Consider the following 57,671-nt stretch of genomic DNA (forward strand, 5'->3'; position numbering starts at 1 on the left):
TAAGAGATCAGGTGCAACGCTCTGGTTTTAGTTTAATGACGGTAATGAATGCTTACCAAGAGCTTGAATCTCAAGGTTTGATCTATTCCAAAGAAAAATCGGGATACTTCGTTGCCGAGCAAATTACGCTTAAACCTTTAGAGCAATATTCTGTTGTTTCACTCAATTCTAAAATTGAAATTAACTCTTTAGTTTTTAAATATCTTAAATCGATTCAACATGAGTCTGTCATCCCTTTTGGTTCGGCCTTTCCCGATAGTCAGCTTTTATATGCACCAAAATTAATTCAGATTATGGGGCAGCTTGCCCGCCAAAAACAAAGTTACGACCAAACTACAAGCCTACCTCCGGGTAATTTAGCTTTACGAAAACTCATTGCTCAACGCTACTGTATGCAAGGGATTCAAACCGACCCAGATGACATTGTCATTACATCTGGAGGATTGGATGCGCTCAATCTCTCTTTACAAGCCGTTGCTCAACCAGGCGACTATATTTTATTACAGCAAAACGTATTTTATGGAGCTTGGCAGGCAGCAGAACGTTTAGGGCTAAAAGTTATTACCATTCCTGAACATCCTCAACATGGTTTTGATCTAGAAGCTTTTGAACAGGTCATTAACAATTATCCAATTAAAGTATGTTGGCTCATGCTCAATAGCCATAATCCAATTGGGTTTACAGTCAGCGATGAGATTAAATATAAAATTGCCAAATTGCTTCATGAGCACCAGATTTATTTGATTGAAGATGATGTCTATGAAGAGCTGTTTTATGGCGGACAAAAGCCACTTTCAATGAAGTATTTTGATCAGCAAAATCTAGTGCTCCACTGCTCGTCTTTTTCTAAAACTCTAGGTGCAGGTTTTCGAGTAGGTTGGGTCTATGCGGGGAAGTTTTCAGACCATATTCAACACTTACAACTTATGAGTACCATTTCAGTGAATGCACTCATTCAAAATGCATTAGTCGAGTTTTTGTCTCATCATCACTATGAAAAGCACTTACGTACTCTCAGGCTTTCACTTGAGCGTTATAAAAAGCAGTTTTATCATTATTTAAAGCAACATCTGCCACCATCTTGCGAAGTGTATTATTACCCAAGTGGTTATTTTCTTTGGGTTAAGCTGCCGAATAGTTTAGATAGTATGCAAATTTATGAAGAGTTAATTCAACAAAACATTGGGGTAGCTCCAAGCCCATTGTTTAGTGTTTTACCCGCGCAGCAGCATTATTTAAGAATCAACTGCTCTTTTGAATCGACACCTAAAATTCAAAGTGCATTAGAACAAATCATTAAGACAATTCAACAAAGAGTTGAAGCTGTTTCTTAAATAAAGTACTTCGACCTAAGCACAATTTTATAGTGGTGATTTTGTGGTAACTTTATAGCTTAAATCTATATTTTTAAAGGAAACAGGTTCAAGGGATTAATATGGAAATTGATGAAGAACTCACCCTTAAAAAGATACAGATTTTTTTAGCATTTATGCGCTGTGGCAATTTATCTAAAACAGCGACAGAAATGGAGCTTAGCAATGTCAGTGTTCACAAAGCATTGCACTCTTTAGAAAGTGCTTTGCGTTGCCCGCTTTTTAAAAATGAAGGACGTAATCTCATTCCGTTAAAAAGTGCCTATGTATTTGAAGAACGGGCGCAAAAAATCGTACAGGACATTTTTATAACCGTTAATAAAACGAGAGAAGCTGCTGGATTTGCGGCAAAAGTTTTACATTTAGGTTCTCTTTATTCTTTGACTGTCAAAACAATTCCAAATGTGATTAGTGGCCTTAAATTAAGACGTAGTGAGCTAGATATTCAACTGTTACTGAGCTCAAATCAAGATTTAGTTAAAAAGCTTAAAGCAACGGAACTTGATGCGATTATTGTGGCACTCAATGAAACCACTCAAGATGATGACTTTGAAATTTTGCCAATGTTTTCAGATGATATTTTTCTGGCGGTAAACAAAGATTCTAAATATGCAGAGTTTAAAGACATTGATTTAAGTTTATTAAAAGAAGAGACCTTCCTCACCTTAACCAAAGGCTTTGCGACCCATAACGATAGCGATATTATTTTTAAGAAAGCAGGTTTTTCTCCTAAAGTTGCTTTGCAAGTGAACGATATTTTTACCTTAATTAGTATGGTCAGTTCAGGCGTTGGTTTTGCCCTTTTACCGGGTCGTATTTCGGCGGTTTATGAAAGCTCAGTTAAGCTTATTCCCCTAAAACAGCAATATCATATGCAACAAGAAATTGGTTTGGTTTTCTTAAAAAGTAAAGAACGAGATCCAAACTTACTCGCACTGATTGCTGAGTGTCGTATGTTTGCTTCTAATTTTAAAAGATAAAAATAAGGGCCGTTGTTTTGTATAACAACAGCCCTTTTTATTTAAGCCGTGGATGCTTAGCCACCAACCAATGCTTTAACCGCAAAGAATAAAACTGTTGGTCCCATTAAACAGCCAAGTCCCGTATGGAACGTTGCTGTAAGCGCGCCATAAGGTACTAAACGGCGATCTGTAGCTGCCAGACCTGCCGACACTCCACTGACAGTTCCAGCCAAGCCACCAAAAATCATGGCAGAGCGTGGATTATCGAGTCCCATAAATTTAGCAGTGAGCGGTGTTGAGACCATCACACAAATTGCTTTAACTAAACCCGTTGCAATCGACAATGCCATTACTTCTGAACTTGCTCCAATTGCAGCGCCCGTAACTGGTCCCACAATATAAGTCACAGCACCTGCACCGATTGTGGTAATACTCACCGCATCGCGATAACCAAAAATCCAAGCAAACATACAACCAACAATAAACGGCAGAATAGTTCCAAGGAATAAAGAGAATGCACCAATAAACCCCGCTTTTTTCGCTTCAGTGGCTTGTACTTCAAATGCCGTTGCTACAATTGTAAAGTCACGTAGCATTGCACCGCCCATAAGCCCTACACCTGTGAAGAGTGCAAGATCGGTTATACCTTTTTCACCACCCGTCATTTTTCCGCCAAACCACGCCAAGATTAAACCAATCACAATCGCAATTGCTGAGGCATGCACTCGTCCATTGGTTAAATATTTAGATAACTTGGTCGACAACCACATAATTAAAGCAATTAAGGCGAAAGCTGTAATTAAACCTAAGTGGGTTAAGTCTTTTAGTAATAGATCAACCATGAACTTTGCCTCCAATGCGGTTTAACGTGGTGTCCTCTTCTTCAGGTAAAGGGGTTGCTTTGTTATAACGACTTAAACCAGCGATCGTGAGCGTACAAACGATAACTGAAACCACAGCGGCAAAGAGTGCCATATGTCCACTAGATAAAGCTGAAACCACGTTTTGTTGTGCTGCCATAGCAACAACAACAGGAATATACATAGTGCCCCAGAATGAAACACCTTTTTCGGTTTCAACTGTCATAACACCACGTTTTTCCATCCATAACCGTATGCAAATGAGTAAAATCATGGCGATACCCACGCCACCAACGTTGGACTTCACGCCCAATAAAATGCCCAACAGATCACCGACAATAACACCGACCAAGGTGCAAAGTGCGAGTAAACCAACTCCATATATAATCATGACAATCCCTCATATCCTTGGATCATTTATGCTTTTGTAAAATCAGATTCAAAAAGAAAAACTATTGTCCTGTTCTTTTTGCATTGCTATCTGAATGCTGTCTATGCGTGTTCCTTGAAAAGACAACACGGTTCCTTCTTTAAATGTTCGACGTGCAAGTGTAGTAAGCACCGTTCCCGGCAAAGCTTCGATCTGCAACCTCACACCTCGCTCCCATGCAGCTTGGATGGTACTTTCCCAATCGACTATTCGGCTCATATTAAAAGCCAAGTCATCCCTAATCTGTTCAGCCTTGCCTAAAGTGCGAGCCGTTGTACCACTTAAATATCGAATTTTAGGCTGCTTTAAAGTGAGTCCCTCCATAGACGCTGCAAGTTGCTCTGCTTGCTGACTTAATAATTCACAGTGCGATGGCACCGATACATCTAATTTTTTTGCCACCACGCCTTGTTGCTTTGCCAAAACAGCAACTTGGTTCATGGCTTCAAAACTTCCTGAAATAACGATTTGGTTATGTGCATTAATATTGGCGACATACACCTGTGGCGTTATTTCATAAATTTGTTTCACCCATGTCTCTACGGTTGCTCGGTCTGTACCAATTAGAGCAGTCATGCCATAGCCTATTGGGTAGGCGTTTTGCATGAGATCCCCTCGATAGGCAACTAAGCGAATGGCATCTTCATAGGCTAAAACCCCTGCTACAACCGCAGCCGACCATGCGCCAATCGATAGACCCGCGACATAATCAGGTTTTAAGTCTTCAGCAGTTAATAAGGCTGAACTCACTACCCCTGAAATGAGTAAACATAGCTGTACTGAACGTGTCGATTGCAATGCAGCTGAACTGTCTAGCATCAAAACATCTTCTTTGAGTGCATCCGATGCACACTCAAGATATTCTTTAACTAGAGCGGTTTGAGGTAAGTCGTGCAACATATTGCTTCGTTGCACACCTTGTCCCGGATATACCCAAATTGAAGCCATGATATGTATTCCCTAATTCCATGGGTTTTCTACTAAAACCGCACCATCTGCACGTTTCAGAAGAACTTTTCGGCTATTCCTAGCCCATTCTTTTAAAGCCAAACCACCTTGTGGTAGTTGCAGCTGTATATCCACATTCAGCCCCGCTTGCTGAAAATTTTCGAGTAGCTCGACTGCTTGCTTTTTGGCAAAAGGCTGTTCCGCTCGAATCAACAAATCTATGTCACTTTGCTGGGTGACTGTTTCAATGCCAGTTGCCAACTCAAACCCAAAACTTCCTGTATAGCCCCAACATCCTGAAAAGTTTTTCATGATGTTAGAAATGCTCTGCAAACGTTCTGCCAAATGCTCAAACTGCTGTGTATTAACGTGAGTTAGTGCTTCGGGTTTAAGTTGTTTGGTAATAGCAGATCGTGGCATTTGCGCTGCATATCGTTGATGACGGAATTTTCCTCTTACACCTACAGCAACTTGATCTACAGAAGTGATTGCCCGTCGAACCACAACAGGATCGCCTCGTAGTAAGACCTCTTTCACCCAAAGCGGAGCATCATCGACCAAACTGTCGGCTGTCATGCCCCACAGCAAATCATGGGCTTCGAGATCAAGTTTCATGACCATTGCTCACGCAATAATTCACGGACCTTTTTAGACATCTGACGGTTTTGGCCGTGAAGTCTTTGTTCTAGCCCTCTAGACTGCTCAGCATTAATTTCTTTAAATGCTTGAGCAACCACCTGCTTCGCTAACAACAGATCATCATTTGTTGGTTGTTCAGGATTTTCAACCGATAACAGCTCCGATAACAATCCAAGCGTTGCATAACTTTCGATGTCATAAGCCATTGGAGGAATGCTTGCAGCCAATTGCTCTAACTCATCAACCGACCTTTGGGTAACGCGTGCAGCAGATTCTTTGCCCATTGCATGCACCATAACACCTGAATCTTTTAAGGCAATAATACGATTGGCTTGGTAACCATGTGCTAAAAAAGCGCCTGACATTGACTTACCGACCAGTAAGCTCACACTAGGATGGCCTGCCAATCTGGCTCTAGCATAGCTATCTACTGCACCAGCTAAAGCTTGATGAATACCTAATAATTCTTCACGGCGACCATAGGCCTGACTAGGTACATCAACCAGACATAAAATGCCGCGTTTAGTCTCGGCATACGCATCGGCTTGAATCACTTCATCTACAGCCTTTGCCAAGCTCCAACCTTCCAAAAGGCCAACTTCACCTTGTCTCGCTCGCGGGAACAAATTATTGCTGTCTTGAACAACGGCAATCACACGTACTGCTTGCTGATCAATCTGAACATCAGCCACCCAAACTGAAGCTGGAAAACCTTCAACTGTCTTAAAACCCTGTGTGAATGCTTTAAACCACTGTGCACCTCGCGTAGATGCTTTTAATGTATCAACTGCGATATTCATGCTTGTTCTCCTTGATACAAAGCCTGAACCTGTGCTGGAGTAATCTGCTCGGTAGTGTCAACGTGTTGTAGCTGTGCTAAATAAAACGAGTAATTTGAACTACGATGCTGATTGGGCACGCCTTGGGCTAAATAGTCGATCACTTGTTGGCGAACTTTCTGGCGATCATCGTCAACATAGGCATCTGCCAAGCAACTAGCAAAACGCTGGTTGCCACCAGTTATGCTCCAAATAAATGGGCGATCTTTGGCGTTATATTCTTGTACACCTGCTTCTTGCTCAATCACTTGTGGGCCATTTAAGCCTAAACGTCCTTCTTGTGTCATTACAATATAGCTACATAGTCCAGCAGCAATCGACATGCCACCAAAGCACCCTACACTGCCTGCAACTACAGCAATCACGGGTTGATACTGCCGTAAGTTCACAATTGCAGCCTGAATTTCAGCAATTGCAGCCAAACCCAGATTTGCCTCTTGTAAGCGAACGCCGCCCGTTTCTAGTAATAAGATTGCAGCCGTTGGAATACCTTTAAGATTGTCTTCAACCGCAAGCTCTAATGCACCGGCAATTTTGGCACCACCCACCTCGCCTAAGCTTCCACCCTGAAATAAGCCTTCGATTGAAATCAAAACCACTGGTCGCTCTTGAATAGACCCTTTTGCAATCACCACGCCATCATCTGCTTGCGGCACAATATTTTGCTTAAGCAACCAAGGCGACATGACGCGTGCAAATGGATCGAGTAGCTCTCTAAATGTTCCTTCATCCAATAATGCCTTGGCACGTTCTCTTGCACTGAGTTCAATAAAATCTTGTTTATTTAATAAACTTTGGATATCAGTCATGAGCAATCTCCTCCAAGGCTTGTTCCAGACGTAAACGAACGACACCAGGGGTTGCACCAAAGTCATGAATATCAATATTGACCGCTGGTGGCATTTGCGCTGTAAAAATCCTTTCAAAAAGATTTTTCCAACGTGCAACACTACCATCTACCGAAGTCACCACCTGAATAGTGGTTTTTCCCGCCTCACCAGGTTCCATCAGAATTTCCAAATCACCCGAACCCACACATCCCACCAACGCTTTTTTTACAGGTGGCTCTGTCGCCAAAAACTCAAAATGAAGTGTTTCCATAATCAAAATCCCTCTTTATTTTTTGAAGATGACTGCTCAACACGATCTATAAACAATGTTGCTGCCAACAAATCTGCTGCTCCGCCAGCGGATGCCTTCATCCTAAGTAGGTCAATTTCTAACAAATGCAAAACACGGCGACCTTGTAGGCTTGAACTACCGCCCAAATCGAGCACTTGCTGAGCTCCTCGTTGCATACGCTTTAAACCAGATATTCCAGAGCGATAGAGCACACAGGTATCGGTCAGGTTAGTCATCATGGCAAGCAAAGCATCTAAGCGAGCAAACTCTTCTTTCATGGGTTTACTGCGACTTTGATAAAGCTGCTTTAAACCAAAATTTACAATGGTTGGGAAGCCTTGTTGTGCCTGTTCTTTTGCACCTAAGACAGCTAATTTTTTCTGTACCTGCTGACCATGACTCAAAGCCTGTTTGGGAATAAAGCGGTCTTCAAGCTGGGCAATTTGACCTGCTAGCTGACATAGCTCAACAGCCGATAAGTAGTGTTGATTTGTGCGTGCAAGTGCTGCTGCCGTAACCATTAAACCCAAAGCCCAAATTGCACCGCGGTGTGTATTGACACCATTTGTTGCCAACATCATGACTTTTTCGCCTTGGCGACCAATTTCACCAATGTCTTCACGCAAGGCCTGACACACTGTTCCGTGCTGGACTGCTACTTGCGCCATCGCTTCAAACATTGGGCCTAAACTTTTCGCAGAACGCTCCATTAATTCCAAAGTCAGGTCATCATGTGCACCGCTGCCACGGCGATCGACCAAGGCGGGCTTTGGTGTCAGATTCACTTCATCAATTAAAGCCTCGACCGCCATGTCTGCTAAAAGCTGACTATGGCTGAGTGTTTGATATTGAATTTGAGCCATCATTACCAACTCCTGAATTTTGCAGGGGGTTGATATAAACCATCTGACCATGTCACCAAGTCGGCAATATTTTTTGCAGCTAAAAGTTCACGTGTAGCATCGGTACGGCGAATGCCTAAATCTTCAGGGAACACCACTAAACCTTCTCGTCTTAAACGTGCTGTGGTTTTAGGGTCTTGGCTTAGACCAATACTGGTTACCCCTGCCACTGCGGCAATCATGGCTTGACGCTCTTCTTGACTACTTGCTTTATATAAATAAGCAATGCCTTCTTCGGTCAGTAAATGCGTGACATCATCGCCATAAATCATGATCGGTGCTAAAGGCAGACCTGCGGTTTTAGCAACATCAATTGCATCAAGACGTTCCACAAAAGTCGGCTTACCGCCTTCTTGAAAGGTTTCCACCATTTGCACAACTAGTTTTTTACCGCGGGCTAAATAGGTTTCTGTTTCATTGGCACCTTGCAAGCGCATATCCAGCCATGCTGGCGTATCATGGCGGCGTCCGCGCGGATCATGCCCCATGTTCGGTGCACCACCGAAACCAGCTAAACGACCTTTTGTGACAGTCGAAGAATGTCCCATACCATCAACTTGCAAAGTTGCGCCGATAAATAGATCAACGGCGTACTGACCTGCAAGCTGACACATCATGCGGTTAGAACGCAGCGCCCCATCACGGCCTGTAAAGAAAACATCGGGACGTGCCGCAACATATTTTTCCATACCGAGTTCAGTACCAAAGCAATGCACGCTTTCTACCCAACCTGTTTCAATAGCAGGAATTAAGGTTGGGTGTGGGTTAAGAGTCCAGTTTCGGCAAATTTTTCCTTTTAAACCTAAAGACTCACCATAGGTCGGTAAAATCAGCTCAATTGCCGCAGTGTTAAAACCAATACCATGATTTAACGATTGCACATTATGCTTTTCATAAATTCCACGAATTGCCATCATGGCCATAAGCACATGAACAGGCTTGATGTGTTTCGGGTCGCGAGTAAATAAAGGCTCAATATAAAAAGGCTGGTCTGCCACAACCACAAAATCAACCCAAGAGGTAGGAATATCGACACGTGGTAAATCAGAGACATCATCGACCAGTTCATTCACTTGCACAATCACAATGCCGTCACTAAAAGCCGCAGGTTCAATAAGTGCAGGAGAATCTTCAGTACTTGGACCTGTATAGATATTGCCTTGGCGGTCTGCCATAAAACCGGCTGAAAGCACCACATTTGGAATAAGATCGACCACAAGACGTGAATACAGCTCGATATAAGTGTGAATGGCGCCAATTTCTAACAATCCATCTTCAATCAACTGGCTAATACGCAAACTTTGTGGACCAGCAAAAGAGAAATCGAGCTTACGTGCAATGCCTTTTTCAAATAGATCAAGATGTTCTGAACGTCCAACGCTTGGCATGATCATATGTAAATCATGCAAAACATCTGGATTGGTTTGTGCCAAAGATCGAGATAAGAAATCTGCTTGCTTTTGGTTATTCCCTTCGAGTACGACTCTGTCACCCGGTGTAATCAGGGTTTCTAAGACTTTAATAATGTCTTGAGTTGGAATGACAACTCCGTCGGTATATTGGCTTGCCATCTCCAGTTTTAGTTGTTTGGCATGACGCCGTTTTGTCCATAACCGTTCTTTATTCTGAACAGATCCTTCCATGTGCTTACCTATATAGATCGCAGTTTTGTTCTGAATCTATAAAAACGCTTTATGGAATTTTGATCAATCAACCTACATCAGCAGTCATTAACCTCAGGTTAATGATTTATTTTAAGGTGGCTAAAAAGGAATTTGAGAGAATCAACGCACCAAACGTCCGCTATAAACTTGCTTATTTATAAAAACTGGTGATTCAACTGTTTTGTATTAAACTATCAGATGATAGAATATTAAGTCTAATTATTCAGCTACAATTACTTGATAAAAAATAGTTTATGCTAAAGAAACATACATATACCTGTTGCCAAAAACGCCTCAACATTTTCAAGCTGGACTGTTGATACTTCCCTATATAAAAACCGAAAACAGCCAGACTCATCAATTAATACTTATAATTAAAGGCTCTTTATGCTTCAAAATACCATGTATCGCCAAGTTCTAATTTTGGCGAGCTCCCAGTCACTTTTTCAAACGATATCAGTGATCGTCATGACCATTGGTGGTTTGGCTGGGGCTAATATTGCAAATACTCCTACGCTTGCAACTTTACCCATTGCATCTATGTTTTTGGGTACGGCTTTAATGATGTTTCCTGCCTCAATGCTCATGGCGCATGTAGGACGACGTAACGGTTTTTTATTCGGCGCTTCTTTAGGCGTGCTTGGCGGCATTATTGCCTCAATTGGTATCTTTTATAGCTCACTATTCCTTCTTGCATTAGGCACGCTATGTGTTGGAGCATATCAATCTTTTGCTCAGTTTTATCGTTTTGCTGCCAGTGAAGTTGCAAATGACGCGTTCCGTTCACGTGCTATTTCTTGGGTGATGGCAGGCGGAATTGTTGCTGCACTCATTGGCCCAACTTTGGCACGTTTTGGTGGCCCTTTATTCCAACATTTAGAATATATCGGTTCATTTTTAATTATCAGCATCATCTCGCTCGTGGCAATGGGTATGTTATCCAGCTTAAATATTGCTCATACAATTGAACAAAAATCTGACTTTACTGCTGGTCGACCATGGCAAGAGATTGTATTTAAACCTACCTATTTAGTTGCTTTGTTTGGGGCAGTAACAGGCTATGGCATCATGATTTTAGGTATGACCGCCACACCGATCGCCATGCGACACTCACATCATGAACTTGGATCGATTACGACAGTCATTCAACTGCATGTACTCGGTATGTTCCTCCCCTCATTCTTTACTGGAAACTTAATCGCCCGATTTGGTGTGCTTAAAATCATGTTTGCGGGTCTTATATTATTTGCTTGTTACGTTGGATTTGCACTCTCTGGTCTTCAGTTCGCTTCTTTCGCCATCTCTTTAATTTTATTAGGGGTGGGATGGAACTTTTTATTTATTGGCAGTACTTCTTTACTAACAGGAACTTATAAGCCAGCTGAAAAAGCCAAGGCCCAAGCGATTAACGACATGACTGTTTTTATTGTCGGCTTAATCTGTTCTTTTAGCGCAGGCGCGTTACTCGACTTAGTTGGCTGGAAAGCAATGAATATGGCTTTAATACCGTGGTTAGTCATTGCAGCAGTTTCTCTTTTCTGGCTCAGCCCAAAAAGAGAAAAGCAGCTTGTTTAAATTATTTCTAACGTGGTTTGCTTAACAGCCATTCCAAGTTTTGACGAACCGCAGGCCACTCGTGTTTTAAAATGCTATAAACATGGGTGTCTCGCAAAATATCATCTTTCACAATTTGATGGCTTCTGAGTACCCCATCGAGCTTTGCACCTAAACGTACAATTGCAGCTTGGCTTTGAACGTTTAAAGAAGATGTGCGTAACTCAACCGCAATACAGTCTAAAGACTCAAATGCATGAGCCAACAATAGCTTTTTACACTCAGTATTCACAGGCGTGCGCTGTGCAGATTTACGATACCAAGTCGAACCAATCTCTGCACGGCGATGTGCAGCTTCAATATGCATTAAGGTCGTCATACCCACCGCTTGCCCTGTTTTTCGGTCTTCAATATAAAATGGCAGCATGCTTCCTGACTGTTGTAAACCAAAACGTCTTTCAATTTCAGCAGTCATCTGTTCAGGTCTTGGAACACGGGTATACCAAAGATTGTAGAGTTCTCCATCGCAAACTGCTTCTGCTAGAGATTCAGCTTGAGTTACATCTAGCGGCTTTAAAATAACGTGTTCGCCTACCAACTCAACAGGTGTAGTCCAAGACATGTTTTTCTCCTTAATGAATACTAAAATTTTATATTTTCAAAACTATTTGTTTAACTCAGCCACACTGTACATAGCATCCGCTATAGTTTTATGACCAGATTTCGCTAGACCATCCGCCGCACCAAAAATATCTCGACGATCTTTGTTTTGCCCAAGTTTTGATTTTCCTTGAAGCTTGGTAATTTCAATTTCTATACCGACAATAGCTTTTAGCATGGGTTCTAGATAGTCTTTTGGTGCATCAGACATTTTCCATGGTTCAGGTTGAGATGCTTCATGTGTACGGGTTAAACGAGCCACAACACCTCGAACATAACGCTCATCATCTCGAATCGTCACTTTACCGTAAGCATGTACAACTCTATAGTTCCATGTTGGCACTTGTTTGTGCTGTTCATGTTTGGATGGATACCAGTTTGGGGAAATATAAGCATCACCTGCCTGAAACACGACTAGCACTTCATCTCCATTTTTAACGTCCTGCCAGACAGGATTAATTCTAGATACATGCGCATGCAACACCCCTAAGTTCCCTTCATTTGTCTGTAACTCAAACGGAAGATGATTTGCATCTAAACCATTGCTTCCATGAGTAAAAAGCACACCAAATGGATGCTCCAAAATAAGAGAATACAATACGTCCAAACGGTTTTCTGCAAAATCATCAGGGATATACATGGCTAAGAACCTCGTTGTTAATATCATGGTTAGTTATATTTTGTGTTGTAAATTTTCTGGTTTATGTGGTTTATTAAAAAGAACCACTTTGTATTTTTTTAAGTAGACCAGAATTATGGCAAGAATGGCAAAAGTTGTTGAACTTCCATCTATTGCAAAGATTGATAAAAGCCAAGGAAAGATTAGTGCTCAATTGACCCAAGCTTTACGTGAAGCTGTACAAAGTGGCGATTTGCAGCCGGGAGACCCTTTGCCATCTTCCCGAGAACTAGCTCAAACCCTTGAGGTCGCTCGCGGAACCATTATTGAAGCTTATGATCAGCTTTTGGCAGAAGGTGTTTTTGATTCTCAAGCAAGAACTGGAACCTATGTATCCCATGCTTTGGTTAAAACACCTACGCCGCAACATTTTCAAGGAGAATCTATTACACCAAGCTCAATACCTTTGACCAAATCTGCTCTTTCTTATGCCCAAGTACTCAAGGAATTTAAACCACTTCCCCATGTTCCATTTGCTGTATCTGTACCTGTTGGCCGCACTCAACCGAGTGATATTTGGCGTAAGTTTGGTAATAAATTTAGATCACGCGGCGCAGGTGCACCTTCTGGGTATGGTGAACCACAAGGTGTCTTATCACTAAGAATTGCTATAGCAGACTACGTGCGTCGTTCACGCTCTGTACACTGCGAACCTGAACAAATCGTGATTACGCCCGGCATTCAACAAGCGCTTTATATTTGCAGCCAGATTTTATTTGAAGCAAAAGATGAAGTCTGGATAGAAGATCCAGCTTATCGTGGGACCACGGCCATTTTTGAACATACCGTACAAAACATTGGTATGGTGCGTGTTCCAGTTGATGACGAAGGTATTCAGGTTGAAGCTGGAATTAAGCTTTCTCCAAATGCCCGTGCAGCGTTTGTAACGCCATCTCACCAATATCCACTTGGCATGCCTATGAGCTTGGCAAGACGGACTGCGTTATTGGCTTGGGCCAAGCAGCAAAATGCATGGATCATTGAAGATGACTATGACAGTGAACTCCGCTATAACGGTCAGCCCTTTCCATCTTTACAAGGCATGGCACCCGATCAGGTGATTTATCTCGGAACGTTTAGCAAGGTTCTATTTCCATCTCTTAGACTTGGCTATGCAGTGTTGCCTAAGGAACTGGTGGCACCTTTTTGTGGACTCAGGGTGTTAATTGATAGACACCCGCCTACTGCCGACCAACACGTTTTGGCTGCTTTTATTCAAGAAGGCTATTTAGAGCGGCATATTCGACGTATTCGGAATGTTTACTCAGAAGTTCGAGAGCACATTATTGGTTTGATTGAAAAATACATACCTCAAGAGCTGGCTTGGTTACAACCGGGCGATCAAGGTATGCATATGGTGTTATGGCTTGCTCAACATGTTAATGACGTTGAAGTTGCAAGCACGGCAGTTAATGCAGGCATTGCCATTAAAGCAATTTCACCGACATTTTCAAAAGAACAGCAACGTTCGGGTTTAATTGTTGGCTTGGGTGACTTTGAACCCGAACTTATGGAACAAGCCATTAAAAAACTATCAAAAATTATTCAACAACATGACAAGCCAACGTAAACAAAACCTACAACAGTAACCATAGATGAATAGCAAACGGGCCAATCAGCACCATTAAAATACCCGCAATCACCATGGTTAAACTTGCGATTACGCCCTCTTCACTATTGCGCTGCTGAGCTCGGACTGTACCAAAACCATGGGCTGCGTTCCCAAAGGCTGCTCCATTTGCCACATTAGAACGAATTTTAGTAATCGCTAAAATTGCATCGCCACAAATCATTCCGACCAAACCCGTAATGACGGTGAATAATGAAACTAGCGCTGCCGAACCGTGAATATCTTCAGCTAAAATCATGGCAAATGGTGTTGAAATCGAACGTGCCATCAAACTGTTGGTGACTTCAGGACTAAAATGGAACCACTGTGCCATTTCATAAGCAGACATCACACCCACACTCATTCCCACAATAATCGCGATCGATAAAACACCTAAGTTTTTACGAATCGTTTCCCGATAGCGATAAATCGGTACGGCGAAAGCTACCGTAGCTGGCCCTAATAAATTAACAATCCACTGGGTATCTTCTGCATAAGTTTGGTATGAAATTCCAAAAATCGTCATCAAAATGATGGTGAGTACAGGCACACTAATTGCGGGGGATAACCAAAGTTTTGGATGCTTTTGATAGATTCGCTTTGCCACAACATAGGCTGCCAACGTCCAGATGAGACAAAGAATTGACCAGATATTCATGTCGTTTTGCTCTTAGATATGCTTATGTTGAAGACGTTTCCGAGCCTGTAAATAAGCCTTCAAACGATTGTAAAAATGAATGGTCAAACACGTACTGAGCATGACTGAAATAGTCCCAACTGCAATGCTCAAGACAATTTGCCACCCTTCGGTCATAAACAGAGTTTTATACTGAACAACGGCAACCACAACAGGCACAAAAAACAGTAACAGCTCACCTAAAACAACAGTTGCTCCCATTGCCACCTGATCCATTTTGATAATTTTAAAGAACAGGCATAAAAGCAATAAAAACATACCTAAAATGCCTGCTGACACAGGTACGCCAAGTTTTTGATGTAAAAGATATCCCACCCACCAAAATCCAGCCAGAATTAGAATTTGTTTACCTAAAACTAAAAATGAAGGCTGTGTGGGTGTTCCAGAAGCAGATTCAGTACTCATTTTTCGAAATTAAATGGTTAACTACACTATTATGCTATCTTGGTTAAACCTGCTAAATATGAATTATTCATGTTAATATTATTCCAAAATGGAATAATCTATTCTTTATTATGCTTTCTCTAAAATCATTACAGTGCTTTGTTACATTGGTAAAAACTAAAAGTTTTACCCGTACTGCTGAAGAGTTATATCTGACTCAGCCCACCATTAGTAAAATATTACAGCAGCTTGAAGAACAGCTTCAGGTCCAACTCTTGGTTAAACCAGATCATGGACGCAAAAGACAAATTGAATTAACTGCAATTGGAGAGCGTATTTATCAACATGCTCTTGAACTTCTTCAGGCAGAACAAAACATCTTTCTTGAAATTGAAAACTATCAACAATTAAAAACAGGTACTTTAAAACTTGGCGTACCGCCTTTAGGTTCGCAGCTCCTAACGACTGCACTGTTTGATTATCATCAACAATGGCCAGATATTGAGTTGGCTTTTATGGAGGTTGGTTCGCGCGGTATTGAACAAGCTTTACTCAATAACGAGCTAGACGTTGGCGTTTTACTGCAGCCCTTTGATGAGCAAATCTTTAATAGCATTGAGTTGTGTAATTACCCTTTAATGGTTCTTTTACGTCGCGATGCGACTTGGGCAACACGCAAAAAAATAAATCTAGAAGAGCTACAACATCAGTCATTTTTAATGTTTCCTGAAAATTTCTCTTTAAACAGTATAATTCTCGATGCTTGTAAACAGCGTGGATTTTATCCCTCTATCGCTTGTCGTACCAGTCAATGGCACCTGTTGGCAGATATGGTTTTACAACGTATGGGGATTGCGCTGCTGCCACAATACTATACCGACATGCTGGACCCTACTTTATTTGCAGCAGTACCGCTTGAAAAACCGAATATTCAATGGCACTTAGTCATGGCTTGGAAAAAGAATCTTCCTGTCTCACCAGCAGTACAAGCGTGGCTGAGCATTGTTCGTCAGCATTTTCAGCACATTAAACCCTAATGAACAATGAAATTGCTTAATTCAGAAATCGATAAAGCTTTTCCACAAAAAAGCTACCCAATCTTGGAACAGCTCACTTAGACTTGATGCCATCCGTTTTATGACATGGACAATAACAATGAATAATGAACACTTTAAGCTGTACACAGATTCACAATTTCTAAGTCCCTATGCCTTTACAGTTTTTGTCGGGCTACATGAAAAACAAATTCCATTTGAAATAGCGACCATCAACTTAGGCCAACAAGACCAGTTTGAGGAATCTTTTGTAGCCAAGTCATTAACAGCAAAAGTGCCTGTACTTGAGCATAACGATTTTGCCTTATCAGAATCTTCTGCCATTTTAGAATATCTTGAAGAGCTCTATCCAAACACACCAATTTATCCAACAGATATTCAGGCACGTGCAAGAGCTCGACAAATTCAGGCATGGCTCAGATCAGACTTGGTGGCATTAAGAACTGAACGTCCAACTGATGTTATTTTTATTCAACCCACATCTATCCCCCTTTCAGAAGAAGGTCAAAAAGCAGCCGAGAAACTTTTCTTTGTTGCAGAAAAACTTCTAGCGCCTCATGCCGAATTTCTGTTTGATTCATGGAGCATTGTGGATGCTGAACTCGCACTGATGTTACAACGCCTCATCCAAAATGGTGATGCTGTACCAGAGCGATTAAAAAATTATGCACTGCAACAATGGCAACGCCCGAGCGTTCAAAAATGGCTTGCCTTGCGACATAACTAAACCCTATATTTCAACCAAACATGAGATAAAAAAATGAGTGATTCAAACTATATTCCTCCACAAGTTTGGCAATGGACTGGAGAAAAAACCGATTTAAACCAACCTACTTCGGGTGCTCGATACGAACACACACTCCCTGTCGGAAAACACCCTCTACAGCTCTATTCTTTAGCAACACCTAATGGACAAAAAGTCACTATTTTGCTTGAAGAGCTTTTAGAATTAGGAATTCAAGATGCTGAATACGATGCTTGGCTCATTAAAATTGGTGAAGGCCAACAATTTGGTAGTGGCTTTGTAGAAGCTAACCCTAACTCTAAAATTCCGGCATTGGTTGACCATAGCCAAAATCCGCCTCTACGAGTTTTCGAGTCTGGCTCAATTTTGCTTTACTTGGCTGAAAAATTTAAAGCTTTCATTCCGACTGATATTGCTGCACGTACCGAATGTCTTAATTGGTTATTTTGGCAAATGGGCAGTGCGCCATATTTAGGGGGTGGTTTTGGACATTTTTATGCCTATGCGCCCGTTAAAATTGAATATGCGATTAACCGCTTTGCCATGGAAACAAAACGCTTGCTTGATGTGTTAGATCAGCATTTAGCAAAGCATGAATATTTGGCTGGTTCTGAATATACCATCGCCGACATTGCCGCATTCCCTTGGTATGGTGGTCTAGTTAAAAACTGGGTCTATAACGGTGCGGAATTTTTAGGTGTTGATGAATATAAAAATGTTCAACGCTGGGCAGATGCAATTCTGGCGCGCCCTGCTGTTCAGCGTGGTCGTATGGTTAATCGCACTTTTGGCGATTTAGAAACACAGTTACATGAACGTCATGATGCAAGTGATTTTGAGACTAAAACTCAAGATAAACTTTAATTGTTATTTTTAAAATATTTAGCCCGCTTTTTAAGTGGGCTTTTTATTAAAATCAGTTAATCTAAAATTTATAATAAATATAGCTTAAAACAATATAAGAACTTTCAAGTAATTTATACATTTACACTTAAAACATTAAAATTCATTTTATCAAAAAAATATATATAAATAGATATTCGTTATTTCTGCTTATATTCAAATCAGCGTAAATTTAACAATAACAATAACAATCTAGATAGAAGATAAAGGATATTTTTAATGAATGCCAAATTAAATACAGAAAACCGTTCTGGTTTTATTTCATCGGGTTCAAATACATCCTTGTCAAACGAAGAGATTCTTTCTAAAGCAAAACAATATGCCCAAGACCATGAACTTAATTTTAGTGGAAGTTTATCACCCACTGATGCATGGCATCTCGTACAACAAGGACAGGCCGTTTTAGTTGATGTACGTACTAACGAAGAGCGTAAATTTGTAGGGTATGTTCCTGAAAGTATTCATGTTGCATGGGCAACAGGCACCTCTTTCAATCGCAACCCACGTTTTTTAAAAGAACTCGAAACCAAGACTGGTAAAGACAAAACCATTCTTTTGTTATGTCGTAGTGGAAACCGCTCCGCATTAGCAGCCGAAGCTGCATTTAATGCGGGTTTTGAGCACATTTATAACGTTCTTGAAGGCTTCGAAGGTGACTTAGATGATCAACAGCAGCGTAATCAAAAAAACGGCTGGCGTACTCATCAACTCCCTTGGCAACAAGACTAAAACCTCAACACATTTTCAGTGAATCAAGGAAAGCTTGTGACTCAATGGAACATTAATGCTGTTGTACAGGGTTTACAACAAGCAAGGCATGACTGGCGTCAGCAACAGCACAGAATCAAAGAATTTGGGGGCCGTGAACTTCCATCTAAAGAAGCTTTGAAAGCTATTTTAGATGATCTCTGTGGCATTTTATTTCCAATGCGCTTAGGCCCTGCCGATTTACGTCAGGAAACTGAAGATTCTTATATTGCCTATACTTTAAATCGGGTACTCACAGCCTTACATGCTCAAGTACAACTGGCTTTAAATTATGAGGCAAAGCGTCATTTGGGTCATTCAAGCACAGCCCAACAGCCACAAGAGCTTGCCCAAAATATTGTTCAGGATTTTGCTAATACCTTGCCTTCTATACGTCGTCTTTTAGATGGCGATGTGCGTGCGGCCTACGAAGGTGATCCAGCAGCACATAGTGTGGATGAGGTACTACTCTGCTATCCGGGCATATTTGCGATTATTCATCACCGAATTGCACATCAGTTATATGCCCAAGTGCCTCTACTGTCTCGCATTATTTCTGAGTTAGCCCACTCTGCAACTGGAATTGATATTCATCCGGGTGCACAAATCGGTAAAGGATTTTTTATCGATCATGGGACTGGCGTGGTGATTGGTGAAACCAGTGTCATTGGGGAACGTGTCCGTATTTATCAAGCAGTAACGCTTGGAGCAAAACGCTTTGAAACCAATGATGATGGTGCTTTGAAAAAAGATTATACACGCCATCCAATTGTTGAAGATGATGTCGTGATCTATGCAGGCGCCACTATTTTAGGCCGTATTACGATTGGTCGAGGGTCCATTATTGGGGGAAATGTCTGGCTGACACATAGTATTGCCGCAGGTAGCCAGATTTTACAGTCACCAAATGAGTCTTATCAAAAAAATCATATTCCCGGTTAAAAACTATAGATGTGAAATAAATAGATAAGGAGACAAATAAATAGTAAGAGCTAAATTAATGCTTATTTCTCATTTAAATATATTTTTATTTTAAATATAGATTTTTAATAAATAAGCCACCTATTCAAAGTTTATAAAACCTTTTTATTTTTTAAAACCAGAACTAATTCTAGTTTATAGCAATACTAGAGTTTTTAATTTTTTGATTTTACCAAGCCACTGTAATAAGGAAAAATGATTCATGGCGAAAAATACTGATAAAGCCCAACTTGCGCTTGGGGACCATGCTGCCCGCCAACTGGCCAATGCAACCAAGACAGCTCCTCAACTTTCTACGATTACTCCCCGATGGCTGACTCACTTACTTCAATGGCTTCCTGTTGAAGCAGGTATTTATCGCCTAAACCGTGTAAATAATACCGATGATATTCAAGTGGCTTGCACACAACGTGATGAAGCAACTTTACCTCAAACCTTTGTTGATTATGATCCACAGCCACGCGAATACTTTTTGAATGGTGTATCGACTGTTCTGGATGTACATACACGTGTTGCTGACCTTTACAGCAGCCCCCACGATCAAATTAAGGAACAGCTACGTTTAACGATTGAAACCATTAAAGAACGTCAAGAAAGTGAGCTCATTAATAACCCTGAATATGGTTTACTGGCAAGTGTGACAGATGACCAACGTATTTCAACTTTAAATGGCCCACCTACTCCAGATGATCTTGATGATTTACTGCGTAAAGTTTGGAAAGAACCGGGGTTTTTCCTAGCACACCCTGATGCGATTGCAGCATTTGGACGTGAATGTACACGCCGTGGTGTACCGCCTCCAACGGTTAGTCTGTTCGGTTCGCAATTCATTACATGGCGCGGTATTCCACTCATTCCATCAAATAAAATTCCGGTAGAAGATGGCAAAACTAAAATCTTGCTGCTTCGTGTTGGTGAAAAGCGTCAAGGGATTGTTGGTTTATTCCAACCAGGTCTTGCTGGTGAACAGTCACCAGGGCTTTCAGTACGTTTTATGGGCATTAACCGTAACGCGATTGCATCTTATCTCATCTCGTTATATTGCTCGCTAGCAGTACTGACTGATGATGCGTTGGCAGTATTAGATGATGTGGAGGTGGACAAATATCATGACTACCCAGTTAACTACAAGTAATCTGCAAGGTAGTCCAACGGGGCCTGAAGTGACTGGTGTTAACCCACCAGCCAACTTCCCTGATGAGTCCACCATTGCTCGTCTTGCTAATGAGTTTTTTTCAGCATTGCCAAGTTCAAGCAGTTCAGCTTCTCCATCGGGCCTTAACTTGGATTTACCTGTAGGTACACCTCCACATCCACCACAACCGGGTGAACCATTTTCTGCTCTTAGTGGTCGTGCACCGAATATCGCCTTTCAGAAAAGTCTTAATCCGGAATATCCTGAGCATATTCCTAACTTACCAGACTATCCTGAACGTCGGATTGTCTCTTCTGCGCCTGTGGTTGGTGGTGCAAATTTACCTCGTCCACCATTTGAGCCACATTTGCCACAAGCTGTTCATAGTGAGCCGAATGTGCCACGTATTGAACCAAACTTACCGACAGGTGCTGGTGAATCACCTTATTATTTTTTAAATGATTTTTCTGCTCCAAATGCAGCAGAACCTTCTGTTACTGGTGTTGAAGATAACTATTCAATTGCGCAGTCTTTTCAGTTGCCGCATGGCGACCAGCTAAAGTCTTTACTCATTGAAGATCGTTTTGCAGCTGATACACCAGCAAAAACCTCACCAAGCTCTGGATTTTATTTCTTAGACTTACCAAAAAGCGGGCAAAGTTATAGTCACTATCAACCATCTCAACCTACCTTTGTAGCAAGTAGTGCTCAGCCACTTGATGTACATGCCATTCGTCGTGATTTCCCAATCTTGCAGGAACGCGTCAATGGTCGCCCGCTAGTCTGGTTTGACAATGCTGCTACTACGCAAAAACCGCAGCGCGTGATTGACCGGATTGCTTATTTTTACCAGCATGAAAACTCGAACATTCACCGTGCTGCACATGAGTTAGCAGCTCGTGCGACCGATGCCTATGAACATGCGCGAAATGTAGTTGCCCGATTTATCGGCGCCCCCTCTTCCAAAGAAATTATCTTTGTCCGAGGAACTACTGAAGGCATTAACCTGATTGCAAAAACATGGGGCGAACAAAATATTGGTGAAGGTGATGAAATTATTGTTTCTCACTTAGAACATCATGCCAATATTGTGCCGTGGTATCAACTCACTAAAAAAACTGGAGCGAAATTACGAGTCATTCCAGTTGATGACACGGGGCAAATTATTTTAGAAGAGTTGCCAAAACTGATCAATGAACGTACTAAACTGCTGTCTATTACTCAAGTATCTAATGCTTTGGGGACAGTTACCCCTGTTGCTGAAGTGATTAAAATTGCCCATGCCAAAGGGGTCCGTGTATTGGTTGACGGCGCTCAATCTGTTTCGCATATACCAACCGATGTTCAAGCCCTCGATGCAGACTTTTTTGTGTTCTCTGGGCATAAAGTGTTTGGTCCAACAGGCATTGGTGCAGTCTATGCGAAACCAGAACTGCTAGAAACCATGCCGGTTTGGGAAGGTGGCGGCAACATGATTCAGGACGTTACCTTCGAACAAGTTGTTTACCAACCTGCACCCAACAAGTTTGAAGCGGGCACAGGCAATATTGCTGATGCAGTCGGTTTAGGTGCAGCACTTGAATATGTAGAAAGTCTAGGTATTCATAACATTGCTCGCTATGAACATGATTTGCTTGAATATGGTCAAAATGCGCTCAGTAGTGTGTCAGGTTTACGCCTCATCGGAACTGCTCACAATAAAGCCAGTGTTATGTCGTTTACCTTACAAGGCTATTCAACTGAACAGGTCGGTAAGGCTTTAAACCAACATGGTATTGCCGTACGTTCTGGTCATCACTGTGCACAACCAATTTTACGTCGTTTTGGTGTGGAACAAACCGTGCGCCCGTCTTTAGCTTTTTATAATACAACTGAAGAAATTGATTTATTGGTGTCTGTTTTACACCAGTTAACTCGTAACAAGCGTACTGTTTAAATCTATTTTTGAAAAAAGACTGCTTTCGAGCGGTCTTTTTTATGGGTTATTTACTATCATTTCTATTCACTTTTTCACCAAAACCACTCGATCTAAAAATCAGCTTCAGCTTATTAAAACCAAAGTAGTTCTAGCACTATATTTACTCGAGCTAAACGTTATCTGCAACCTGCGTAGTACTAGAAAGATCCTGTTTCTGCGAAATAGTGATTAAATGAAATCAGTCAACAGGTTTTGCAGATGACAAAGTTTTTTGGTTACTTTTTCCAAAAAAAGTAACAGAATTAGCTACTTTCTATTGGTGTATAAACGATAAGACTCCGCCGTGAAAGCTATATATACAATCTAAAATCGTACTTCTGTAATATCCTTAAACACTCACAGCAATTAAACAAACAATCCCCAAATCAATCTCAATGCAATCCCAATTAACAACAGCCCCATCACCCTCTCAAAATAAACACCAAACTCCAAAAATCGTTTACGTACTATTGGATGAGCAAACATTACACTCACGACCATAAACCAGATCGCATTAACCATACACATCCAAATGCCATAAAAGATCTGAACTTTCATGGGGGTTGTTACACTCACAATAGTTGTAAAAATTGCCAGAAAAAAGATTGTGGCTTTCGGATTCAGCGCATTAGTTAAAAAGCCCATCGAAAAAGATTTAAATAAGCTCGGAGTATCTGTATCTGCTTGGTCATTAATCTCAATATTAGTATTCGGCTGACTACGCAAACACTGCCATCCTAAATAAAGCAAATAAGCTGCCCCCGCTGTTCTAATGAGTGACATGAGCCATTCGCTTTGTTGAATCAAAAAGCCAATGCCAACAAGCGTATAAAACACATGAACCGAAATTCCAACACCAATACCAATCGCGGTCATACACCCTATTAAGTAGCCATAACGTACACTTTGTCTTACCGTAACCACAAAATCTGGTCCTGGTAAAATCACTGCCAAAAAGTGAATGAGTGCCAGTGTTAAAAACTCATGCCCATACAACTGCCACATTTATTCAGCCTCCTTGGCAACGCTATAGCTGACACTGAGCTTTCCTTTCTTAATCTGATAGGACTGAATTTCTATAAAACCAATATCCCCCAACGCTGCAACATGAGTCCCGCCACAGGGAAATGCAGAAAACTCACCAAAACCGATTTCACGAAAACCATCTGCATGTTGCTGAAGATTGGCTGGTAAATTAGCCTGAATATATTGTAAACAATGCTGTTCAAGCATTTGAGCATCTAACTGCTGAGCTGTATCCAAAGCAATGAACTGAACTCGTGCATCATGTGGCCAGTGCTGCGCTTTTACAGCTTGCCAGCCAAATAGATGCATTACATGTCCAAGCAGATGTCCCGCTGAATGTAAACGACTATGATAACGACGTCCTGCTTCATCCACTTGTGCAAAAGCCACTCCCAACTCAACAGGTTGTGTGCAGTAATGAATGATTGCCCCTTGTTCAATCGCCACATGCACTACATCAACTTCTGCGATTTTGCCCGTATCACTCGGTTGACCACCACCTTGAGGATGAAATGGTGTTGCCGATAAATGCACGGCAAAACGCCCATCTTCACAAGGATTACACGCTAGAACTTCAACCTCAGCGGCAAGAGCACCTGTTAAATACAATGCTTGCGTCATATTTTTCTACATCTACTTTAAGATGAAAAAGATTGTATTGCGATTTCTTAAACGCGATAATCCACTCTAAATCCAAATAACTTTTGCCTCATGAGCACAAATCAAAGTTTAGTTCTGTTAAATGAAATGGCGACTTTCGTGAAAGTGGTCGAGTCAGGGAGTTTTTCTGAAACGGCTCGACAACTCGGTACTACACCATCTGCGATAAGCCGTGCGATTGCTCGCTTAGAACGTGCTTTAGGAACACGCTTACTTTATCGAACCACACGAAAGCTTCGTTTGAGTGAGAGTGGTCAACAGGTCTATCAACGTTGTTTAGATATGGTCAATGCGGCACAGGCAGTGATGGAAAGTTCAGGCCAATTTCATGTAGAACCGCAAGGAATCATCCGTCTGAGTGTTCCAAAAGCCGTTGGACATTTTATGATCCATCCACATTTACCTGAGTTTTTAGAACGCTACCCAAAAATTGATATACAAATGCTTTTAGAAGACCGTTATGTTGACTTAATTGATGATGAAGTTGATTTAGCGCTTCGAATTACGGAGCAACCCTCTGGCGGCCTGATGGGACGAAAACTCATTGATATCGATCACTTGATTTGTGCTACACCTGAATATTTGGAAAAACATGGCATACCAACCCATCCCCATGATTTAAAACAGCATGAATGTATCTATTTGGGTGAACAAATCAGTGATTCAAAATGGAAATTTCAACAAGGGAATAAGTCGATTAGTGTTGCCGTGCGTGGTCGTTATGCTGCAAATCATACAGGTGTACGTTTAAGCGCAGCCCTACAGCATTTAGGAGTAGCCAGCTTACCCTACTTTGTTGCGCGCCATGCTTTGCAACAACAGACTTTGGTTCAAGTTTTACCCGAATGGGATTTTAAGACCTATTACAGTGGTGGGCTGTGGCTACTCTATCCGCCAACACGCCACGTACCGCCTAAATTAAGTGTCTTTATTCAATATTTGGCAGATAAATTGGCAGCAGAGCCGACTTTATTTAAGTTCAAATGATATAGAATCAAGGAATTAATACGATGGAATCCTACCTTTCTATCTCTAAAGCAATCAGCTAATTCGGTTACTTTTTTTGAAAAAAGTAACCAAAAAACTTTGCCATCTACAGAACCTGACCACTGTTTCCATCTATAAAAAATATTACAAAAACATTATCTTTATAAATTATGGGCAGGCTGTAGATGAATCCTAGCTCAAGCAAATACTATCTAGAGTCCTAATCATTAGGAGCTATGAGTACGACTACTCAACCAATAAATCTTTTGGATTAATCGTATCGCCATAGACTGGTTTTAAAGTTTTTTCATAAGCCTGATGAATCACGCCTTCTTTTGCCAATTTCTCTAGATCTTGGTTCAACCAGTCCAATAGCTCTTTATCACCCTTTTTCACTGCCGGTGCGATTAAGTCCTGCTCACCTAAGTTTGTAATGCCTACTGTGTAATTTGGATTTTCTTTAGCCCAAGCTAAAACCAGCAAGTTGTCATGTGCTAAAGCAGCACCACGACCATCTTTTAAAGCATCAAAGGTTTCAGTGTTTTGCTCATACTTTTGTAGTTTAATTTCAGGATGAGTCTTGGTGAAGAATGAATCAGCCGTAGTACCTTTATTCACCAACAAAGTTTTATCTTTGAGTTGAGCAATATCTGTAATTGGATGAGTTTTAGGAGACACCACACCCAAAGCAACTTTTAAATAAGGTTTAGCAAAATCGACTACTTCTTTCCGTTCTGGTGTAACCGTAAAGTTTGCAAAAATAATATCTACTTTATTGGCTTTTAAATATTCGACACGATTTGCAGCTTCAGTTAAAACAAACTCTACCTTGTTTTCATCACCTAACAAGTCTTTAGCAACATGCTTGGCAATCTCTACATCGAAGCCCTGATTTTTACCTTGAGCATCTAAATATCCAAACGGCGGTTTATCGCTAAATACACCAATACGCACGACACCATTCTTTTTAATCTGCTCAATACTCGACACAGTTTGAGTGGTGTCAGCTGTTTTTTCATTAGATTGCGTGCCTTTATCACATGCAACCAAACCTAAACTCAGCAAAGATGCAGCTAGAACATGCTTTATATTTTGTAAAGTTAGTGTTGTCATTATTTCACCCTATCGTTCTTGTAAAAGTCTTATTTAAAATCACAGTGCCTCCTTTTAGACACTGCTCCAGCAATATCGAAAAATTATTGGCCTACATCTAAAAACACATTAGGATTAACCGATTCACCATAAATTGGTTTTAAGGTTTCATCATAAATTTTCTTAATTTCACCGCTTGTTCTTAGCTGCTTGATTTCAGTATTTAACCAATTCAATAATTGGGTATTGCCCTTTTTCACTGCTGGTGCAATAAACTCTTGATCACCAATAGACTGGATACCCGCCACATAACTTGGATTCTTCGCAGCCCACGCCAAAGCATAAGTACTATCTTGTGAAATTGCGTCACCACGACCGTCGGTCAAGGCTTTGAACGCATCCGAATTTCTTTCAAACTTCAGTAAATTCACTTTCGGATAGTGCTTCGTAAAATAGGTATCTGAACTGGTGCCTTTATTTACAATTAACGTTTTACCTTCCAATTGAGCAATGTCAGTAATTGGTTTGGCTTTAGGAGAGACAATCCCGAAAGCACCTTTTAAATAAGGCTCGGCAAAATCTACAACCTCTTTACGTTCAGGCGTTACTGTAAATGTCGCAAACACAACATCGGCACGGCTTGATTTTAAAAACTCCACCCGATTTGAAGCCTCAGTCACAATAAACTCAACTTTCTTTTCATCGCCGAGCAGGTCTTTAGTGACTCGTTTTGCTAAAGCCACATCAAAGCCCTGATTATTGCCAGCACTGTCTACATAACCAAACGGCGGATCGTCGGCAAAAACGGCAACTCGCAACACCCCATTTTTTTTGACTTGCTCTAAAGACTGGTCTTCTTGAGTATTACTTGCTTGCTCAGTTGATGGCGTTTTACTACATGCCGTTAATAACACCCCAGCAACAGCAATACTGCTTAATATTTTTATTGAGTTACGTTTAAACATTCACTTCCTCATGATTCAAATAATAAAAGACTTAATACGACAAGATATTTAAAAAGGTTTTCGCTCTTTCTGTTTTTGGCTGTTCAAAAAATTCTTCTGGTGGTGCCTGTTCAATAATTTTGCCCTTATCCATAAAAATAATGCGGTCGGCAACCTTACGGGCAAATGACATTTCATGTGTCACAATCAACATGGTCATCCCCTCATTGGCTAGTTTCAAAACAACATCGAGCACTTCTCTGACCATTTCCGGATCAAGCGCAGCGGTAATTTCATCGAGCAAAATGACTTTAGGTTGCATGACCAGTGAACGGACAATGGCGATACGCTGCTTTTGTCCACCGGAAAGTTGTCGCGGATAATCGAGTTTTCGTTCAAATAGCCCCACTCGCTTTAACAACTCATCTGCAACTTGTTCAGCTTCATCACGTCGGCGTTTTTGCACTTTGAGTGGTCCAAGCAAAATATTGTCAATGACATTCATATGCCCAAACAGCTCATAGTTTTGAAAAACCATGCCAATTTTTTGACGAGCATTAGTCCAGTCAACATCTTTACCCAACACACCCGAACCTGTTAATCGAATCTCACCACCTTGAATCGGCTCTAATCCATTAATACAGCGCAGTAAGGTACTTTTACCGCAGCCCGATGGGCCTAAAATAACAACCACCTCTCCTTGTTCTACATCTAGATCAATGCCCTGTAAAATATGACTTTGTGCAAATGATTTCTGTAATTGTTGTATCGATAACAAAGGCATAATTACTCCCAGACCTTTTCTAGATGTGCCGCCAAACGAGATAAGGGATAGCAAATCAGAAAATACAAAATAAAAATAAAGCCATAAATCCAAAGCGAGGCGCTCGGCACAGTCAGAAGCGAATTTTCAATAATTTGCTGGCCCACCTTAATGACCTCCACCACACCAATCAGAACTGCCAAAGAGCTAGTTTTCACCATTCGGGTAAATAAATTAATCGCGCCTGGTGTTACTCGTTTTAGACTTTGCGGAAAAATAACGTAGACCAATGCTTGAACATGAGTCAGTCCAAGCGCATAGGCCGAATCACGTTGATGCTGATCAATCGAGGTTATGGCTGCACGGACCAAATCGCCCATTTCAGCCGTGCCCCATAAAACAAACACCACAACACACACCCACATCGCAGAAAACTGCCAGTTAAACCATGTGGCAAAACCGAAATAAAAGACAAACAGCAAAACTAAAATTGGAATGATTCGAATCGCTTCTAAATACAGGCGGCACAGTGCTTTAACGACTATGTTTTTAGAAGTCATAATGACGCCAAAAATCGTGCCTAAAATCGCAGAGAAAAATACTGAAATAAAAGCAATTTTTGCGGTTGCCCAAAGTCCCCACATTAATCGTTCGAGATGACTCGCCTGAAATAGATAATCAAGTTCCATGGCTCACCTTCCGACTTCTGTGTTCCAGATAACTGGTTAAAATAGACACGGGCAATAAAATAATCAGATAAGCCATGATTAATAAGAACAAAGCTTCTGTTGTTTTATAATCCATGCCAATTAAGTCTTTGGTGACAAAAAGCAGCTCAACGACAGCAATCGCACTCACCACAGAACTTTCTTTAATTAAAAATAGACAATTTGCTCCAATTGCTGGAATTGAAATAGCAAGTGCTTGCGGAAAAATGACATATCTAAAAATTTGAGTCGGTTGCAGACCGATACTTTTTGCAGAATCAATCTGACCTTTTGCAACAGACTGTAGACCCGCTCGAAAAGCTTCTGCCATATAGCTTCCGCCTAAAAATGTGAGTCCAATCACACCACAAGTAAAACCATCGATTTTGATGCCAAGTTTGGGCAAACCGTAATACAAAAAGAATAGTTGAATTAATAAAGGGGTATTTCGAGATAACTCAATATAGAACTGGGCAATTCTATTTAGCACCCGCACGCGATATGTGATTAAAATGCTGCAAATCAGCCCTACAATAATGGCCAGAATAATGCTGATAATTGAAATTTTCAGCGTGGTCAAAGTTGCAGAGAAAAATTGCGGCAACACACTATGGATATACTGCCAGTTCAAGGAAAATTCCAAAAAATAATATTAAAACGTTATAAATATTTAGCTCTAGTCAGCGATCAAATATTTGTGTACCGAGTTTATTTTTTTCCCAATTGGTCTAAAACCATTTTTATTAGATAAGCTTTTCTATAAGTTTGATAAATTCGATTTGGCAATCGAAAGCATTCAAATCAGTTGAATACAACCGCTTAAAACATGTTCATCACAACCCATATATAATAAAACCCATAAAAAAATCGGACACCAACGCCCGATTTTCATGAAAAAAATTTCAGTCTATTGCTTATTTTCTAAGGACATCACCAATGCTTGGATCTTTATCAAATACCGATTTTGCATAAGGGCAAAGCGGAATCACTTTCACTTCTTTTTCGCGAACAAAAGCAACTAAAGCATCAAGTAATTGGCGACCTACGCCTTGTCCCCGATAATTTTCATTCACATCTGTGGCATCAATAATCAGCATGCCTTCGCCTGCCCATGTATAAGTCATTTCACCTGCAACGGTTTCACCATCAAGTAAAATAAAGCTACCGTGTTTTGTATCATCTTTTTGTTGAATATTCACAATAAATTCCTCTTCTTACGACTCATATTTATTTAAAAATGACTTTGTATATCTTGAACTATAAGAACAAATCTAAGTGTAAAAAAATAGCCTGTTTTTAGCAGCGAGTCTGTATGCTTTTTAAAGACAATTCATGCATAAAACTCATAATTCTATTCGTAATTCTACGTCTAATCCTTTCAAACCCTTGCTGATAAGCTCTGCAACCAGATTTGTTCATTTCTTTTATGAACATTTAACGGTTTTAAAAGTCGGAACTTTTATGTCTTCTTTTCATCAAATTGAGCAAGATACACATGAAAATAACACACCTGCATGGGGTGCTGTATTTGTAATGTCACTCTGCTGCGCAGTATTAATTGCCTCAGAATTCATGCCCGTAAGTTTACTCACACCAATCTCTTCAGATTTAAATATGAGTGAAGGCCAAGTCGGTCAGGCGATCGCAATTTCAGGCATTTTTGCTGTGATAACCAGCTTAACTATTAGCCGTGTTTTTAAAACATGGGATCGCCGTCATATCATGCTGTTACTTACCCTACTCATGATCGTTTCTGGCATGCTGATTACATTTGCTCATTCTGCTGCGTTATTCATGGTTGGGCGCGCAATTTTAGGTGTGGTGATTGGTGGTTTTTGGGCCATGTCGACTTCGATTGTGATGAGACTTGTACCTCCTTTAGCTGTACCCAAAGCACTCGGTCTGTTAAATGGAGGAAATGCTCTAGCAACCACAATAGCCGCACCTTTAGGAAGTTTTCTAGGTTCAATCATTGGCTGGCGCGGTGCGTTCTTCTGTATCGTTCCTATCGCGATCATTGCGCTTATTTGGCAATTTAAAAGTATGCCCGTTCTTCCAGCAGTTATGTCTGTTGAAAAGTCAAAAAATCCCTTTGGACTACTCAAACGTCCGATTGTGTTTTATGGCATGACAGGGATTTTATTGTTATTTATGGGGCAATTTGCGCTATTTACCTACTTACGCCCATTTCTAGAAACCGTTAGTCATGTCGATGCGGCCATGTTATCCATTTTATTACTCATATTAGGTATCGCGGGTTTAGTTGGCACATTCGTGATTAGTTTTATTCTTCATCAACATGTCTATCGCTACCTCATCCTTATTCCTTTAATGATGGCAAGCATTGCTTATGCCTTCGTACTTGGTGGCCAGCATTTGTGGTTGGTCGCAATATTGATGGGTTTATGGGGCTTTATTGGAACTTCAGCACCAGTCGCATGGAACACATGGCTTGCACAGACGTTGCATCAAGATACTGAAGTTGGTGGCGGTTTGATGGTCGCAATTATTCAGTTTGCAATTACTTTAGGTGCAACTTTGGGAGGCTTGTTATATGACTCACAAGGCTATAGTACTACGTTTTATATGAGCGCTATTGTGTTGTTATTGGGTGCTATCATTGCTTTTATTACTTGGCGAAGTGCTACTCACGCAGTACATCAATAACCAACCTTAACGCAGGCGAAAGTTGTCTGCGATGTGGATAGTACAGGTGGTATCCGGGAAACTGGATACTGTACTCATCCAATACCTGAACAAGTTTGCCTTGATCCAGATCTTGCTGGATCAGTTCTTGCGGAATGTAAGCCAATCCAAATCCAGCTCTAACCGCCTCGACAATGTCGTAGCTTTCATTAAATATCCATTGTCCTTGGATTTTGATTTTTGTTTCTTGTCCATCCTTCAAAAATTCCCATGCATACACACTGCCTTGGGTGGTTAAACGAAAGCCAATACATTGATGATTGATCAAATCTTTGGGCGTTTTCGGAACTCCATATTTCTCAAAATATTCTGGCGTTGCAATCACCGCCATTTTTACATCTGCGCTAATACGTACCGCAATCATGCCATCTGCTACACGACTTCCAAAACGAACGCCTGCATCAAATCGCTCTGCAACGATATCCACCATACCGCTATTGGCCGCTAGCTCAACTTGCACATCAGGGTAATCACCAGCAATCTTTTCAAGTTTTGGAATCAGCACTTCCCGTATTGCATGGCTACTGGCATTAATACGAACCGTACCAGCGGGTTGATCCCGAAATGATGTTAAAAGCGATAATTCATTATCAATCTGGTCAAAGCTGGCGCTAATGGTTTGCTTTAACCTTTCACCCGCGGCTGTCGGCGAAACACTTCGTGTGGTTCGGGTCAGAAGTAGCATCCCTAAACGCTCTTCTAAACCGCGAATGGTATGGCTGAGCGCAGACTGCGAAATTCCCATTTTTCCTGCGGCCTTCGTAAAACTCCCTTCTCGAGCCACCATTAAAAAAGCATAAAGATCATTATAGTTTTCTTTGTTTATCATCTGCTTTTGTCTCTTTTCACGGTTTAGTTTAATTATAAATGATAAAACCATTCATGAATATTACTCATAAGTCCATGTTTGTTTTTTAGGCTAATTATTATAAAGAAGATTCATTAAACTCTATATCAAGCAGTGAGCATCAAGATTTAGATGAGCTCAAGCATAAAAAGTACCTGATTTTATTATTATCAAAAATTAATAAATTCAGCTCATACCTTTACGCTAGAAATTGAATAACTTCTCTGCATTTAAGTGCGTTCTCTTAAAGAAATGAGGTTCTTCGATATGGCTACTCAGAAGTTTTTTCTCGCTTTACTCAGCATCTTTTTCTCGTTTTCAGCCATATCTATTTCTTATGCCACAAGGCCTACGGGCAACGATCAACAAAGGTTATCGATGATGAAAATCCGTATTGATATTGAGGGATCAAAGCAATCGCTATTTGCAACATTACCCATGACACCGACTGTTCAAGATTTTGCCAAGCAGCTTCCGTTGACATTAAACCTTAAAGATTATGACTCTACTGAAAAAATAGCCGACCTGCCCACGAAGCTAACTACACAGAATTCACCCAATGGCTATGCAGGAAAAGCTGGTGATCTTACCTATTACGCCCCTTGGGGTAATCTGGCTTTTTTCTATAAAGACTCAACTATTGGGTACGCAAATGGTCTTATTTTGCTTGGGAAACTTGAGGCTATTCCCCAAGAGTTCAAGCAAAAACAACCCATCAAAATTTCAATTTCCCAAATGAAATAAGCATAAGCAAATTCACCCATTCAAATTATTTAAATTGAGGCATCCATGACTACATCTCCCTTGTTTAAAAAGCTTAAAACCCATACGGCGGCTGCGATTTGCGCTGCAACAATTGGTTTATTCTCCTCAACCTCAGGTATGGCAGCAGACATGTCGAATGGCGCAAATAACTTTTATCAAAGTCAGCAAGTGACTATTCAGAAAGTCACTTTTAAAAATCAATACAACATGGATATAGTCGGTAATCTGGTTATTCCCAAGAACTTAAATAAAAAACTAAAAGCCCCCGCTATTGTAATTGGTCACCCAATGGGAGCCGTGAAAGAACAAAGCTCTATGCTTTATGCACAGAAATTGGCTGAACAAGGTTTTGTAACATTGGCGATTGATCAATCATTTTGGGGTGAAAGCGCAGGCCAGCCCAGAAATGTAGTTGCACCTGACATTTACGCAGAAGCATTTAGTGCAGCTGTAGATTATTTAGGAACGCAATCTTTTATTAACCGTGAACGTATTGGGGTGCTCGGAATTTGCGGAAGTGGAAGCTTTGTCATTAGCGCAGCAAAAATTGACCCTCGTATGAAGGCAATTGCCACTGTCAGCATGTATGATATGGGAGCTGCAAACCGTAATGGCTTACGTCACTCACAAACCTTAGAGCAAAGAAAGCAAATTATTGCTGAAGCGGCTGCGCAACGTTATGTCGAGTTCACAGGCGGTGAAACAAAATATACCAGCGGGACTACGCATGAGTTAACGGCAGATACACATCCGATCCAACGTGAATTTTATGACTTTTATCGTACCCCACGCGGAGAATATACGCCGAAAAGTTCATCAAAAGACCTTACAACGCATCCAACACTGACAAGTAATGTCAAATTTTTAAACTTCTATCCATTTAACGATATCGAAACCATCTCACCACGCCCAATGCTGTTTATTACAGGTGATCAGGCTCATTCAAAAGAGTTTAGTGAAGAAGCTTATAAACTCGCAGGCCAACCTAAAGAACTTTACTATGTTAAAGGTGCGGGACATGTTGATTTATACGATCGTGTCGATCTCATTCCATTTGATAAATTAACTAGTTTCTTTAAACAAAACTTGAAATAAGAGGCATAATAGAGGCTCAACACGGGCCTCTATTTATTTAATGAAACTCTTGCACCAGACTATTAATATGCGCCACAGCCGCTGTTCGATTTTCAACGCAAAGTTTTTCAAAAACATGTTCTAAATGTTTGTTCACCGTCCGCGGGCTCAGCTCCAAAATTTCCGCAATATCTTTATTGGTTTTCCCTAACAATAACCAGTGCATGACTTCTGCTTCACGCTGAGTCAACTGTGGGCAATATTTTAAGATATCAGCCATTTCCAAAGCAGGCGTAGAAGTCTTGATCTGTATAAGATAATTTTTCGCCACACTTGTGCCAGATTGCCACGGCGTGAGTAATAAAAGTTGTAATTGCTGAGATGGCGTTGAATAAGAACAGCTGGTTAATTTTTTTGAGTCTTTTTCATGTTCCAAGTCTGAAAACCAAGCTTTTAAGCCTGCTTCAAAACCTTCTAATTCAGGTAAATATTGATTCAGTAAATCACTGGCTTTTTGAGTTTTCCAAACAATTTTACCTTGAACATCTAGTGCAAGAATGGCTGTTTCTGTTGCATCAATCACCTGTTTTTGTTGTTGTAACAGTTTGGCATGCGCCAAATGCGTTTTTACTCTTGCCAGTACTTCTTCAATATTCAGTGGCTTTGTTACGTAATCTACCCCACCGACCTGAAACCCACGCACTATATGCTCTGTTTCCGACAAACCTGTCATAAAAATGACGGGAATAAACTGAGTAATTGGGCTTGCTTTAAGCTGTATACAACTTTCAAAACCGTCCATATGTGGCATATTGCCATCGAGCAAAATCATATCCGGTAAGCATCGATGTGCGATTTCAATGGCACTTAAACCATCGGTTGTGACAAGCACGCGATAACCTGCCTGATCCAGACTTTCATGTAACAAGCCCAAATTTTCCGGTACATCATCCACAATCAGAATAACAGCCTGCTCAGTTGTTGAAGCCTGCTGAAAAGAAACATGTTGCGTACTCATTGCTTATCCTGAATTAATCGTTGGGCATGTTTTAAATCAAACTTTTGAATAGCTTGCTCAAGCTGTTCCCATAACTCGTCATGCTCCGGAAAATCTTGACGACAATGCGTTAAAACATGTTGAATGCCTCGAATATAGCCTTGTCCAATCAATTCATCTAGTTGCTGCAAGGCTTGAGTTAAATCTTGTGGGCCATTGTTTTCTGGTTGTCTTGTTGGTGTATGAACAGCGGTTTGTTCTTGCTTATACGTCTTTACATCAAGTGCTTGAACCTCATTATTTTCAATTAGTGCCTCTGATTTAGAATCAGCCCACACCAGCCCTAACTTGTCTCCAATTTTACTCAGCAACAAATTGAGATCGATTGGTTTTAGCATAAAGTCTTCACTTAAAACCGCATCTTGTGGATTGACCTCACGTTCGCCTGCATTGGCCGAAATAATTAAGATCGGCACATTGGTAATATTATTTTGACGTAATAACCGCGCAGTTTCCCAGCCACCCATCAAAGGCATATTCAAATCCATTAAAATCAGGTTAGGCTGAAAAATAGGAACACGTCTTAAACAATCAATGCCTGACTCGGTTTCTTCAATAATAAATCCTAAAGGTTTTAGAAAATTAGCGACTAAACCTCGATCCACAGCTTCATTATCGACAACCAAAATTCGTTTTCGCTCGCCTTGATAGCCCGTAATCTGATTGGAATAAACGTTAGAAATTGGATGAACCACTTCTTTTGAAGGTAAATAAAACTTAATTTTAAACTGTGAACCTTGATTGAGTTGGCTACTCACAGATAGCTGCCCACCAAGTAAATCGACCAATAATTTTACAATCGGCAGACCCAGCCCTGTTCCAGTAAAGCCACCCTGAACCACATTACTGCCTCGTTCAAACGGATTAAATATTCGCTCTAAATCTGCTTCTGCAATACCGCAGCCCGTATCTCTAATTTCAAAATAAGCCGTTTGGAAGCGGTACTCGACCTTTAAAGTTATTGTGCCACTCGTTGTAAACTTCAAAGCATTGCCCAATAAATTGATGAGCACTTGCTCTAAGCGCTTTTTGTCGGTACGAACATAGTGCGGAAGGTTATCTCCAATTTCATAAATAAACTCTAAATTCTTCTGTTCAAACTGTGGCTGAAACATTTGAATAATCTGTTCTATAAAATTGGGGAAATGAACGTCTACTACATTTAAAGAAATTTTGCCTGTCTCAATTCGTGCTAAATCCAGTAAACCGTCAATCAGTGAAGTTAAATGCTGCCCACTACGGCTAATTACCCCAAGCGCCATTTTCCCCTGTTCCGAAAGCTGCTCTTGTTTTTGAAGTAATTGGCTATAGCCCAAAATACTATTTAGGGGTGTTCGTAGTTCGTGACTAATTCCAATGACATAACGGCTTTTTGCGTCATTTGCCCGTTCTGCTGAAATTCTGGCATCTTGCAAGTCTTTTGAAGTGACTTCATGAGCAGCAATTTCGTCAATCAATAACGCTGTTTGTTGATGTGTTTCAATTTCAGCATTACGGCGGCTTTCATCGTTTAGCACTAACCACCATGCCGCAACGCTCATTAATAAAAATAAGATGGTGTAAATTTTCACAAACAGCGTAAATAGCTGAGGAACTCCTTCAGCATTAATCGTTTCCAGATATGCTTTTTCTTGGATATAAACCAGACTTAAACTCACCGCCAAAACAATAGAAAGTCCTAAAGTCATTAATAAATATAAACTGACCCGACTATTTAAACGGCTGGCCCAACGCTCTGGTAAATAGTGCCAGATGGCTTTTTTCAGTTGCACCGACCAACGTCCATCGGGTTTACACAAATCGTGACAGCGTGCTTCAAGTGAACAGCATAATGAGCAAATCGTACCGTTATAGGCTGGACAGCCTGCCATATCAGCGAGTTCATAATCCCGTTCACAAACCACACAATTCGCAACTGACGTCGCCTGAATTTTTTCAGGCTGGCGTGCAATGTAATATTTGCCTTTGGTTAAGTAAGCAATGATAGGAACACATAACATCGCACTTCCCAGCGCAATAAAACTCGCCAAGCCTTTCGCCATTAATCCGAAAAAGCCCAAATAGCTAAGCATCGATAACACTGAAGCAATCAGTAAGGCACCCACCCCTACGGGGTTAATGTCATATAAATAAGCACGGCGAAATTCAATTCCCTTAGGGCTTAGACCTAAAGGTTTACAAATAATTAAATCGGCAACAACAGCACCAATCCATGCCAAAGCGATATTGCTATATAGTCCTAAAATGCGCTCGACCGCATGGCTAATGCCCATTTCCATCAAAACAATGGCAATAAAAACGTTAAAAAGAAGCCAGACAATTCGCCCAGGATGGCTATGAGTTAAACGGGCAAAAAAGTTTGACCATGCCAATGAACCAGCATAGGCATTGGTCATATTAATTTTAATTTGTGCCAAGCAAACAAGTGCCAGAGTGAAGATTAAAGCAAGCTGCGGATTTGGAATAAATTGTTGATAGGCAACCCAATACAGATACGTCGGATTGTCTAGTTCAGAGACTGGAATCAAAAGCTGAAAAGCCAAAACCATCAGCAACATGCCCATCAAAACTTTGAGAAAACCAAAAATAATCCAAGATGGACCACCTAAAAAAACAGCAAAACGCCATGCAGTTCTATTTTTTTCCTGTTGTGGTAAAAAGCGTAAATAGTCAGCTTGCTCACCAATTTGGATCACAAATGAAAAAATAAGGGTGCACGCCGCACCAAAGTAATACAGATTAAAATCGGTCGAGTTTGAAACCGCACCAACAAAATGCAGACTACTACTTAAAATTTGTGGTTGTTTCCAAAGTACAAAAAACCACGGTAACAACAGCAACAAGAGCCAGATTGGCTGAGTGATTGCCTGAACTTTATTAATAAAACCAATACCTTTGACCACTAACGGTAAAATCACCAATGCAGAAATTAAGTAACCAACAACTTGTGGAATGCCAAGAGCAAGCTCAAGTGCCATCGCCATAATTGCGGCTTCAAACGCAAGTAAAATAAAGGTAAAGCTGGCATAAATCAGAGAGGTAATGGTCGAGCCAATATAGCCAAAACCTGCACCACGGGTGAGCAGATCAACATCTACATTATATTTTGCAGCGTAGTAACTAATTGGCCAACTGGTTAAAAATATGATGGTACATACGACTATTGCCGCCCACAGCGCGTTGCTAAAGCCATACTGCCAAAGCATGGTCGCCCCAATGGCTTCCATAGCCAAGAAGCTAACTGTCGAAATTGCGGTATTGGTAACGGTCCAAGGCGACCATTTACGTACTGATATGGGCGCATAACGGAGCGCATAATCTTCGATACTTTCATCTGCCACCCAAATATTATATTCACGGCGCGTTTTGATCACACGTTGTGGCGCTTGTTGGGGGCGTGAAGAATCTGGCATAACACTCATGTTTGGCATGTGGCTGCATTAAACCCAGCAATCCTTATGCCAAAAGTCATTTATCATGGCGATTTTCTCGAATACGCACATATACGCAAAATAACGTATTTCCAATTTTCATCAAAAATCACACACTCAAATTCATCAAAAAACAATGATCAATATTTGTGTTGATTGACCGAAAATGATTGGGAGATTGATGTTATGAGTGTATCTGAACATCCAAATCTGGACACTGTGCAAGGTACAGATTCACAAAAAGCAGTGAATGAAACCTTAGAAGATTATACTTTACGTTATGCTCCACATAGCTTTCGGCGCTGGAGTCCCAAAGTTGTCGCTATTACTGCACTTGGTGGTATTGCCTATCTTGCTGACTTTTCTATTGGCGCCAGTATTGGTATGTCTTATGGAACAACCAATGCGGTTTTCTCCATTTTATTTGCAGCAATTATTATCTTCTTAACTGGTATTCCTCTTGCCTACTACGCGGCACGTTATAACATCGACCTCGACTTGATTACCCGTGGCGCAGGTTTCGGTTACATCGGATCAGTCCTCACCAGTATCATTTTCGCCAGTTTCACGTTTATTTTCTTTGCCCTTGAAGGTTCAATCATGGCGCAAGGCTTATTACTCGGTTTAGGTATTCCGCTTTGGGCAGGCTACCTCATCTCGACCGTTATGGTGATTCCGCTGGTGATTTACGGCATGAAAGCCTTGAGTAAATTACAAGTATGGACAACTCCGCTTTGGCTCATTCTCATGATTGGTCCTGTGGCCTATTTGATTTACCAAGAACCCACCTTAGTCAGCCAGTTTGCTACTTTTACAGGTAAAGAAGGTTTTGCGACTGTAGATATGGCAGCCATCATGTTAGGTGCTGGTATATGCCTATCTTTGATTATGCAAATTGGTGAGCAAATTGACTATTTACGCTTCATGCCAGCTAAAACAAAAGAAAATAGCAAAGCATGGTGGGCAGCCGTAATTTCAGCAGGTCCGGGCTGGGTTATTTTAGGGGCAATCAAACAAATTATTGGGGCATTTTTAGGTTTCTACTTATTAACAAAATTACCGGGTGTAAACAGTACTGAACCTGTTCAACAATTTAATGCAGCGTTTCATGACATGCTTCCGGGCTGGGCGGCCCTAACACTTGCAGTTATTTTGGTGGTCATCTCTCAAATTAAAATTAACGTGACCAATGCTTACTCTGGTTCTCTTGCTTGGACAAGTGCCTACACTCGTATTAGCAAGCATTATCCGGGTCGTATTGTCTTTGTAATGGTGAACTTGGCAATTGCCCTTGCGTTAATGGAAGGCAACATGTTTGCAGTACTGGGTAAAATCTTAGGGTTCTATTCAAACTTTGCGATTGCGTGGGTTGTGGTTGTTGCAACAGATATTTCAATCAACAAATATGTTTTAAAGCTTTCACCAAAAGAACCAGAATATCGTCGTGACATGCTATACAACGTAAATCCTGTGGGTATGGTTGCGTTCCTTGTATCAGCAGGACTATCGATTGCAGCTTTCTTCGGATTACTTGGTAGTTTCTTGGCTCCTTACTCACCGCTTATTGCGCTTGTACTTGCCTTTGTATTAACACCAATCATGGGCTTATTAACCAAAGGAAAATACTACATCAAGTCACATGATGACGGTATTAAAGAACCACGTTTTGATGCTGAAGGTACACCAGTTGCAACTGTTTACCACTGCCGTGTATGTGAAGAAGGTTACGAGCGTCCAGATATTATGTTCTCTCATAAACATAACGGCACCATCTGCTCTTTGTGTAAAACACTAGATACCTAAATATCCTTAAGACTAAAAAAAGAAGCTTTAAAGCTTCTTTTTTTACATCTGATTATTCTTAGCCAATCGGAAATAAACGTTCAGGTACGACATCTTTCATCACAATGGTTGAGATGAGTCGTTGCACACTCGGAATAGCCGATAACTTTTCATCATATAGCCGTTGAAAAGCGGGTAAATCTTTTGCGACCACATGCAGCAAATAATCTGGCTCACCAAATAAGCGCTGGGCCTGAATGATTTGCGGAATATCAATCACCGCATTTTCAAACTTCTCGACTGCCTGCTTATCACCTTCTTTAAGCGTAATAAAAACAATCGCTGAAAACTCAAAACCTACTAAATTCGGGTCGAGTTCTGCCCGATAGCCCTTGATGGCTCCTGACTCCTCTAAAGCCTTCACTCGTCGATGACATGGTGAAATGCTTAAGCCTACTTTTTCTGCCAATTCAGTAATAGATAATCGGCCATTTAACTGCAATTCAGCAAGAATCTTTTTATCTGTGCGATCCATTTAGAAAAATTTACCCCAAATGAGTGTGATATGAGCAAACATTTAAAAGCACATTCTAAATACATGAGCATATTATTTTCAACAAGTTCGAATGAATAGGAATTTTTTCTAAACCACGAACGAAACCTTTGAAAAATAGTTTGCCGAGATAAGCATATGGCTTTTAACATTTTTATTGCATTTTGGAGTGTCTCCATTCTTTTTATTATTACTCCAGGGGCAGACTGGGCCTATGCCATTTCGGCAGGAATTAAAGGTAAAGTGGTCGTACCTGCCGTTGCAGGTATGCTATTTGGCCACTTTATTACGATTTTATTGGTAGCGGCTGGTGTTGGTCTGCTTGTAGCAAATAATCCAACTGCACTCATGATCCTAACAATTGCAGGTTCTGCTTATTTGTTATGGATGGGAATAAACTTATTACTTACCCCTCCTACTCCAAATCAGTCTGAGTCTGAAAAAGCGCAATCATGGTTGAGCTGGGCAACAAAAGGCGTTTATGTGAGTGGCTTAAACCCGAAAGTTTTTCTACTCTTTTTAGCCTTGCTTCCTCAATTTATTGACACCACTGCGTCATGGTCGGTGACTACACAAATTGTTGCCTTTGGTGTTGTACACATGATTAGCTGCGCGATTATTTACTTAATGGTAGGTTATGGTTCACAAGCTATTCTAAAAAGCAGACCACAGGCTGCACGCTTAGTAGGACGGTTTTCAGGTGGTCTTATGGTAATCATCGCCACATGTTTATTGATTGGGCAAATTTAAAAATATTACTTAGCTTAGAGTTACTGGTCCCTATTTCGGATCAGTAACTAAAACCATAAAATATGAAAGCAACGTCTTATCTCATTCGTTTGAGGTTATAAGTCACGACTCCCCAAATAACCAGTTCTTGCCCTTCTTCAATATAAATATTTTGATAATCGGAGTTTTCTGCTTTTAGCCAAATTTTAGGTGGGTGGTAATTATTATCGATCATTAAGCGTTTAACGGTAAAATCATTGTCAATAAGCGCAATTACGATATCCCCAGATTTAGCAGGGAGACTACGGTCCACAATAAGCGGATCATCAATATCAATTCCAGCGTCTAGCATTGACAAAGAATTTGCTTTGACAATAAATGTGGCATTTTCATTTCTAATTAAATATTCATTTAAATCGAGTGCTTGCTCAATATCATCTTGCGCTGGCGAAGGAAAACCCGCGGCAACACGTTCAGTAGCTAAAGGAATATGGTAAATTTTATCGTTGTTTGCATGGACCTGTTGAACCTTCAATTTTGAGCTAAAATCTGTCCGGTTGTCGGTTTTGACATTATTCAGTAACCAATTTTTGATAAAGTTAACTTGAGACTCGGGAACACGAATCACTTTTGTGGGTTCATTGAACTGTGCTTTACGACCTGCATTTTCTCGGACGCCGCCATGCTCAAATTCTTTTTTCTTTGACATATCGCCCCCATTTCACCGTTCAAATCCTATGCAGACAATGTAGCTTGAAAAAGTTACATTTTCAAGTTGACGAAACTTTTTTTTTGCATAACAATAAATCCCATGATCAGATTTTAATCCATTTTGCTTTTAACAGGGATGTTTAAACTAAAATGGCAATTTGAAGAAAATCACAACCTGTTGCGAAATAGTCTTTATCACTGACTGTTTTCTGATTTTTATCAAATGAGATTCTGAGCACTTAACATTCTGGTTAATTCAGTTTTTGGTATGGAGACATGCGAAATGAAAAATCAACGTGATGCAGTTTTAGGTTATGCAAATGAGCAACATGCCTACTATATTCGCCTGATTGAAAATGATGCGGTATTAGGCGAAAGCTATGGAATTTTCTGTGAAAATCCGGAAAGTGAAGCAGCTGAAAGTATTATGACGACGTTATTTTTAAAAAAATCTTTTTGGTTAAACGGTTCTGAGTACATTGATATTGTAAAAGGACTACAACTGCTCCCACAGTAAAGTAAATATAAATTAAAAAACAAAGGAGGCAAAAGCCTCCTTTGTTTTTAAAGCGCGATGCTTAAGAGGTAAACCGTCCAGAGGCATCGCGCTTTTGATTACGAGAGTTTTGACCACGGACATTATAATCATCGTCACGACTGCGGCCACGATATAAAAAAGCCCTGAAAGCTTTAACCTTCAAGGCTTTTACTTTAAGCAGGAACGTGCTGAGCTATTTGCTCTCGTGACCAAACTCGATGAGCTTTAAGCAAGTTTTTAAGTTTCTCTGATACATGTTTGAAGTCATCTTCTATTAGTGTTCCTTCATCTGCAACCAAATTAAGTGGGTCAAGTAGTTCAGATTTATCACCTAAAAAAACAATTGGTTTTAAATGTTTATAGGCTTCTAATATGTAATGACGAGTTACACCATCTTGTATCACGGCATTTAAATTATCGCCATCTGGAATAATCACCGCATCATAAGCAATGGATGGTTCTGCCATTTGCATGCCATCAGCTGCAATAACTTTGTCTTGATGATCTTTAACTGGTGCTAGATTCGGTGCCAATAAATGAACAATAGCCCCTTCCTTAATTGCCCAGTTTTTAATGGTTTCTAATACATCAGACTTCACCAGATTATGGATGAGTACGGCTATTTTTCGGCCTTTAATATCGGCTGGCGGGAAAGCGAGCATGGATAACTTAGCCGATTTTTCAACGGTTTGAGGTTTAAAATCGAGGCTAAGATCAGGTACTTCTATACCTAGATTTGCTCCCACTTGACGTGCTAAATCGAGGTCGATATTCGCCAAAATTTGTTGAACCTGACGTTCTCGAATATGTTTTCTTTTTACCTTACTGAGCTCAAAGGTATACGCATCTACCACATGTTTTTGCTCATGAGGTGCAAGGCTCTTGTAATAAAGACGAGGCTGAGAAAAATGATCTGAAAAAGATTCACTTCTTTCACGAATCTTTTGACCACTCACTCTCTCATAGTAACTTTCAAATCCACCATTTTCTGCCGCTGGAGGTGTCTCAACCGGCCAGTTCCCATCAATTGAATTTGGTTGATAAGAAGCTTGCCCTTTATGAATGGTATGTTGATGGATACCATCGCGTTGATTGTTATGGAATGGGCATACAGGTTTATTAATCGGTATTTGATGGAAATTCGGTCCGCCTAAACGACTTAACTGTGTATCGGTATATGAAAATAGTCGTGCCTGTAATAATGGATCATTTGTAAAATCAATACCCGGTACAATATGCCCCGGACAGAAAGCAACCTGCTCTGTTTCAGCAAAGAAATTATCAACATTTCGATTTAAAACAAAACGGCCAATAGGTGTGACAGGAACTAATTCTTCAGGAATAATTTTTGTTGGGTCAAGTAAGTCGAAATCGAACTTCATTTCATCTTCTTCTGCGACAATTTGCACCCCTAATTCCCATTCAGGATACACGCCTTGTTCAATAGCCTCATAAAGATCTCGACGATGGAAATCAGGATCTTTACCTGCAAGTTTTTGTGCCTCATCCCAAACCAGAGCGCTTAAGCCTTGTTTCGGGGTCCAGTGAAACTTAACAAAATGAGCTTTACCTTCAGCATTAATTAAACGGAAGGTGTGCACACCAAAGCCTTGAATTGAACGTAAATTACGAGGAATAGCACGATCAGACATCGCCCATATCACGGCATGCGCTGACTCTGGTACTAAAGACACAAAGTCCCAAAATGTATCATGGGCGCTCCCTCCAGTAGGCATTTCAGTATCTGGTTCAGGTTTTACCGCATGTACAAAATCAGGGAACTTAATACCATCTTGTACAAAGAAAACCGGAGCATTATTGCCGACCAAATCGAAGTTGCCTTCCTGTGTATAAAATTTAATAGCAAATCCACGAATATCACGAACGGTGTCAGCTGAACCACGCGGCCCTTGTACAGTCGAGAAACGTACAAAAATTGGAGTTTGAATAGATGAATCCGTCAAAAAACCAGCTTTTGTTAAGCGTTCATTGCCTTCATATGCCTGAAAATAACCATGAGCTCCTACGCCACGAGCATGCACAATACGCTCTGGAATTCGTTCATGGTCAAAATGGGTAATCTTTTCTCTTAAGATAAAATCTTCTAATAGTGTTGATCCACGGGTTCCTGCTTTTAGACTATTTTGGTTATCAGCAATTTTAACCCCCTGATTTGTGGTTAAAGCTTGATTTGTAGCATCATCTCTGACTGTGTCTAACTGTTCAGTTTTTTGAGTGGTATTGGCTTTGTTTGCCTCATCAGCGCCAGCCATTTCACTTGTTTTATTTGTTAATTTACCGTTATCAGTCATGTTCATTACCTATGTTTTAAAGTTAAACGTGGGGTGAAGTAAAAAAACTTAAAGAACTAGTTTTTATTAAAAGAACTTAAATATGGGAAAAGCAGCTCAACATATTTGCGTGTGCTCCAAAGCCCAATACTTTTGTGATGTGAATCTGGCCCCAAAAACGGAGTCAGTTTGCATATTTTTATGGCAAGATCATGTGACTTCTGCACACGCTCTTGCAATGCATCAAGCTCGCCATCAGAGATATAGCTAAATAAATAATCTTGAATACGCTGGCTAGTATTTAATGCTCTGCTATATGCCAAGAAATTAGAAGAATGATCATTGCCAGCAATCCAGTCATGAATGATCTGACGCTCTACAGGGTTAAATACCCCATACATTTTTCCATTCTCATCATTAATTAATCTCCAGAAAATACTCTGTTCAGGGTCAGCATTAAATTTGATCCACTTATTTTCAATTAAATGACATATCAGTCCCTCAACATCGTCTGGGTTAGACAGCCATTGATTAATTGTTTTACACCCAAAATCTCTGGTTTCGTTATGAATTAATTGCCCTACGAGCGCCTTTCTCTTTAAAATTTTAAGAACAAAATCTTCAAGATTTAAATTTTTTATAATGTTGAAAGAGCCTATACCATGATTGTTTAACGCAAAACCACGTTTTAATTTACTCAGAAAAAGTTCTTTATCTCTATATTTATCATAAATATTTTCTATAACTTTAATTGCTTTATTTGCATGTCCATTATCAATATTATCAATGGTAATGTGCAGATTGAAGTACTTAGAATCGATGCCAAGCTCTGCAAGCTCATAATTGCTAATAAGTAGATGAAGCGGTAGCTGTTCATAGCCCAGATTAAAGCCCACAATCTCTGGAATAAACTCAGGCGGAGCATAACCAAGCGCCAATTGAATCACAGCATTATGATAATATTCATCGTCTAAAAGCAGCTCCAAGCTATCGAGTCCCAAACTACGTAGCAAGTCATCATAAATACATACATGATTTGCCTTAGGCTCACCTAACCCAAGCTCTTCCAAATAGGTAATAATAAGATCATGGAAAACTGGGTCATTCCAATAATGAACACAACTATATAGCCATGCACCATCTACTTTTTTGGTTGGAGAGACTTTAATTAAAAATTCAAATGCCTGACCAACATTCTTGAAGTACTCTCTCTCACCACCCACTTGCCGACGATTTAAATAAGCCTGAAATACCTCACAATTTTCTTTATTATTTTTCTGACACCATTCTTTAATCGTATTTATATTTGAAGGAAAATCAATTTCTGTCTGATCTACCTTTTCGATTTCATAAGCAAGAAAATCTCTTGCTTTTTTTTCTTTCTCAAAACTAGAAATATCAGGATCAAGGAAAAAAACAAATAATTCGTAATAGTTCTGTTGATTATCTTGTAATAGGTCTAATAATCTTTCTTTCACTACAACAGGCATTTCTATTCTCCTTTTGTGAGATATAAAATACCATACTTTACTCATCCTATAATCCCAGCTTCTCTTTGTTATATTGCGTTATTAAAAACAATTGTTTTTTTATAAACTTTATAAATTCAAGCACATAACCTATAACACAAAATTACATTCTCATCTTTAGAATAACTTAACTGTCTGTTTTTATAAAAAAATATATAAATTTTAAATTTTGATTACATTTGAGTTACCTTTAAAATTATAAAGATTAAAAAGTTAACAAAAAATAATTTAAAATAATTCTATAAATAACTTAAAAACATAGCTAAGGATAGAAAAATGTTTAAGTCATGTTGCAAATTATTAGCAGAAGAAAAAATTAAAATTGCATTTTTTGAAAGTGCCTCTGCGGGCTATTTAGCTTATCGCTTTTCTTTAAGCCCCTATTCCGGCGATATTTTTATTGGAAGCTTAGTCAGTTATGACTTACGTGTTAAAGAAAATACACTTCATATTTCTTCTGAACTTATTGAAAAACATACACCTGAGTCCATGCCGATCACCATAGAGATGATCAAAAAAGGCAAAGAACTTATAAAGGCTGATCTTTATGTTGCTTGCACAGGATTATTAAAAAAAGGTGGATCAGAAACAAAAGAAAAACCTGTAGGTACCTTCTTTTATTCTATTTATTATAAAAATAATTTTTATAATTTCCGTCGTATATTTAAGGGTTTTCCTTACTTTAAACTTAGACAACTTGTTTATTACATTACCCAAGATATAGAATTCATAATATTAGATAATAAAAAATAGAATCTCACCAATAAAAAATAACAAATACATATTTAGAAATGATCATAGTGTTTCTTTAACACCAATGTACTTAAATGTAATTTTATCCATCTTCATATTAATTATGTTTATTGACAAAAACTTCATTATATAAAAATCAAGGTTTTAATTAATTTCTAAAGTTACAGTTAAATATAGGGTAACACCCTTAGGCTACACATTTAAAATTTTCATGTTTAAATAAACCTATCTGAAGCTCTCAGATAAAACACACATCATAAATGATATGAGGTAATTAAAGATGAGCACTACTAATAATCAAAGCAATCAACGCGATAATCAACAGCAACAACAGCAGCAAAACGATTCGCGCAATAACCAACAGCAGCCAAATGGCAACCAACAGCAAAAAGATCAACAGCAACAAAACAATCAGCAACAACAGCAAAATGACAACCGCCGCCCACAACAAGGCTCTAATCAAAAAGATCCAAGTCAACAAAACCCAAATAACAATAATCAGCAACGTTAATTCATTGCCGATTTAATTGTCATTTGATGCGGTCATTCATTTTATTTAGGAAGGTGCCTTCACCTTCCTAAATTCAACATAAGCATAAAATTTAATAATAGATGAGGAAAAACTGATGACAGATCAAAATAGCGATCACGCACGACTGCCAGCCGGCGACCATAACTATTCTGATACCTATTGGCGCGAAAGTTATGTTACTCGTCCTTATTATCAAGAAGCTCAACTTACTACTCCAGATCTAGATTATGATCGAGATTTCTCGACAGCCTATGAATTAGGTCATCGTGCCCGTACCGAATCTGAAGAAGGTGCTCAATTTGAAGATGTCGAAGGTAGCCTTCAACAAAAATGGGAAGAGCTGAAAGCTGAATCCCGCTTAAAATGGGAACATGCTAAACAGGCAATTAAAGACGCATGGAACGATAGATAGTATTTGTAATGTAGTATCTTCTATTTATTAATTTAAAAATATGAGCTTATTTCCTATTGGCCCTCGGAAATAAGCTCTTTTTATAGCATCTTATTTAACTATCTTTTTTCTTAAAATATTCAATAATTTCTTCCCCGTTATTTACTGGATTTTGCATTGATGAGTAATTATCTTCGTAATCATATGAAGATACAGTAACCTTAGCTCGGATTGGCGGTAATTTTTCTTGTCCGCCCGTTGTAATCCGCTCAATAAAACTCGCAAGCCATAATACAAATTCTTGAGTATTCTTACTCTGCGGAATAATACTTAAATCCAATTTAATTTTAGATTCCTGTAGAGGTTTAATCAGTAATTCAGCAAAATCAATATAATTGTATAAAAGCTTAAGCTTTGTCCCCTTAAGCTCATGTCTGAGTTCAATCATCAAATTGTTAAGATCTTCCATATGGTCATCTGTAAAACCTTTTTTTTCTTTAACATTTTGATATATTTTCTCAGCTATTCTTAAGTACTGGGGCATATCCTTACCTTTATAAAACTGCCATGACTACAATGAATTTAGGATGAATATAAGTAATTTATTGTGTTTATTTTATTAATTTTTTGAAACTATAACTCATTATAGAAACACTTCAGTAACAACAAATTCGCAGAAAGATAATAACCTACTAATTTACTGATTAATTTTGTATTTTCATATAATTATCATTTTTATTATGTTACATATTTTATAGAAAATAACGATAAGAAAACTCACCTAAAAGTGAGCTTTCTTAGAAAAAATAGTTATGAATTTTTATCAATTTGGTGAGCGGTGGTTGGGTCATTAGCACCATGATTTTCATCATCTCTTGAATTTCTATCTTGGCAAGCGCTCATACCCATTGCAATTGCAACGACCATACTCACTGCACAAAAAACTCTTAACATTGAAGTCACCCTTATTAATTTTAAGATGTCGGCTTATGAATAACATTATCTTCTGTTGGCCTACCACTGTGGTTCTCTTAACTTTTGTAGATTATGCAAGCTTTTGTAAAAATCTAAATTAAATAAATGATTAAAAAATACCATTCTTGCAATTGATATTTTAATTAAATTTTGGCATTAGCTAATTTTTTAAGATTGCCATATTCATAAAACTAGAATTGCTCATCCTTTCTGAGTTTGTGTCTTATTAAGCCAATGATTGCAAACAATATATAAATAAACAATTAATAAATCTTTGATATATAAACATTAAAACTCAATTGTAGAAATTAGGTTTAATAATTATTCAATTGTTTAAATTCTAAATAACTTGTTATTTTATTAATGAAAATTTAAAAATATTAATATTTGTTTATATAAACCAATCTTTTATTTTTGCAATTGACCCGCTTTAAGGCTCAGCTTATGATGCTCCGGCTGACCTATTTTGTCAGTCGGTTTTAGCAGATCGTCTACCTAAGTGCACTAAAAACATGTTTTTGGTGTGGAGCCCCTCGTGCCTTTGACGGAGGAACGGGAGTGGGACACCTTCGGGTGTGCTGGTTTCTTAGGTATCAGTCTGCTAACCCTCTTTCGTTTCACCACCATAATTAATAGCAGTGATTGGGCACAACTTCTTTTATCAAGGAGTCTCTAATGACTATTATTTTATATCATTTTATTTTTATTCCTCTTCATTATCTTATTGTTCAGCTTAAAACACGTTTAAAGAATTCCTCCCATCTGTTTACCTATCCCTACTTTTATCTTTTTAGGGAAAAGATCTCAATATTTAACGCCAGTTAAAGATGAGCACATCTATAAGCATAACTTAACGATAACAACAACCAACGAAGAGCAATAATGATGTTTTTTTCATATCGTATTGTTTTAGTGTGCACTCTATTAATAATTTCTATAAGTTTATTAGGGTGCAGACCTATCAGTAAAAACGAATTCAATACACATTGTGTGTGGTCAGGTCATGCGCTCTCACAATGCAATTGTATTTATAACGCTTTAGAAGAACATTATTCGCCACAATTTGTAGAAGATCTAGAAAAAGTAAGCTTACAAAACATTGATGCGAATTTGAACTTTGTGGAAACAATGAATGAAACAATTCACCAGTGTCAGTTAAGTGCTAGAAAAGACCCAATTAACTGATATTTGCATGTTCCACCAAGAAATCTAGAAAGACTCTTACACGTTTAGGAACGTATTTATCATGCCCGATCCAGACAGCATGAAATTCTTCAGAAGCATTAACATTCCAGTCTTCAAGAATTTTAATTAACTGCTTTTGTTCTAGCGCTTTTCGAACTTGAAATTCATTGAGTTGTGCAATGCCCGCATCGGCAAGTGCTAACTGCAAAATCGCTTCCCCATGATTTACTCTTAAAACCTGAGTAGGTACGAGTGTGATTTCTTGATTCTCTTTTTTAAATAACCATGTCTTATTCTGGCGCTGATAACTTACGTCTAAAAGCTGATGTTCAGATAGTTCATCTGGATGCTGTGGACAGCCATATTGTTCAATGTATGCGGATGAACATACATAATGTTTATGAGTGCTCCCCAATGAGCGAGCCACCAAATTTGAGCTTTTTAATGGTCCTGTGCGAATTGCGACATCAATTCTTTGCTCAACTAAATTAATGACTTCATCACTCAAATGAGCTTCTAATTCAATTTGTGGATAGCGCTGATTAAATAAAGAAATACACGGCAACAAAAAATGGGTCCAATATGAAAAACTGGTATGTATTCTTATTCGTCCTTTAGGTGAGTGATTTGCAGTAACAGATTGTTCAAGCTCCTCTAGCTCACTGAGTATTTGAAGACCTTGCTCATAGAACTGACAGCCTTCACTTGTGAGCTGAAACTGGCGTGTTGAACGATTTAGTAACCGAACTCCAAGTCGTTTTTCGAGCCGAGCAATTAATTTACTGACAGCAGACGGCGTCATATCGCATGCTCTCGCTACTGCTGAAAAGCTTCCTAATTCGACCACCCGAATAAAAATTGCCAGCTCGCCAGATCGATTAATATCAAAATATGACATAACGAAATCTATTTATGAATCTGATTCACAAATCTTATTCCGCTTAGACCGCTATAACAAGCCACTCATTTGTTTCAAGATGACTCTAATTCGTTTTAAGGATTCATGAGATGAAACTTTATAAATCTACCCTTTTCTCTTTAGTTTTATTGTCGACCGTAGCGCAAGCAGAAGCACAAAAGAGCCAATGGATCACCAGTTGGTCAGCCAGCCCACAAAAGGTCTGGAATAAAGATTTTATTTTCCCAACCCATATTCCCGAGCAAATATCCAATCAAACGATCAGACAAGTGAGTCAAATTAGTTTGGGTGGTGAAGCAGTTAGACTCGTTTTCACAAATCAATATGGTGAACAGCCGCTTTACATTGATAAAACCACCGTAGGTTTAGTTAATTCAAAAAGTTTAAAATCTCAGAGTGCTTATCCAGTTTACTTCTCGGGTAAGCTCAAAGCACAAATTTTACCGGGTAAACAATTGATTAGTGACCCAATTCATCTCTCTGTTCCTAATCATGCACAGTTAATGGTAAATAGTTTTATTCAAAAGCCAACGACATTTAAAACTTTTCATTGGGATGCTAAACAAACCAGTTGGCTTATTACAGGTAACCAAACCGCAAATTTAAATACTCCTACCGATGCTAAAACAACCACTGCAAGATTATTACTCTCTGCGATAGAAGTAAAACCAAAGCATAAAGCCCATGTTGTTGCGGTCATTGGAGACTCAATTACCGATGGAGCAACTGCAACTTTAGATGCAAATACCAGATGGACCGACTTTTTAGCTAAGCGTTTATCGCCACATCAAGTAGCGGTGATTAATAGCGGAATTTCAGGAAATCGACTACTCACAGATGGTATGGGCGACAGTGCTTTAGAGCGCTTAAAAAAAGAGGTGTTTCAATATTCAGGTGTTAAAACATTAATTGTTCTAGTGGGCATTAATGATATTTCATGGCCAGGAACTGCTTTTGCTCCTAAACAAGAAATACCGTCTTTTGAAGCATTAACTCAAGGGTATCAACGTGTCGTAGATGAAGCACATAAACAAGGCATTCAAGTAATTGGGGCAACCTTACCTCCATTTTCGGGTGCGTTACCCAATACCCCTTTAGATAACTACTACCAACCGAACAAAGACCAATTACGGAAAAAAATTAATGATTGGATAAGAACAAGTCAAACATTTGATGGAGTTCTTGATCTTGATCAAGGTTTAAAAGATTCAAAACATCCCGATCGATTAAACCCGATTTATGACTCAGGTGATCATTTACATCCAAATGATAAAGGTAATCAACAAATGGCGAATCTAGTTCATTTAAACCAGTTAATTAACAAATAAAATTTCCAGATACAGGTAGGAATTTCCCCCCTACCCGTATCAATATCGATTAACTACCTTCTAATTCAGCGGTAAGTTTCGGTGCAATCGGCTGTTTTTCAACAGCTTGTCGTCGAAGCATCATGACTGCTAAAAAAGCAAGAATTGCAGGAATCGCGATCATCACGAAATTCATTTTATGTGGTAACTGGAGGCCTAATAACATGCCAGTTAAAATTGGCCCGACAATTGCCCCAATTCGGCCAACACCGGAAGCACAGCCAATTCCAGTAGAACGCACACTTAATGGATAATATTGAGCAACGTAGCTATAAAGGAGAATTGAGGTACCAATGGTTGCTGCTCCTGCAACAGTCACCAAACCATATAAAACATAGGCTGGTGAGTTAAAACCTAAACCAATTAATGCCATAACACCCGCCAGCAGCATTGCCATAATTACAGGTTTTAAATGGAATTTATCAGAAAGAATGCCGCCACCAATTGAGCCGATCATTGCGCCGACATTTAGGGCAAACAAGAATAAAATACTCTTTCCGAGTGAATACCCTGCGGCAAGCATGAGTTTTGGTAACCAGCTGCTTAAGGCATACACCATAAGTAAGCACATAAAGAACACTAACCAGAACATGAGTGTATTAAAAGCGCGGCCTTGTTGAAATAATCCCTTTACAGAGCTGCCTGTTGGAACATTATCGTCATTAAGCACTAACTGCGTATTGATCGTTAGGTTTTGTTCAGGTGAAATTTTTTGAATAATCCGCTGTGCTTGCTCAGCTTTACCAGTCTTAACTAAAAAGGTTAAAGACTCAGGTAAAAACTTCCATATAACAGGCAACAAAAATAAAGGAATGCCTGCAATCAGGAACATAATTTGCCACCCCTGACTTTCAACCAAATAACTACCAATTAATGCTGAAAGAATCCCCCCAATCGCATATCCACTAAACATGGTACCTACTAAGGTGCTGCGTATACGTTTAGGTGCATATTCTGATGTGAGTGCAACTAAATTTGGCATGACCCCACCAATGCCTAGTCCTGCCAAGAATCGAAGCACCCCAAACTCAAGTGGACTTGATGCAAAAGCACCTAAAAAAGTAAAACCACTAAAAAGAGCGACACAAATTAAAATCACATTTTTACGGCCTATTTTGTCTGCCAACGTTCCAAAGAACATTGCCCCAAACATCATTCCGCATAGTGCTGTACTTGCTAACATTCCCGCCTGTACAGCCGTCAATGACCACTCTTGCATCAGCAAAGGTAGCACTACACCATAAATAACCAGATCATACCCATCAAAAATAATAATTAATAAACACCAAAGTAAAATACTCCAGTGATAAGGTCTAAATTTGGCCTGATCAATAATTTCATTTACATTTAATTTAGATGTTGTCATTTACCCACCTCCTCTGTGAGATAAATTCATATTCAATTTTTTAAAACGACATATTGCACCCTAAAGAAAAAACAGATTATTCAAGGTCTTATTGAATTAATTAAAAATCGTAACTCGCCATCATGTTGAAGCGGTTATCCGTCCCGTTACGCCCATCAAAAGTTTCTCGTTCGCCATAAACATATTCGACGCCCAAAGTAATTGGTTTATAAGGGTTATAAAGTGCATTTACCCAGCCCTGCCAAAGTTCTTTGTTTTGGGTTGTGCTATTACGTTGTAATTCGGCAAAACGGTTATCATCTTTGGCTTTCATATAGCCATAAGCTAAGGTTGAACGAATTTGTGGCGTAAACTGATGGGTTATACCTAATGAAACTATGTCAAATTCATTGCTATGCATATTGTTTTGATCATCTATTGCATAGCCGCTGTTACTCCATAGTAGGAAACGTCCATCTCCCTTGACATGGTAATAATCGGCTTTGAGTAATGTATCTGGCGTAATCTGATATTTCCCCCCTAGGCCTACACCCCAAGCCACTTCTTCATCATTATTGGTTCTCTTTTCAGCCACAAAACTACGACCTGATAGCATCGAGCCATTTGTAAATTTATGATTTAAGCGCCCTACCAAGGCTGGTAAACGCATTTTGTTATCAGGGTCTGATGTAGCCGTATATTTCGGGTCTTCAACCGATATTGCAAAACTCGTATTTGCACTTAAGTTGTCGCTATAGCGAACTAGCGGAGATCTTAATAAGGCGCTCCCAACAAATGTGCCTGCATCAATTGTTTCTGGATAATATTCAGGTGCAATAAATGTCGACCACGTTTGACCAATCAGCCATTTATCAAAAGTTAAATAAGCATGGCGTATACGGAACTGATCACGAGTGGCTGCTCCAAAGAAGTCCATTTCCAGTTTCCCGCCCACATCACCCACGGCTGTTGGGGTTTTAAAATTCAACCCAAAACGCGTTACATTGACGGTACTGTGCAACTGGTCTTTTTGTGCAGCCTCTTCAGGAGTATTTTCAAGTGGAACCCCACTAATGTTGTTATACATCGTAGATGCGCCCTTCATTTGATAAGAAGCATCTGCCCGTATATATCCATAGAGGTTAAATTCTGCACCGGACTTAGTTAACCCTTGCTGTATTGGCTGCGCAGCTTGAGGAGTTGCAGAAGTTGCTAGTTCAACTCGTCCTTGCGATAAAGATTTTTGCGCCTGTATGTTGGCTTGTAGCATAGCTCGTAGTTCTTTCACTTCTTGTCGAAGTTGTTCTATTTCAGGATCTGTTTGAGCTGCAAAGGCAGAAGACACAAACAGGGTCACAGAAACCGCCAATAGGCTTTTTTGAACCGTTGTATTTAAAGCATTTATCATAAAACTTTCCTTTTTTGATCTTTAAATAGACTTAAAGATCTCGACATCCTTTTTGTTATGTACCTATTTAGATAGGTCCTTGAAAATTTGACTTTCTTTCTCAAGAAAGACCTTCCATCATATTTTTTAGACAAAACCTCCCTAAAGCGGCATTAGGGCCACTTTTTAATTTGTTTTAAGTAAAGCTAAATCTTTTAATTTTTTTCAGTTTTCATATTCTCTTCCTCATTGAGAATATTTAGGTGTTAAAACAACATTCCTATGTCTCTACTGGCATTATTTTTTTGCAATAAAACCCTGATAAGTCAGAACCTGTGCATAGGACTGCACGCTTTCAAAGCCAGTCTTTTGCAAAAGTTTTATATAACCTTCTGTGGTTAGGCTAAAAAAGTCTTGAGCCATACGCTCTAACATTTTCTGGCATTGCTCCTCAGTTAAGCCTTGTGCCAAGCATAAATAACGTAAAGCTTGAAGCTGCTGAGGGTTTATACACGTCATTAAATCGTAGGTGAGCAAGACAGCATTTTCTTTTAAGCGATCATAAATATCTTTAAAGAACGCAGGTTTTATATCATCAGCAATAAAATGCGCCACAAGAATAGACAGCGCAGCATCAAAGCAATTTTCAAGAGGTAAAGCTGAAGTTTCCCCATGTACAAAAGTCACTTGTGAAGATTTACCTAAAAGTTCAACCTGTTCTTGGGCTTTTTGAAGCATCGTTAAAGATGGATCAACGGCTGTAAATTTCCAGTTCGGATGTCTTTTAAGTAAATATTCGAGTTCATAACCCGTGCCACATCCAACAATTAATATGTGAGAGTTTGGTTTCAACACTGATTGCAAAATGGCATCTACCTGTTGATGGATCACTTCATAACCCGGAATTAATTTACGGATATGTTCATCATAACCATCGACTACTTTTGGGCTATTAAAGTCTTTTGCCATTTTGTTTTATCCTCTATTTAAACTGCCTTTCAATTTATAGTTTGCTGCACTTTGACTGGGCTTTTGGCTTCTTTAGTCAAAGACATTTCCTGTCAAATTAAGCTCGGCACGCATAATTTCTTGTAACTTAAACTTTTGGGCTTTGCCTGAAGCAGTCATTGGAAATTCATTAAAGAATCGAACATAGCGCGGCACTTTATTATGGGAAATATGCTCTTTACAGAACTGACGAATACTATTTTCATCAATTTGGTGGTGTTCATGCAAAATAATACAAGCACAGAGTTCTTCGCCATATCTCGCATCTGGCAGGCCTATCACCTGTACATCGCTCACATCGGGATGGGTATATAAAAAGTCTTCAATTTCTTTTGGAAAGAGATTTTCCCCACCACGAATCACGACATCTTTAATACGGCCTTTAATTTTAATAAAACCGTCTTGATCCATTTCTGCAATATCACCCGTATGCATCCAGCCAGCTGCATCAATCACTTCACGAGTCTTTTCTTCTTCGCCCCAATAACCAGCCATGACTGAATAACCACGAACACATAGCTCGCCTAAAGTCCCTTGCGGAACAATCTGACCTTCTAAATCGACAATTTTAATTTCAACATGCGGATGAACATGGCCAACTGTACTTACTCGTTTATCAATTGAATCGTTTACCGAACTTTGTACACTGACTGGCGAGGTTTCAGTCATACCATAACAAATCGTGATTTCAGACATATGCATTCGGTCTATGACACGCTGCATAATTTCACGTGGACAAGGACTGCCTGCCATGATTCCCGTTCTTAAACTC

60 protein-coding genes (2 of these 60 cut by a window edge) are annotated in these 57,671 nt (G+C 39.6%); 25 read left to right on the forward strand and 35 right to left on the reverse strand.

Annotation, left to right across the window (positions count from 1 at the left end):
• On the forward strand, positions 1–1,334 hold the 3' portion of the coding sequence (locus tag ACB088_RS08740; RefSeq protein WP_035357515.1) for a PLP-dependent aminotransferase family protein. The gene continues 85 nt to the left of window position 1, outside the view; only the last 1,334 of its 1,419 coding nucleotides appear in the window; its start codon lies off the left edge, out of view; it ends in the stop codon at positions 1,332–1,334.
• Positions 1,335–1,435: 101 nt separating this feature from the next.
• Entirely contained in the window at positions 1,436–2,353 is a 918-nt protein-coding gene (locus tag ACB088_RS08745; protein ID WP_003651250.1) for a LysR family transcriptional regulator, read from the forward strand.
• Positions 2,354–2,409: 56 nt separating this feature from the next.
• On the opposite strand, the gene madM is transcribed toward ACB088_RS08745, so the two are convergent.
• The 9 genes from madM to mdcA are packed head-to-tail and all read right to left on the reverse strand — an operon-like array spanning position 2,410 to position 9,718.
• Positions 2,410–3,177 (reverse strand): malonate transporter subunit MadM, encoded by a 768-nt coding sequence (madM, locus tag ACB088_RS08750; protein ID WP_004642493.1) that lies wholly within the window; start codon positions 3,175–3,177, stop codon positions 2,410–2,412.
• Entirely contained in the window at positions 3,170–3,586 is a 417-nt protein-coding gene (gene madL, locus ACB088_RS08755; RefSeq protein ID WP_004642492.1) for a malonate transporter subunit MadL, read from the reverse strand. Before madL ends, madM begins: the two co-directional genes overlap by 8 nt.
• 48 nt (positions 3,587–3,634) lie before the next feature.
• Complete coding sequence (gene mdcH, locus ACB088_RS08760) at positions 3,635–4,573, reverse strand: malonate decarboxylase subunit epsilon (RefSeq protein ID WP_375038665.1); 939 nt, start codon at positions 4,571–4,573, stop codon at positions 3,635–3,637.
• Positions 4,574–4,585: 12 nt separating this feature from the next.
• The gene (locus tag ACB088_RS08765; RefSeq protein ID WP_133746247.1) at positions 4,586–5,194 is read right to left on the reverse strand and encodes a malonate decarboxylase holo-ACP synthase; all 609 of its coding nucleotides are present in this window, start codon (positions 5,192–5,194) and stop codon (positions 4,586–4,588) included.
• Positions 5,185–6,012 (reverse strand): biotin-independent malonate decarboxylase subunit gamma, encoded by an 828-nt coding sequence (gene mdcE / locus ACB088_RS08770; protein WP_375038666.1) that lies wholly within the window; start codon positions 6,010–6,012, stop codon positions 5,185–5,187. The genes ACB088_RS08765 and mdcE overlap by 10 nt, the downstream gene beginning before the upstream one ends.
• The gene (locus tag ACB088_RS08775) at positions 6,009–6,860 is read right to left on the reverse strand and encodes a biotin-independent malonate decarboxylase subunit beta (RefSeq protein WP_375038667.1); all 852 of its coding nucleotides are present in this window, start codon (positions 6,858–6,860) and stop codon (positions 6,009–6,011) included. Before ACB088_RS08775 ends, mdcE begins: the two co-directional genes overlap by 4 nt.
• Entirely contained in the window at positions 6,853–7,152 is a 300-nt protein-coding gene (locus ACB088_RS08780) for a malonate decarboxylase subunit delta (RefSeq protein ID WP_056479380.1), read from the reverse strand. Before ACB088_RS08780 ends, ACB088_RS08775 begins: the two co-directional genes overlap by 8 nt.
• Positions 7,153–7,154: 2 nt before the next feature.
• The gene (locus tag ACB088_RS08785) at positions 7,155–8,039 is read right to left on the reverse strand and encodes a triphosphoribosyl-dephospho-CoA synthase (RefSeq protein WP_375038668.1); all 885 of its coding nucleotides are present in this window, start codon (positions 8,037–8,039) and stop codon (positions 7,155–7,157) included.
• On the reverse strand, positions 8,039–9,718 hold the full coding sequence (mdcA, locus tag ACB088_RS08790; RefSeq protein ID WP_375038669.1) for a malonate decarboxylase subunit alpha: 1,680 nt from the start codon (positions 9,716–9,718) through the stop codon (positions 8,039–8,041). The genes ACB088_RS08785 and mdcA overlap by 1 nt, the downstream gene beginning before the upstream one ends.
• Positions 9,719–10,126: 408 nt before the next feature.
• Between mdcA and ACB088_RS08795 the strand changes: the two genes are divergently transcribed.
• A complete protein-coding gene (locus ACB088_RS08795; RefSeq protein WP_375038670.1) occupies positions 10,127–11,314 on the forward strand; it encodes an MFS transporter in 1,188 nt (395 codons plus the stop codon).
• Between the two features lie 7 nt (positions 11,315–11,321).
• Here ACB088_RS08795 and ACB088_RS08800 read toward each other — a convergent pair whose 3' ends face one another.
• Positions 11,322–11,915, reverse strand: a complete 594-nt coding sequence (locus ACB088_RS08800) for a GNAT family N-acetyltransferase (RefSeq protein WP_375038671.1) — start codon at positions 11,913–11,915, stop codon at positions 11,322–11,324.
• 42 nt (positions 11,916–11,957) lie between these two features.
• Positions 11,958–12,593 carry an FMN-binding negative transcriptional regulator gene (locus tag ACB088_RS08805; RefSeq protein WP_375038672.1) on the reverse strand — a complete coding sequence of 212 codons (636 nt, stop codon included), beginning with the start codon at positions 12,591–12,593 and terminating at the stop codon, positions 11,958–11,960.
• Positions 12,594–12,708: 115 nt separating this feature from the next.
• Here ACB088_RS08805 and ACB088_RS08810 point away from each other — a divergent pair, with 115 nt between their 5' ends.
• On the forward strand, positions 12,709–14,202 hold the full coding sequence (locus ACB088_RS08810) for a PLP-dependent aminotransferase family protein (RefSeq protein WP_375038673.1): 1,494 nt from the start codon (positions 12,709–12,711) through the stop codon (positions 14,200–14,202).
• Between the two features lie 7 nt (positions 14,203–14,209).
• On the opposite strand, the gene ACB088_RS08815 is transcribed toward ACB088_RS08810, so the two are convergent.
• Together ACB088_RS08815 and ACB088_RS08820 are read right to left on the reverse strand one after the other, a co-directional pair.
• Positions 14,210–14,899, reverse strand: coding sequence for an LrgB family protein (locus tag ACB088_RS08815; RefSeq protein ID WP_005041374.1), 690 nt, complete (start codon positions 14,897–14,899; stop codon positions 14,210–14,212).
• A gap of 12 nt (positions 14,900–14,911) precedes the next feature.
• A complete protein-coding gene (locus ACB088_RS08820) occupies positions 14,912–15,343 on the reverse strand; it encodes a CidA/LrgA family protein (protein ID WP_375038674.1) in 432 nt (143 codons plus the stop codon).
• Between the two features lie 110 nt (positions 15,344–15,453).
• Between ACB088_RS08820 and ACB088_RS08825 the strand changes: the two genes are divergently transcribed.
• The 7 genes from ACB088_RS08825 to ACB088_RS08855 all read left to right on the forward strand — a co-directional run bounded on the left by ACB088_RS08825 (position 15,454) and on the right by ACB088_RS08855 (position 22,824).
• On the forward strand, positions 15,454–16,359 hold the full coding sequence (locus tag ACB088_RS08825; protein WP_375038675.1) for a LysR family transcriptional regulator: 906 nt from the start codon (positions 15,454–15,456) through the stop codon (positions 16,357–16,359).
• 118 nt (positions 16,360–16,477) lie between these two features.
• Complete coding sequence (gene yfcF / locus ACB088_RS08830) at positions 16,478–17,104, forward strand: glutathione transferase (protein ID WP_375038676.1); 627 nt, start codon at positions 16,478–16,480, stop codon at positions 17,102–17,104.
• A 33-nt stretch (positions 17,105–17,137) separates the two neighbouring features.
• Positions 17,138–17,986, forward strand: a complete 849-nt coding sequence (yghU, locus tag ACB088_RS08835; RefSeq protein WP_375038677.1) for a glutathione-dependent disulfide-bond oxidoreductase — start codon at positions 17,138–17,140, stop codon at positions 17,984–17,986.
• Between the two features lie 258 nt (positions 17,987–18,244).
• The gene (locus ACB088_RS08840) at positions 18,245–18,754 is read left to right on the forward strand and encodes a rhodanese-like domain-containing protein (protein WP_375038679.1); all 510 of its coding nucleotides are present in this window, start codon (positions 18,245–18,247) and stop codon (positions 18,752–18,754) included.
• A gap of 18 nt (positions 18,755–18,772) precedes the next feature.
• Complete coding sequence (gene epsC / locus ACB088_RS08845) at positions 18,773–19,714, forward strand: serine O-acetyltransferase EpsC (RefSeq protein ID WP_080026793.1); 942 nt, start codon at positions 18,773–18,775, stop codon at positions 19,712–19,714.
• A 241-nt stretch (positions 19,715–19,955) separates the two neighbouring features.
• Complete coding sequence (locus ACB088_RS08850) at positions 19,956–20,888, forward strand: family 2A encapsulin nanocompartment shell protein (protein ID WP_231763611.1); 933 nt, start codon at positions 19,956–19,958, stop codon at positions 20,886–20,888.
• A complete protein-coding gene (locus ACB088_RS08855; RefSeq protein WP_375038681.1) occupies positions 20,863–22,824 on the forward strand; it encodes a family 2A encapsulin nanocompartment cargo protein cysteine desulfurase in 1,962 nt (653 codons plus the stop codon). Before ACB088_RS08850 ends, ACB088_RS08855 begins: the two co-directional genes overlap by 26 nt.
• 387 nt (positions 22,825–23,211) lie before the next feature.
• Here the strand turns inward: ACB088_RS08855 and ACB088_RS08860 are convergent, their stop codons facing one another.
• The gene (locus ACB088_RS08860) at positions 23,212–23,850 is read right to left on the reverse strand and encodes a LysE family translocator (protein WP_375038682.1); all 639 of its coding nucleotides are present in this window, start codon (positions 23,848–23,850) and stop codon (positions 23,212–23,214) included.
• Positions 23,851–24,492, reverse strand: a complete 642-nt coding sequence (locus tag ACB088_RS08865; protein ID WP_375038683.1) for an alanyl-tRNA editing protein — start codon at positions 24,490–24,492, stop codon at positions 23,851–23,853. It lies immediately after the preceding gene.
• A 90-nt stretch (positions 24,493–24,582) separates the two neighbouring features.
• Between ACB088_RS08865 and ACB088_RS08870 the strand changes: the two genes are divergently transcribed.
• Together ACB088_RS08870 and ACB088_RS08875 are read left to right on the forward strand one after the other, a co-directional pair.
• Complete coding sequence (locus ACB088_RS08870) at positions 24,583–25,518, forward strand: LysR family transcriptional regulator (RefSeq protein WP_375038684.1); 936 nt, start codon at positions 24,583–24,585, stop codon at positions 25,516–25,518.
• Between the two features lie 76 nt (positions 25,519–25,594).
• A complete protein-coding gene (locus ACB088_RS08875) occupies positions 25,595–25,714 on the forward strand; it encodes a hypothetical protein (RefSeq protein WP_375038685.1) in 120 nt (39 codons plus the stop codon).
• A gap of 50 nt (positions 25,715–25,764) precedes the next feature.
• Here the strand turns inward: ACB088_RS08875 and ACB088_RS08880 are convergent, their stop codons facing one another.
• The 5 genes from ACB088_RS08880 to ACB088_RS08900 all read right to left on the reverse strand — a co-directional run bounded on the left by ACB088_RS08880 (position 25,765) and on the right by ACB088_RS08900 (position 29,655).
• Entirely contained in the window at positions 25,765–26,631 is an 867-nt protein-coding gene (locus tag ACB088_RS08880) for a cysteine ABC transporter substrate-binding protein (protein ID WP_209830566.1), read from the reverse strand.
• Between the two features lie 83 nt (positions 26,632–26,714).
• Positions 26,715–27,575 carry a transporter substrate-binding domain-containing protein gene (locus ACB088_RS08885; RefSeq protein ID WP_375038686.1) on the reverse strand — a complete coding sequence of 287 codons (861 nt, stop codon included), beginning with the start codon at positions 27,573–27,575 and terminating at the stop codon, positions 26,715–26,717.
• 31 nt (positions 27,576–27,606) lie between these two features.
• Positions 27,607–28,338 (reverse strand): amino acid ABC transporter ATP-binding protein, encoded by a 732-nt coding sequence (locus tag ACB088_RS08890; protein WP_004642454.1) that lies wholly within the window; start codon positions 28,336–28,338, stop codon positions 27,607–27,609.
• A 2-nt stretch (positions 28,339–28,340) separates the two neighbouring features.
• Positions 28,341–29,006 carry an amino acid ABC transporter permease gene (locus ACB088_RS08895; protein ID WP_375038687.1) on the reverse strand — a complete coding sequence of 222 codons (666 nt, stop codon included), beginning with the start codon at positions 29,004–29,006 and terminating at the stop codon, positions 28,341–28,343.
• Positions 28,996–29,655, reverse strand: a complete 660-nt coding sequence (locus tag ACB088_RS08900) for an amino acid ABC transporter permease (RefSeq protein WP_001104474.1) — start codon at positions 29,653–29,655, stop codon at positions 28,996–28,998. The genes ACB088_RS08895 and ACB088_RS08900 overlap by 11 nt, the downstream gene beginning before the upstream one ends.
• Before the next feature lie 64 nt (positions 29,656–29,719).
• Between ACB088_RS08900 and ACB088_RS08905 the strand changes: the two genes are divergently transcribed.
• Positions 29,720–29,833 (forward strand): hypothetical protein, encoded by a 114-nt coding sequence (locus tag ACB088_RS08905; RefSeq protein ID WP_375038688.1) that lies wholly within the window; start codon positions 29,720–29,722, stop codon positions 29,831–29,833.
• Positions 29,834–29,938: 105 nt separating this feature from the next.
• On the opposite strand, the gene ACB088_RS08910 is transcribed toward ACB088_RS08905, so the two are convergent.
• Complete coding sequence (locus ACB088_RS08910) at positions 29,939–30,223, reverse strand: GNAT family N-acetyltransferase (protein WP_375038689.1); 285 nt, start codon at positions 30,221–30,223, stop codon at positions 29,939–29,941.
• Positions 30,224–30,485: 262 nt separating this feature from the next.
• Here ACB088_RS08910 and ACB088_RS08915 point away from each other — a divergent pair, with 262 nt between their 5' ends.
• Positions 30,486–31,691, forward strand: a complete 1,206-nt coding sequence (locus ACB088_RS08915) for an MFS transporter (RefSeq protein ID WP_375038690.1) — start codon at positions 30,486–30,488, stop codon at positions 31,689–31,691.
• On the opposite strand, the gene ACB088_RS08920 is transcribed toward ACB088_RS08915, so the two are convergent.
• Positions 31,669–32,559, reverse strand: coding sequence for a LysR family transcriptional regulator (locus ACB088_RS08920; protein ID WP_375038691.1), 891 nt, complete (start codon positions 32,557–32,559; stop codon positions 31,669–31,671). The genes ACB088_RS08915 and ACB088_RS08920 overlap by 23 nt on opposite strands.
• A 285-nt stretch (positions 32,560–32,844) precedes the next feature.
• Between ACB088_RS08920 and ACB088_RS08925 the strand changes: the two genes are divergently transcribed.
• Positions 32,845–33,321, forward strand: coding sequence for a cyclophilin-like fold protein (locus tag ACB088_RS08925; RefSeq protein WP_375038692.1), 477 nt, complete (start codon positions 32,845–32,847; stop codon positions 33,319–33,321).
• A gap of 45 nt (positions 33,322–33,366) precedes the next feature.
• Entirely contained in the window at positions 33,367–34,437 is a 1,071-nt protein-coding gene (locus tag ACB088_RS08930) for an alpha/beta hydrolase (protein ID WP_375038693.1), read from the forward strand.
• A gap of 37 nt (positions 34,438–34,474) precedes the next feature.
• On the opposite strand, the gene ACB088_RS08935 is transcribed toward ACB088_RS08930, so the two are convergent.
• Positions 34,475–35,434, reverse strand: a complete 960-nt coding sequence (locus ACB088_RS08935) for a response regulator (RefSeq protein WP_375038694.1) — start codon at positions 35,432–35,434, stop codon at positions 34,475–34,477.
• Positions 35,431–38,895 (reverse strand): ATP-binding protein, encoded by a 3,465-nt coding sequence (locus ACB088_RS08940; RefSeq protein ID WP_375038795.1) that lies wholly within the window; start codon positions 38,893–38,895, stop codon positions 35,431–35,433. Before ACB088_RS08940 ends, ACB088_RS08935 begins: the two co-directional genes overlap by 4 nt.
• A 195-nt stretch (positions 38,896–39,090) precedes the next feature.
• Here ACB088_RS08940 and ACB088_RS08945 point away from each other — a divergent pair, with 195 nt between their 5' ends.
• Complete coding sequence (locus tag ACB088_RS08945; RefSeq protein WP_004642440.1) at positions 39,091–40,707, forward strand: cytosine permease; 1,617 nt, start codon at positions 39,091–39,093, stop codon at positions 40,705–40,707.
• Positions 40,708–40,765: 58 nt separating this feature from the next.
• Here ACB088_RS08945 and ACB088_RS08950 read toward each other — a convergent pair whose 3' ends face one another.
• Positions 40,766–41,221, reverse strand: a complete 456-nt coding sequence (locus ACB088_RS08950) for an Lrp/AsnC family transcriptional regulator (protein ID WP_000376211.1) — start codon at positions 41,219–41,221, stop codon at positions 40,766–40,768.
• A 156-nt stretch (positions 41,222–41,377) separates the two neighbouring features.
• Between ACB088_RS08950 and ACB088_RS08955 the strand changes: the two genes are divergently transcribed.
• Complete coding sequence (locus tag ACB088_RS08955) at positions 41,378–41,989, forward strand: LysE family translocator (RefSeq protein WP_133746277.1); 612 nt, start codon at positions 41,378–41,380, stop codon at positions 41,987–41,989.
• Between the two features lie 76 nt (positions 41,990–42,065).
• On the opposite strand, the gene ACB088_RS08960 is transcribed toward ACB088_RS08955, so the two are convergent.
• On the reverse strand, positions 42,066–42,677 hold the full coding sequence (locus tag ACB088_RS08960) for a LexA family transcriptional regulator (protein WP_133746278.1): 612 nt from the start codon (positions 42,675–42,677) through the stop codon (positions 42,066–42,068).
• Positions 42,678–42,962: 285 nt separating this feature from the next.
• On the opposite strand from ACB088_RS08960, the gene ACB088_RS08965 reads away from it, so the two are divergent.
• Positions 42,963–43,196, forward strand: a complete 234-nt coding sequence (locus tag ACB088_RS08965) for a hypothetical protein (protein WP_092705480.1) — start codon at positions 42,963–42,965, stop codon at positions 43,194–43,196.
• A 194-nt stretch (positions 43,197–43,390) separates the two neighbouring features.
• On the opposite strand, the gene katE is transcribed toward ACB088_RS08965, so the two are convergent.
• Together katE and ACB088_RS08975 are read right to left on the reverse strand one after the other, a co-directional pair.
• On the reverse strand, positions 43,391–45,535 hold the full coding sequence (gene katE, locus ACB088_RS08970; protein ID WP_375038695.1) for a catalase HPII: 2,145 nt from the start codon (positions 45,533–45,535) through the stop codon (positions 43,391–43,393).
• 50 nt (positions 45,536–45,585) lie between these two features.
• Positions 45,586–46,998 (reverse strand): iron-containing redox enzyme family protein, encoded by a 1,413-nt coding sequence (locus ACB088_RS08975; RefSeq protein WP_375038696.1) that lies wholly within the window; start codon positions 46,996–46,998, stop codon positions 45,586–45,588.
• A gap of 315 nt (positions 46,999–47,313) precedes the next feature.
• Between ACB088_RS08975 and ACB088_RS08980 the strand changes: the two genes are divergently transcribed.
• From ACB088_RS08980 to ACB088_RS08990, 3 genes are all read left to right on the forward strand, one after another.
• Entirely contained in the window at positions 47,314–47,790 is a 477-nt protein-coding gene (locus ACB088_RS08980) for a CinA family protein (protein ID WP_375038697.1), read from the forward strand.
• Between the two features lie 280 nt (positions 47,791–48,070).
• Positions 48,071–48,301, forward strand: coding sequence for a hypothetical protein (locus tag ACB088_RS08985; protein ID WP_375038698.1), 231 nt, complete (start codon positions 48,071–48,073; stop codon positions 48,299–48,301).
• Positions 48,302–48,416: 115 nt separating this feature from the next.
• The gene (locus tag ACB088_RS08990; protein WP_005041460.1) at positions 48,417–48,734 is read left to right on the forward strand and encodes a hypothetical protein; all 318 of its coding nucleotides are present in this window, start codon (positions 48,417–48,419) and stop codon (positions 48,732–48,734) included.
• A 94-nt stretch (positions 48,735–48,828) separates the two neighbouring features.
• Here ACB088_RS08990 and ACB088_RS08995 read toward each other — a convergent pair whose 3' ends face one another.
• Both ACB088_RS08995 and ACB088_RS09000 read right to left on the reverse strand, forming a co-directional pair.
• Complete coding sequence (locus ACB088_RS08995) at positions 48,829–49,257, reverse strand: hypothetical protein (protein ID WP_307010285.1); 429 nt, start codon at positions 49,255–49,257, stop codon at positions 48,829–48,831.
• Between the two features lie 266 nt (positions 49,258–49,523).
• On the reverse strand, positions 49,524–49,667 hold the full coding sequence (locus ACB088_RS09000) for a hypothetical protein (protein ID WP_375038699.1): 144 nt from the start codon (positions 49,665–49,667) through the stop codon (positions 49,524–49,526).
• 903 nt (positions 49,668–50,570) lie between these two features.
• On the opposite strand from ACB088_RS09000, the gene ACB088_RS09005 reads away from it, so the two are divergent.
• Positions 50,571–50,873, forward strand: coding sequence for a hypothetical protein (locus tag ACB088_RS09005; RefSeq protein WP_227560465.1), 303 nt, complete (start codon positions 50,571–50,573; stop codon positions 50,871–50,873).
• Here the strand turns inward: ACB088_RS09005 and ACB088_RS09010 are convergent.
• Positions 50,866–51,771: a LysR family transcriptional regulator gene (locus tag ACB088_RS09010; RefSeq protein ID WP_375038700.1), complete on the reverse strand. Its 906-nt coding sequence runs from the start codon at positions 51,769–51,771 to the stop codon at positions 50,866–50,868. The two genes, ACB088_RS09005 and ACB088_RS09010, sit on opposite strands and share 8 nt — an antisense overlap.
• A gap of 110 nt (positions 51,772–51,881) precedes the next feature.
• Between ACB088_RS09010 and ACB088_RS09015 the strand changes: the two genes are divergently transcribed.
• On the forward strand, positions 51,882–53,120 hold the full coding sequence (locus ACB088_RS09015) for an SGNH/GDSL hydrolase family protein (protein WP_375038701.1): 1,239 nt from the start codon (positions 51,882–51,884) through the stop codon (positions 53,118–53,120).
• A 49-nt stretch (positions 53,121–53,169) separates the two neighbouring features.
• Here the strand turns inward: ACB088_RS09015 and ACB088_RS09020 are convergent, their stop codons facing one another.
• From ACB088_RS09020 to ACB088_RS09035, 4 genes are all read right to left on the reverse strand, one after another.
• On the reverse strand, positions 53,170–54,525 hold the full coding sequence (locus ACB088_RS09020; RefSeq protein ID WP_375038702.1) for an MFS transporter: 1,356 nt from the start codon (positions 54,523–54,525) through the stop codon (positions 53,170–53,172).
• Positions 54,526–54,625: 100 nt separating this feature from the next.
• Entirely contained in the window at positions 54,626–55,909 is a 1,284-nt protein-coding gene (locus tag ACB088_RS09025) for a DcaP family trimeric outer membrane transporter (RefSeq protein WP_375038796.1), read from the reverse strand.
• Between the two features lie 279 nt (positions 55,910–56,188).
• Entirely contained in the window at positions 56,189–56,860 is a 672-nt protein-coding gene (locus ACB088_RS09030; RefSeq protein ID WP_307010298.1) for a class I SAM-dependent methyltransferase, read from the reverse strand.
• Between the two features lie 72 nt (positions 56,861–56,932).
• On the reverse strand, positions 56,933–57,671 hold the end of the coding sequence (locus ACB088_RS09035; protein ID WP_375038703.1) for an AMP-binding protein. The gene runs 956 nt beyond the window's last position; only the last 739 of its 1,695 coding nucleotides appear in the window; its start codon lies beyond the right edge, outside the window; the stop codon is at positions 56,933–56,935.

This window comes from Acinetobacter sp. RW6, from assembly GCF_041956835.1.
Lineage (GTDB): Bacteria > Pseudomonadota > Gammaproteobacteria > Pseudomonadales > Moraxellaceae > Acinetobacter > Acinetobacter calcoaceticus.

Coding starts and splice junctions, on each gene's coding strand:
- ACB088_RS08795 (WP_375038670.1), top strand. CDS start 10,127: ATGCTTCAAAATACCATGTATCGCCAAGTTCTAATTTTGGCGAGCTCC.
- ACB088_RS08855 (WP_375038681.1), top strand. CDS start 20,863: ATGACTACCCAGTTAACTACAAGTAATCTGCAAGGTAGTCCAACGGGG.
- ACB088_RS08940 (WP_375038795.1), bottom strand. CDS start 38,895: ATGAGTGTTATGCCAGATTCTTCACGCCCCCAACAAGCGCCACAACGT.
- ACB088_RS08980 (WP_375038697.1), top strand. CDS start 47,314: ATGTTTAAGTCATGTTGCAAATTATTAGCAGAAGAAAAAATTAAAATT.
- ACB088_RS08930 (WP_375038693.1), top strand. CDS start 33,367: ATGACTACATCTCCCTTGTTTAAAAAGCTTAAAACCCATACGGCGGCT.
- ACB088_RS09020 (WP_375038702.1), bottom strand. CDS start 54,525: ATGACAACATCTAAATTAAATGTAAATGAAATTATTGATCAGGCCAAA.
- ACB088_RS08950 (WP_000376211.1), bottom strand. CDS start 41,221: ATGGATCGCACAGATAAAAAGATTCTTGCTGAATTGCAGTTAAATGGC.
- ACB088_RS08890 (WP_004642454.1), bottom strand. CDS start 28,338: ATGCCTTTGTTATCGATACAACAATTACAGAAATCATTTGCACAAAGT.
- ACB088_RS08820 (WP_375038674.1), bottom strand. CDS start 15,343: ATGAGTACTGAATCTGCTTCTGGAACACCCACACAGCCTTCATTTTTA.
- ACB088_RS08955 (WP_133746277.1), top strand. CDS start 41,378: ATGGCTTTTAACATTTTTATTGCATTTTGGAGTGTCTCCATTCTTTTT.
- yghU (WP_375038677.1), top strand. CDS start 17,138: ATGAGTGATTCAAACTATATTCCTCCACAAGTTTGGCAATGGACTGGA.
- ACB088_RS08865 (WP_375038683.1), bottom strand. CDS start 24,492: ATGACGCAAGCATTGTATTTAACAGGTGCTCTTGCCGCTGAGGTTGAA.
- ACB088_RS08775 (WP_375038667.1), bottom strand. CDS start 6,860: ATGACTGATATCCAAAGTTTATTAAATAAACAAGATTTTATTGAACTC.
- yfcF (WP_375038676.1), top strand. CDS start 16,478: ATGAATAATGAACACTTTAAGCTGTACACAGATTCACAATTTCTAAGT.
- ACB088_RS08880 (WP_209830566.1), bottom strand. CDS start 26,631: ATGACAACACTAACTTTACAAAATATAAAGCATGTTCTAGCTGCATCT.
- ACB088_RS08765 (WP_133746247.1), bottom strand. CDS start 5,194: ATGGTCATGAAACTTGATCTCGAAGCCCATGATTTGCTGTGGGGCATG.
- ACB088_RS08805 (WP_375038672.1), bottom strand. CDS start 12,593: ATGTATATCCCTGATGATTTTGCAGAAAACCGTTTGGACGTATTGTAT.
- ACB088_RS09000 (WP_375038699.1), bottom strand. CDS start 49,667: ATGTTAAGAGTTTTTTGTGCAGTGAGTATGGTCGTTGCAATTGCAATG.
- ACB088_RS08850 (WP_231763611.1), top strand. CDS start 19,956: ATGGCGAAAAATACTGATAAAGCCCAACTTGCGCTTGGGGACCATGCT.
- ACB088_RS09015 (WP_375038701.1), top strand. CDS start 51,882: ATGAAACTTTATAAATCTACCCTTTTCTCTTTAGTTTTATTGTCGACC.
- ACB088_RS08975 (WP_375038696.1), bottom strand. CDS start 46,998: ATGCCTGTTGTAGTGAAAGAAAGATTATTAGACCTATTACAAGATAAT.
- ACB088_RS08920 (WP_375038691.1), bottom strand. CDS start 32,559: ATGATAAACAAAGAAAACTATAATGATCTTTATGCTTTTTTAATGGTG.
- ACB088_RS08780 (WP_056479380.1), bottom strand. CDS start 7,152: ATGGAAACACTTCATTTTGAGTTTTTGGCGACAGAGCCACCTGTAAAA.
- ACB088_RS08785 (WP_375038668.1), bottom strand. CDS start 8,039: ATGATGGCTCAAATTCAATATCAAACACTCAGCCATAGTCAGCTTTTA.
- ACB088_RS08745 (WP_003651250.1), top strand. CDS start 1,436: ATGGAAATTGATGAAGAACTCACCCTTAAAAAGATACAGATTTTTTTA.
- ACB088_RS08945 (WP_004642440.1), top strand. CDS start 39,091: ATGAGTGTATCTGAACATCCAAATCTGGACACTGTGCAAGGTACAGAT.
- madL (WP_004642492.1), bottom strand. CDS start 3,586: ATGATTATATATGGAGTTGGTTTACTCGCACTTTGCACCTTGGTCGGT.
- ACB088_RS09030 (WP_307010298.1), bottom strand. CDS start 56,860: ATGGCAAAAGACTTTAATAGCCCAAAAGTAGTCGATGGTTATGATGAA.
- ACB088_RS09010 (WP_375038700.1), bottom strand. CDS start 51,771: ATGTCATATTTTGATATTAATCGATCTGGCGAGCTGGCAATTTTTATT.
- ACB088_RS08825 (WP_375038675.1), top strand. CDS start 15,454: ATGCTTTCTCTAAAATCATTACAGTGCTTTGTTACATTGGTAAAAACT.
- ACB088_RS09005 (WP_227560465.1), top strand. CDS start 50,571: ATGATGTTTTTTTCATATCGTATTGTTTTAGTGTGCACTCTATTAATA.
- ACB088_RS08815 (WP_005041374.1), bottom strand. CDS start 14,899: ATGAATATCTGGTCAATTCTTTGTCTCATCTGGACGTTGGCAGCCTAT.
- ACB088_RS08810 (WP_375038673.1), top strand. CDS start 12,709: ATGGCAAGAATGGCAAAAGTTGTTGAACTTCCATCTATTGCAAAGATT.
- mdcA (WP_375038669.1), bottom strand. CDS start 9,718: ATGGAAGGATCTGTTCAGAATAAAGAACGGTTATGGACAAAACGGCGT.
- ACB088_RS08995 (WP_307010285.1), bottom strand. CDS start 49,257: ATGCCCCAGTACTTAAGAATAGCTGAGAAAATATATCAAAATGTTAAA.
- ACB088_RS08840 (WP_375038679.1), top strand. CDS start 18,245: ATGAATGCCAAATTAAATACAGAAAACCGTTCTGGTTTTATTTCATCG.
- ACB088_RS08860 (WP_375038682.1), bottom strand. CDS start 23,850: ATGTGGCAGTTGTATGGGCATGAGTTTTTAACACTGGCACTCATTCAC.
- ACB088_RS08935 (WP_375038694.1), bottom strand. CDS start 35,434: ATGAGTACGCAACATGTTTCTTTTCAGCAGGCTTCAACAACTGAGCAG.
- ACB088_RS08915 (WP_375038690.1), top strand. CDS start 30,486: ATGTCTTCTTTTCATCAAATTGAGCAAGATACACATGAAAATAACACA.
- ACB088_RS08870 (WP_375038684.1), top strand. CDS start 24,583: ATGAGCACAAATCAAAGTTTAGTTCTGTTAAATGAAATGGCGACTTTC.
- ACB088_RS08960 (WP_133746278.1), bottom strand. CDS start 42,677: ATGTCAAAGAAAAAAGAATTTGAGCATGGCGGCGTCCGAGAAAATGCA.
- ACB088_RS08925 (WP_375038692.1), top strand. CDS start 32,845: ATGGCTACTCAGAAGTTTTTTCTCGCTTTACTCAGCATCTTTTTCTCG.
- mdcE (WP_375038666.1), bottom strand. CDS start 6,012: ATGAATATCGCAGTTGATACATTAAAAGCATCTACGCGAGGTGCACAG.
- ACB088_RS08885 (WP_375038686.1), bottom strand. CDS start 27,575: ATGTTTAAACGTAACTCAATAAAAATATTAAGCAGTATTGCTGTTGCT.
- ACB088_RS08800 (WP_375038671.1), bottom strand. CDS start 11,915: ATGTCTTGGACTACACCTGTTGAGTTGGTAGGCGAACACGTTATTTTA.
- mdcH (WP_375038665.1), bottom strand. CDS start 4,573: ATGGCTTCAATTTGGGTATATCCGGGACAAGGTGTGCAACGAAGCAAT.
- katE (WP_375038695.1), bottom strand. CDS start 45,535: ATGAACATGACTGATAACGGTAAATTAACAAATAAAACAAGTGAAATG.
- ACB088_RS08990 (WP_005041460.1), top strand. CDS start 48,417: ATGACAGATCAAAATAGCGATCACGCACGACTGCCAGCCGGCGACCAT.
- ACB088_RS08965 (WP_092705480.1), top strand. CDS start 42,963: ATGAAAAATCAACGTGATGCAGTTTTAGGTTATGCAAATGAGCAACAT.
- madM (WP_004642493.1), bottom strand. CDS start 3,177: ATGGTTGATCTATTACTAAAAGACTTAACCCACTTAGGTTTAATTACA.
- ACB088_RS08895 (WP_375038687.1), bottom strand. CDS start 29,006: ATGGAACTTGATTATCTATTTCAGGCGAGTCATCTCGAACGATTAATG.
- ACB088_RS08985 (WP_375038698.1), top strand. CDS start 48,071: ATGAGCACTACTAATAATCAAAGCAATCAACGCGATAATCAACAGCAA.